Origin of the sequence: Pseudomonas sp. TMW22089 (assembly GCF_022496645.1) — a bacterium.
Lineage (GTDB): Bacteria > Pseudomonadota > Gammaproteobacteria > Pseudomonadales > Pseudomonadaceae > Aquipseudomonas > Aquipseudomonas paraversuta.
Genome location: NZ_SCFG01000017.1, coordinates 1 through 57,671, shown reverse-complemented (window position 1 = coordinate 57,671; position 57,671 = coordinate 1). Strand labels below are relative to the sequence as shown.

The 57,671-nt window shown below is 64.6% G+C and carries 25 protein-coding genes (1 of these 25 running past the window's edge); 6 read left to right on the top strand and 19 right to left on the bottom strand.

The window, feature by feature from the left end:
- The 3 genes from EQV90_RS15610 to EQV90_RS15600 form a co-directional block, all read right to left on the bottom strand.
- A protein-coding gene (locus tag EQV90_RS15610; RefSeq protein WP_003444894.1) for a TonB-dependent receptor crosses the window boundary here: on the bottom strand, positions 1-132 show its beginning. It extends 2,286 nt beyond the left edge of the window; the window shows 132 of its 2,418 coding nt (coding positions 1-132); the start codon lies at positions 130-132; the stop codon falls past the left edge of the window.
- Positions 133-291: 159 nt separating this feature from the next.
- On the bottom strand, positions 292-1,263 hold the full coding sequence (locus tag EQV90_RS15605) for a FecR family protein (RefSeq protein ID WP_240878377.1): 972 nt from the start codon (positions 1,261-1,263) through the stop codon (positions 292-294).
- A gap of 23 nt (positions 1,264-1,286) precedes the next feature.
- The gene (locus EQV90_RS15600) at positions 1,287-1,781 is read right to left on the bottom strand and encodes a sigma-70 family RNA polymerase sigma factor (protein WP_010657397.1); all 495 of its coding nucleotides are present in this window, start codon (positions 1,779-1,781) and stop codon (positions 1,287-1,289) included.
- 187 nt (positions 1,782-1,968) lie between these two features.
- On the opposite strand from EQV90_RS15600, the gene EQV90_RS15595 reads away from it, so the two are divergent.
- Positions 1,969-2,736 (top strand): ATP-binding cassette domain-containing protein, encoded by a 768-nt coding sequence (locus tag EQV90_RS15595; RefSeq protein ID WP_240878376.1) that lies wholly within the window; start codon positions 1,969-1,971, stop codon positions 2,734-2,736.
- A 15-nt stretch (positions 2,737-2,751) separates the two neighbouring features.
- Here EQV90_RS15595 and fhuF read toward each other — a convergent pair whose 3' ends face one another.
- The 10 genes from fhuF to EQV90_RS15545 form a co-directional block, all read right to left on the bottom strand.
- Positions 2,752-3,516: a siderophore-iron reductase FhuF gene (fhuF, locus tag EQV90_RS15590; RefSeq protein WP_003444901.1), complete on the bottom strand. Its 765-nt coding sequence runs from the start codon at positions 3,514-3,516 to the stop codon at positions 2,752-2,754.
- Between the two features lie 85 nt (positions 3,517-3,601).
- Entirely contained in the window at positions 3,602-4,951 is a 1,350-nt protein-coding gene (locus EQV90_RS15585; RefSeq protein ID WP_240878375.1) for a SidA/IucD/PvdA family monooxygenase, read from the bottom strand.
- Positions 4,952-5,024: 73 nt separating this feature from the next.
- Positions 5,025-9,083: an amino acid adenylation domain-containing protein gene (locus tag EQV90_RS15580; RefSeq protein WP_240878374.1), complete on the bottom strand. Its 4,059-nt coding sequence runs from the start codon at positions 9,081-9,083 to the stop codon at positions 5,025-5,027.
- A 1-nt stretch (position 9,084) separates the two neighbouring features.
- Complete coding sequence (locus tag EQV90_RS15575) at positions 9,085-21,399, bottom strand: non-ribosomal peptide synthase/polyketide synthase (RefSeq protein WP_240878373.1); 12,315 nt, start codon at positions 21,397-21,399, stop codon at positions 9,085-9,087.
- Positions 21,396-29,120, bottom strand: coding sequence for a non-ribosomal peptide synthetase (locus tag EQV90_RS15570; protein ID WP_240878372.1), 7,725 nt, complete (start codon positions 29,118-29,120; stop codon positions 21,396-21,398). Before EQV90_RS15570 ends, EQV90_RS15575 begins: the two co-directional genes overlap by 4 nt.
- Positions 29,121-29,168: 48 nt before the next feature.
- On the bottom strand, positions 29,169-32,315 hold the full coding sequence (locus EQV90_RS15565; protein WP_240878371.1) for an amino acid adenylation domain-containing protein: 3,147 nt from the start codon (positions 32,313-32,315) through the stop codon (positions 29,169-29,171).
- A 10-nt stretch (positions 32,316-32,325) separates the two neighbouring features.
- Entirely contained in the window at positions 32,326-36,798 is a 4,473-nt protein-coding gene (locus EQV90_RS15560; protein WP_240878370.1) for a condensation domain-containing protein, read from the bottom strand.
- A gap of 50 nt (positions 36,799-36,848) precedes the next feature.
- A complete protein-coding gene (locus EQV90_RS15555; protein WP_003444936.1) occupies positions 36,849-37,829 on the bottom strand; it encodes a TauD/TfdA family dioxygenase in 981 nt (326 codons plus the stop codon).
- A 39-nt stretch (positions 37,830-37,868) separates the two neighbouring features.
- Complete coding sequence (locus EQV90_RS15550) at positions 37,869-38,627, bottom strand: alpha/beta fold hydrolase (protein ID WP_240878369.1); 759 nt, start codon at positions 38,625-38,627, stop codon at positions 37,869-37,871.
- Positions 38,628-39,998: 1,371 nt separating this feature from the next.
- Positions 39,999-41,651 (bottom strand): cyclic peptide export ABC transporter, encoded by a 1,653-nt coding sequence (locus EQV90_RS15545; RefSeq protein WP_003444944.1) that lies wholly within the window; start codon positions 41,649-41,651, stop codon positions 39,999-40,001.
- A gap of 193 nt (positions 41,652-41,844) precedes the next feature.
- On the opposite strand from EQV90_RS15545, the gene EQV90_RS15540 reads away from it, so the two are divergent.
- From EQV90_RS15540 to EQV90_RS15525, 4 genes are all read left to right on the top strand, one after another.
- On the top strand, positions 41,845-42,756 hold the full coding sequence (locus EQV90_RS15540; protein WP_003444946.1) for an ABC transporter substrate-binding protein: 912 nt from the start codon (positions 41,845-41,847) through the stop codon (positions 42,754-42,756).
- Positions 42,749-44,737, top strand: a complete 1,989-nt coding sequence (fhuB, locus tag EQV90_RS15535; RefSeq protein ID WP_010657198.1) for a Fe(3+)-hydroxamate ABC transporter permease FhuB — start codon at positions 42,749-42,751, stop codon at positions 44,735-44,737. The genes EQV90_RS15540 and fhuB overlap by 8 nt, the downstream gene beginning before the upstream one ends.
- A gap of 161 nt (positions 44,738-44,898) precedes the next feature.
- Positions 44,899-45,918: a GNAT family N-acetyltransferase gene (locus tag EQV90_RS15530; RefSeq protein ID WP_240878368.1), complete on the top strand. Its 1,020-nt coding sequence runs from the start codon at positions 44,899-44,901 to the stop codon at positions 45,916-45,918.
- 100 nt (positions 45,919-46,018) lie between these two features.
- On the top strand, positions 46,019-48,190 hold the full coding sequence (locus EQV90_RS15525) for a TonB-dependent siderophore receptor (protein ID WP_240878367.1): 2,172 nt from the start codon (positions 46,019-46,021) through the stop codon (positions 48,188-48,190).
- Between the two features lie 386 nt (positions 48,191-48,576).
- Here EQV90_RS15525 and EQV90_RS15520 read toward each other — a convergent pair whose 3' ends face one another.
- The 6 genes from EQV90_RS15520 to EQV90_RS15495 form a co-directional block, all read right to left on the bottom strand.
- A complete protein-coding gene (locus EQV90_RS15520) occupies positions 48,577-48,780 on the bottom strand; it encodes an MbtH family NRPS accessory protein (protein ID WP_003444954.1) in 204 nt (67 codons plus the stop codon).
- A 107-nt stretch (positions 48,781-48,887) separates the two neighbouring features.
- Positions 48,888-50,207, bottom strand: a complete 1,320-nt coding sequence (locus EQV90_RS15515; RefSeq protein ID WP_003444956.1) for an MFS transporter — start codon at positions 50,205-50,207, stop codon at positions 48,888-48,890.
- 574 nt (positions 50,208-50,781) lie between these two features.
- Positions 50,782-52,212, bottom strand: a complete 1,431-nt coding sequence (locus tag EQV90_RS15510) for an efflux transporter outer membrane subunit (RefSeq protein WP_240878366.1) — start codon at positions 52,210-52,212, stop codon at positions 50,782-50,784.
- On the bottom strand, positions 52,209-53,273 hold the full coding sequence (locus EQV90_RS15505) for an HlyD family secretion protein (RefSeq protein WP_003444959.1): 1,065 nt from the start codon (positions 53,271-53,273) through the stop codon (positions 52,209-52,211). Before EQV90_RS15505 ends, EQV90_RS15510 begins: the two co-directional genes overlap by 4 nt.
- Complete coding sequence (locus EQV90_RS15500) at positions 53,270-54,817, bottom strand: MFS transporter (RefSeq protein ID WP_003444960.1); 1,548 nt, start codon at positions 54,815-54,817, stop codon at positions 53,270-53,272. The genes EQV90_RS15505 and EQV90_RS15500 overlap by 4 nt, the downstream gene beginning before the upstream one ends.
- Before the next feature lie 190 nt (positions 54,818-55,007).
- Positions 55,008-55,916, bottom strand: coding sequence for a LysR family transcriptional regulator (locus EQV90_RS15495; protein WP_127196406.1), 909 nt, complete (start codon positions 55,914-55,916; stop codon positions 55,008-55,010).
- A 344-nt stretch (positions 55,917-56,260) separates the two neighbouring features.
- Between EQV90_RS15495 and EQV90_RS15490 the strand changes: the two genes are divergently transcribed.
- Positions 56,261-57,361 carry an FUSC family protein gene (locus EQV90_RS15490; protein WP_003444962.1) on the top strand — a complete coding sequence of 367 codons (1,101 nt, stop codon included), beginning with the start codon at positions 56,261-56,263 and terminating at the stop codon, positions 57,359-57,361.
- The last annotated feature ends 310 nt before the right edge of the window (positions 57,362-57,671 follow it).

The window sequence follows — 57,671 nt, the reverse complement described above, 5'->3', positions numbered from 1 at the left end:
AGGCTGGGCCTGAATATGGATGGCACTGGAGGCAGGCTCACCGGCAAACGCAGCCGGCAACCCCGCACTGACGGCCAGGGCCAGTGCCAGCGGCAACCAGCGGCCTGGTTTAATCGAAAAAGAGCAGCTCAAAGGTGTTTCAAGCGCAGAAAGTCGCCCACGGAGATTGTTATTTTTCACGTCGAGTCTTGCCCTGTAGATCGCACTTGAGTGCGACTGTTAATGCAAACCAGTTGCAGTTGATCTAGAAGACGAAGAACTCGGAAAAAACCTGAATCCAGCAGCCAATTATTATCGGGCCACTATTTCCTGACTGCCGTCCGCACGGGTGTTAATGGCCACCGGCAAGATTCGCGGCAAGGCCTTGAGCAAGGCATCGGTGTCAGCGGTTTTGAACACGCTGGTCAGCCGGAGCCGGGCCACGGCCGGATCGGTCACGTGCAACGGCTGCTGACGATAGCGCGAGACCTCGGCGGCCACTTGCGCCAGGCTTGCATCATTGAACTGCAGTTGCCCCGTGCGCCACGCCGTCAGCGCCCGGGTATCCACCGCCAGCGGTGCGTCTACCTGCCCCTGTGCATCGACCCGGGTGCCAAGCCCCGCGGTCAGGCTGACCGCGCCCGAGGCATCGCTGCCCTGCACCCGGACATGCCCCGACTCCACCGCAACCCGGGCCTGATCACCGTCGCGACGGACATCAAAGCGGGTGCCGGTAACCGTCACCTGCCCGGCACCGGCGCGCACCACAAAGGGTCGGGACGTATCATGGGCAACGCTGAACATCACCTCGCCCTGCTCGAGCTCGACCCTGCGCTGCTGCCCCTCAAAGCTGACCTTGACCCGGCTGCGACTGTTGAGCTCGATCGATGAGCCGTCGGGCAACTGCACTTCACGGTATTCGCCCGCCAGTGTGGAAAATTCGCCGTGATAGGCACCCGGCTCCTGCCATTGCAGGCTTAAACCGGCCCCCAGCGCCAGCAACAGGCTGGCGGCCAGCCCCCAGGCCATGACCGAACGGCGTTTGGGCGCTCTGTCCGGCAGTTCACACAGCGCCTGCAAGCGGGCTTCTGGCAGCAGATCGGTGGCCGACCACAGGCTTGCCAGCCATTGGTACTCAGCCTCATGGCTGGCATCCCGGGTGCGCCAGGCCTCGAATTCGGCCTGTTCGGCAGGGCTCAGGGACTGTGCCTGCACCCGCGCAAACCAGGTCGCGGCGGCATCGCGCACGCTCGCGCTGTCACCCGTACAGTCACGGCTATCCATCATCCTGTCCTTATCTGATGTCGTCACGGCGCCTCCACCCGCTCACGCAGATGGCGCAGCGTGCGGATCATATACTTTTCCACCATGTTCCTGGACAGCCCCAGGCGCTCGGCAATCTCGGCCTGGGTCAGGCCTTCGATCTTTTGCCAGACAAACACCTTGCGGCAATTGAGCGGCAGTTCCTGCAAGGCTCTTTCAACCGCCTCGGCCAACTGGTAAGCGCGCATGTACTGCTCCGGATCGCCCGTTTCGCACGAGCTTGGGGGAACGGCAGCCTGCTCCTTGGCATCGCGTAACTCTTCCCGGCGAAAACCGTCGACCGCGATATTGCGCGCGGTCTGATGCAAATAGGCACGGGGCTGCTCGACCGCATCCGGGCCGGATTCGAACACCCGGACAAAAGTGTCATGAGCCAGATCCTGCGCCTGCTGACGATTGCGCAGACGGCGGGTCCAGGTCCCGATCAACTCATCGTAATATTCAAGAAAACCCGCCCGGCGGGGCGCTTTACGAGTCATCGCTCTGGACTACAAAGGTGGGGGCGCGAATAGTAATGCTTCCTATTAATGCAGGCAATGACTTGCCCATGGCGCTGCCGCCCCCGCCTGCCCGACAACCGTCACCGGCAGCGGTTTGCGCCACACAATCTTTGATAATGGTTCTTATTTGCTCTAGATTAGGCTCCTTTTGCCCCAGGACCCTCCCATGTTCGAGTTGCAGGCCGTCTCTTTCGACATTCCCGAGCGCACCCTCCTGTACCCGCTGGACCTGACCCTGGCCCATGGCCAGATCATCGGCCTGATCGGGCATAACGGCTCGGGGAAATCGACCCTCATCAAGTTGCTGGCCCGCCAGCAAGTCGCGAGCCAGGGCACAGTGAAACTCGATGGCGTGCCGTTGCCGGCCTGGAAAAACCGCGAATTCGCCCGCCAGGTGGCCTACTTGCCGCAACAACTGCCGGCCGCCGACGGCCTCACCGTGCGCGAACTGGTGCGCTTTGGCCGCTATCCCTGGCATGGCGCACTGGGACGCATGAGCGAGGAGGATCACGCCCAGGTCGAACAGGCCATGGCACTGACCCACACCGGCGCCTATGCCGAGCGCCTGGTGGACAACCTCTCCGGCGGCGAACGCCAGCGGGTCTGGCTGGCCATGTTGCTGGCACAGAACAGCCGCTACCTGCTGCTCGACGAGCCGACCTCGGCACTGGACATCGCACATCAGGTAGAGGTGCTGGGGCTGATTCGCGAACTGAGCCACAAACTGGATCTGGGGGTGGTGGTGGTGCTGCATGAAATCAACATGGCGGCGCGCTACTGCGACCACCTGGTGGCGTTGCACAGCGGCCGTTTACTGATCCAGGGGCCACCGGCAGAGCTGATGAACAGTGCCGTGCTGGAATCCATCTACGGCATCCGTATGGGCGTCATGCCCCACCCCCACGACGGCTCGGCAATCAGTTTTCATTACTGAACCGGTGGCGGATTTTTATCCCGCCCGCACGCAAGAAGGCTTGCCGGACGGCTTGACCTTCAACGGGCAGTTGCCGCACAGCTCGAGTTCCGGCAGCAGGTAGCGCACGCAGCAGACCTTGCGCTCGCGGCGCATGGTCGGCTGGCCCTGTTCGTCGGTGACCGGCAGGTACTGCACCGGCTGGAACAGCGGGTTGCGGCTGCCATCGGGGCGGACCCGGGTTTCCAGCAGCGCACGCCCCGCAGCCAGGCGTTCGGCGGGCATGCCGGCCCTGGCCATCAGGTTGAGCAGATTTTCGAAGTAGTTGCCGGCATTGCTCCACAGCACCTTGGGTGAAACCTTGACCTGGCTGGCCATGGCCTGGAACAGCGGCTGCAAATGGTCGTCCAGCAAGCCCGCGAACAGCTCGAACGGATCACTCACCTGGGGCGCGAACGGCTCGCCCTTGCCCGACAGGCGAAAGCCCTGGGGCAGATGCCCCTCGTCCAGCAGCACGGCGGTGTCGGCGAGAGCCAGCGGCAGGCGCCAGCGCAGCAATAACGTGGCGCCCATCACCGGCGGCAACAGCTTGACGATGTAGTGCTTGGCCCACAAAGACGCCAGGGCCCGCCGGTCGTCGCCGTTATAGCGCTGAGCAAAACCGCCCAGCACGTCGCTGAAGGCCGCAGGCGCCAGGAGCGCGTCACAGGGAATGGCCGGACGAGGATCGTCGGCCAGCACCAGCACCTCCCGGTAGGCTTCAAAATCACCGCGAAACAGCGGTGCAAGCACGTCGATCATCAGCCCCTGGCACCCTGTTCAAAAAGGTAAATGAGAAACAGCATCATTCACCCAGCATACCCGAACCGCCGCCGGGATTCAGCCATCAGGCCGAAACGCTGTGCAGGGCCCGTGCTTCCTGGCCCGAACGGGGCTGGCGAATGCCATCCAGACGTTGCTCCAGGGCGGCGGCAATTTCCCCCGAACGGGCCGGCAGCACGGACAACAGGGTGTCGCTCAGGCCATGGGAATGCTGGCTGAAACCCTGGATAAACACCGGGGTTTCCAGTTCCGGGCTTGCCAGCAGTTGATAGTCGCGATCGACCCGAAAATCGTCCAGATAGTCCTTGAGCGGAGCCAGCAGCTCGCGATGGGAGCGACGTTCGTAGCCGGTCGCCAGGATCACCGCATCGTAACGCCGCGCCTCGCTGCTGCCGGTGGCCAGATCCCGCAGTTGCAACTGCACGCGGCCATCCACATCAATGGCGCTTTCGATCATGCGCCGGCAGAGGAAGGCGTGGCGCTCGCTGCCGCTGACTTTCTGGCGATAGAGAATGGCGTAGATGCGCTCGATCAGGTCCAGGTCCACCACCGAATAGTTGGTGTTGTGGTATTCGCGGATCAGCCGCTCGCGCTCGGTTTCCGGCTGATTGAACACCAGGTCGGTGTAATCGGGGCCGAAGATCTCGTTGACGAACGGGCTGTCGTCGGCGGGCTTGAGCACGGCCGCGCGCAGGATCATGTCGACCTGCACGTTCGGGTAGTTGTCACTGAGGTCGATAAAGGCCTCTGCGGCGCTCTGCCCGGCACCCACCACGGCAATCCGCATTGACTCGCCACGGTTGCACGCCTGGGTGGCCATGGCCGACAGGTAGCGCGCATGGTGAAACACCCGGGGGTCGTCCTTGAACCCGGCAAAGGCCGGGGGAATCTTCGGCGTACCGCCGGTGCTGACGATCACCGAGCGGGTCTGGCGGCTCACTTCACGGCCTTGCTGGTTCTGGCTGATCACATTCAGCCGCTGCACCCGGCCGTCCGCTTCCACCACCGGCTCGACGCGCAGCACTTGCTCGCCATAGCGGCTCTGCCCGGCGAACTGCACGGCGACCCAGCGCAGATAGTCGTTGTACTCCATGCGGCACGGATAAAAGGTGCCCAGGTTGATGAAGTCCACCAGTCGGCCATGGGCCTTGAGGTAGTTGACGAACGAGAAGCGGCTCGACGGGTTGCGCAGGGTCACCAGGTCCTTGAGGAACGAAATCTGCAGTTCGCTCTGGGCCACCAGGGTATTGCCATGCCAGTTGTAGTCGGGCTGGCGCTCCAGGAACAGTGCGTCGAATGCCTTGCCGCACTGCTCCGCGCGCTCTTGCAGGGCAATGGCCAGGGCCAGGTTGGAAGGGCCGAAGCCGATGCCGATCAGGTCGTGGGTGGCCGTCGGGTTGAAGTGCTGGGTCATGGGACCGATTCCTTCCTGTAGAGAGTGAGAGAGCGGTGGCCGGACCCGGGTCCGGCCGCTGGAGAATGTGTCTTTAGAAGACGCTTGCGGCCTCGGCGAATTTAACCCCCTCTGCCTGGCCATTGAGCTCAAGAGCCGCCAGAGCCCGGGCAAAATCGGCCATGAAGACCGGGTGACGGATGATGTCCAGATGGTGCGCATCGGCCACACAGCTGTGCTCGATCACCTCCACCAGCGCGCTCCAGTCCCGCAGGCGCTCGCTGCGGGTCAGGGAATCGGCGGCCTGCCAGACATGGGCCGCCACCGGCAACGGCGCGTGCACATGGCGGGCAGCTTTCAAGCGTTTGTCGAGCAAGGCCCATTGTTCGAATTCCCGGGACAGCAAGTCCGGTCCGTCGCTGGGCAATTGCCCGTCGTGGGCCAGCACATGCTCGGTCAGGGCATCACGCTCGCGCTCGTCCATCAGCGCGAACAATTGCCGCCACTGTCTGGCCATGGCCGAGCGTGCCAGCCAGCTTTCCAGCAACGGTTGTGCCCGGGCATGTGCGCCCTCGTCGAGGGCCTGGCGCGGGTGAAACAGCACCGACTCAAATACATCCACCAGGCCAAGGAACTCGACCTGCGCCCGTCCTTGCAGCAGGCGCGCGGTTTCCAGCGCCAGCTCGCCCCCGGACGACCAGCCGAGCAAGGCGCAGCGCCCGCCCTTGACCGTGCGCGCGATGTAGTCGGCGTACTCCCGGGCCAGCGCGGGCAGATCATAGCCACGCCAGCGTTGCTCGGTGTAGACGTGACTGACGAATCCATACACCGGCCGTGAGCCGCCCAGGGCATCCACCAGCGGCTTGAATTCACTGCTGTTGACGATCAGCCCCGGCAGGCAGAACAGCGGCACTCCACGCCCCGAACGCGACAGGAACACCACCTCCGGGTCGTTCACCGGCGGTGGCGCCAGATGTTCGGCCAGCGCCGCCAGGCTCGGGGCATTGAGCAAGTCGGCCAGGGTCAGCTTGCGCTCACCCTGCAGGCCTTGCTTGCGGATGCGCGCCAGTAACTTGAGGCTCAGCAGCGAGTCGCCCCCCAGTTCGGTAAAGGAGGCGTCGCGGCAAATAACCGCCTGCCCCAGCAAATCGCTCCACAGCTGCGCCAGCGCCTCTTCCACCGCACCGCGCGGGCCCTCGCCCAGGGGCCGGACCGTTTGCGCCAGGGTCAGGGCGTGCCGGTCAAGCTTGCCGTTGGCAGTCAGCGGCAGCTGCTCCAGCACTGTCCAATGGGACGGCACCAGGGCGTCCGGCAATTGCCTGGCCAGGGACTCGCGCAGGGCTTGCACAGCGATGCCCGGCTCCAGCACCAGACAGGCATGCAGTTGATCGCCGCCCTCTTCCCCGGGCATGGCGATCACGGCCGCATCCCGCACCCCGGCCAGACGCCGCAGCGCGGCACTGACTTCGCCGGGCTCGACCCGATAACCACGGATTTTCACCTGGTCATCGCTGCGGCCCAGGTATTCCAGGCTGCCGTCATCCAGCCGGCGTACCCGGTCACCACTGCGATACAGGCGTGTACCGGGTGCGCCGAACGGGTCCGGCACATAGCGCTCGGCAGTCAGCCCCGGGCGGCCCGCGTAGCCCTGGGTAACACCCGGGCCGCCCAGGTACAGTTCACCGCTCACCCCTCGCCCCACCGGGTTCAGATAAGCATCCAGTACCCGGGCCACAACGGCGGCCAGCGGAGTGCCGACGGGCAAGGTGCGGGCGCGCAGCGGGTCGGCAGCGGCGGCGTCCTGGCACAGCGCCCCCACAGTCGTCTCGGTGGGGCCGTAGTGGTTGAACACCCGCAACTGCGGGGCCAGCTGGCGAATCTGCTGCAGCAGCCCCCAGGACGTGGCTTCGCCGCCGAGGATCAAGCTGTGCCGCGGCAGCACCCGGGCCGGATCGCGGGCGTTGAGCAAGGCCTGCAAATGACTGGGGGTGATTTTCAGCACGTCGGCTCCCTGTTCGCTTTGCCAGTGGGCAAAGGCATCGGGGTCGAAGGCCTGATCATCGTCGGCCAGGTGCAGCACCCCGCCCTGGCTCAGGGCGCTGAACAGCACCGTGTGCCCGAGGTCGGCGGCCACCGTCGAGACCATGGCGAAGCTGCTGCGGGCCGGCAATTGCAGGCGCTGGCTGAGCCCCGCGACATAGGCGGCCAGGTTGCCGCGACTGGCGACCACGGCCTTGGGCGTGCCACTGGAACCTGAGGTGTAGATCAGATAAGCGGGCAACTGCGGCACCCGGGCTGGCCAGGCCCTCAGCGCCGTGGGCAGGGTCAAATCCGCCTCCAGCGCCAGCCAGTCCAGACCCGGCACCCCGGGATCGGCACCCAGCACCAGACACGCCCCGCTGTCGGCCAGGACTGCCGAACGGCGTTCGGCCGGCCAGCGCGGGTCCACGGGCACATAGGCGGCGCCACACTTGAGGGTAGCCAGAATGCCGGTCACCAGCCCCGCTGTACGTCCGGTCAACAAGGCCACCCGGTCACCGGGACCTACGCCCCGGGCCAGCAGCTGTTGGCCAAGGGCCTCGGCGGCGCGGTCAATATGCCCGCGGCTGAAAGTCAGACCGTTGCAGGTCACGGCTGCGGCGTCAGGGCTGAGCAGATGCTGGCGCTGCCAGGCATCAAGCACATCCTCAGTGGCGATTGCCGGTGCATCGGCGCGGTATTCAGGCTTGACGGCAAGTTCCAGCAAGGGTTGCTCCGGCGCCAGACTCACGGCTTCGGCCAGCACTCGCAGCTCATCCGCCAGGGCTTCGATGCGCCCGGCATCGAACAGGTCGCAGGCATAGGCGATCAGCACTTCGATGCCATCGGCGCGGTCTGTGAAGTCCACACTCAGGTCGAAATGCACTTCCCCCGCCACCAGCCCGTCCAGCCCCATGGACAGATCGGCGAAGCGCTGCGGGCGGCTGGCCGACTGCTCGGTGCACTTGACCTGGAACAGCGGGTGAGTGCCCGCCTCGCGGGGTGGCGCCAGCGCTTGCAAGAGCTGGTCGAACGGCAGTTGGGAATGTTCCTGGGCCTGGAGCAAGGTGCCGCGCACCTGATGCAGCAGCGCAGTAAAACTGCAGCGCTCATCGACCCGGTTGCTCAACACGCTGAGGGTGGTGAAGTAGCCCACCACCCGTTGGGTTTCAGCCCGCGAGCGGTTGGCCAGCGGCGAACCGATGCGCACGCTGTCGGCGCCGCTGTGGCGGGCGAGCAACAGGTTGAGCAGCGCCAGCATGGCCATGAAGGTGGTGGCGCCGCCGGCCTTGGCCAGGTTGCGCAAGCGTTGGCTGGTATCGCCGGGCAATTGCACGCGCACACTGGCACCGCGTGACTCGCGAACAGCGCTGCGGGGGCGGTCCAGCGCCAGCGCCAGGGGCGTGTGATCGTCCCCCAGTTGTTTGCGCCAATAATCCAGTTGCCGGGTTTGCTCCCCCGCATCCAGCCAGCGTTGTTGCCAGCCGGCGTAATCGGCGTATTGCACGGTCAGCGCCGGCCATTGCGCGGCCTGCCCCTGACAGCGCGCGGCATAGGCCGTGGCCAGATCTTCGATGATCAGGCCGATGGACCAGCCATCGGCAAGGATGTGATGCAGCACGATCACCAGCCGGTGCTGCTGGGCATCAAGGCGATGCAGTTCCAGTCGCAGCGCCGGTTCGGCCAGCAGGTCAAACGCCTGGCACGTCAGCGCCTGGGCCCTTTGCCGCGATGCGCCCTCGTCCAGTTCCAGGCAGGCCAGTGGCTGGAATTGCTGCGGGTTGACCCGTTGCTGCGGCTCGCCGTCGGCGTCCTGGGTAAAGGAGGTACGCAGCGCTTCGTGACGGGCGCGCAAGTCGTTGCAAGCCTGTTCCAGGGCCTCGACATTCAGCAGCCCCCCCAGACGCAGGCCCCCCGCCAGGTTATAGGCCGGGCTGTCCGGCTCGCGCTGCCAGGCAATCCACAGGCCGCGCTGGGCGGCGGACAGAGGTGAGGCATCCGGCCGGGGCAGCGCGACCATCGGCAGGTCGGTAAAGCGGATGCCGTTTTCCTCGAGCCTGGCGAGAAAAGCCTGGCGCCGCTCGGGGGACAGTTCGGCGAAACGCCGGGCGATTTGGTGCGGATCAATACTCATCTCAAACCTCGATTTCATCCAGCCAGCGGGCCATGTCATCCAGGCGCTCGCGATGCTCGACCGCCGCAGCGAACAAATCGCCCGGCAGTTGTAGGGCCAACTTCTGCACGGTGACGTGATCGAAGAAGGCGTTGATCGGCAGGTGACAACCGTGGCGCTGCTGCAGTTGGGCTCGCACTTGCATGACACTCAGGGAGTGCCCGCCCAGTTCGAAGAAACTGTCGGTGACGCCGATCTGCTCCAGCCCCAGTACTTCGAGCCAGATGGCCACCAGCGCCCGTTCGGCATCGCTGCCCGGCGCTACATGGCCGCTGCTCGCGCCCTGCCCTTCGGGTTGCGGCAACTGCTTGCGATCCAGCTTGCCGTTGGCCGACAGCGGCATCGCCGGCAATTGCAGCAGGCGCCACGGCACCATGTATTCAGGAACGTGCTGCCCCAGATGAAATTTAAGCGCCGCTTCGTCGATCTCAGTGCCGACCCAGTAACCGAGCAGTTGATTGTCCCGGGCTATCACCACGCATTCGTGCACCGCGGCATGGGCCAGCAACACTGCTTCGATCTCTCCCAGCTCGATTCGCTGGCCGCGCAACTTGACCTGATGATCGAGACGGCCCAGATAGTCGATGGCACCGTCGGCGCGCCAGCGCGCCAGATCGCCACTGCGGTACATGCGCTCGCCGGGAGCACCGTAGGGGTTGGCGACAAAGCGTTCCCCGGTCAACCCGGGACGACCCAGATAACCCCGGGCCAGATTGACCCCGGCGATGTACAACTCGCCGGCCACCCCCACCGGCACAGGATTCAAATCGGCATCGAGAATATGGATTTGCGTATTGGCGATCGGGCGCCCGATCGGCACGCTGTTGCCGTCCTCGCGGCAGGCCCATGACGTGACGTCAATGGCCGCTTCGGTCGGGCCATAGAGGTTGTGCAACTGGCTGGCAGTTTGCCCCAGCACCTGACGCTGCAACTCGGCCGGCAAGGCTTCACCGCTGCAAATAATCCGCTTCAGTGAGGTGCAAAGGGGCAGTTCTCCGGCAGACACAAAGGCCTGCAACATCGACGGCACGAAGTGCAGCGTGGTGATGCCGTGCTCGACGATCAATTCGCGCAATATCTGCGGATCACGGTGGGCACCGGGGGGTGCCATCACCAGGGCCGCGCCGCTGAGCAGCGGCCAGAAGAACTCCCAGACCGAGACGTCGAAGCTGTAGGGGGTTTTTTGCAGCACCCGGTCGCCGGGGTTCAGGCCGTATTCGGCCTGCATCCATTGCAAACGATTGAGCAGCCCGGCATGACGATTGCCGACGGCCTTGGGCTTGCCGGTGGAACCCGAGGTATACAGGCAGTACACCAGGTTTTCCGGGCCGATATCGACCTTGGGTGCAGTCTGCGGCTGAGTCGCCAGCGCCAGGTTTTCCAGTGCATGCATCGGTACCCCGGCAGCGCCGGACCAACTGTCCAGCAGGTGCGCCTGGGTCAGCAACAACGGGCTGCCACTGTCGGTCAGCATCCCTTGCAACCGCTCTCGCGGGTGGTCCGGGTCCAGCGGCAGATACGCGCCACCGGCCTTGATCACCCCCAGCAGTGCCACCACCAGCTCCACCGAGCGTTCGGCACACACCGCCACCGGTACATCCGGGCCTACGCCCTGAGTTTGCAGCCAGTGGGCCAGTTGATTGGCCCGGGCATCCAGTTCGCCATAGCTCAGTTGCATGTTTCCATACACCAGCGCCAAGGCATCGGGGGTGGCGCGCACCTGTTCGCCAATCATCGCCGCCAGGTGCGGATGCTCGGGGTAGCGGTTGGCGGTGGCATTCCACGTCTGAATCTGGCGGGTCTCGCCCGGGCTCAGCAATGTCAGGCTGGCCAGGGCCCGGGTGCTGTCTTCGAACTGTTGCAGCAAACCGCCAAGGTGCTCGCTGAAGCGCACCACGTCGGCTTCGGCAAAGGCGTCCCGGCGATAGCTGAATTCGATCTGCAACTGCGCACCGGCATGGATCACCAGGGTCAGCGGGTAGTGCGTGGTTTCGTGGCGCTGCAGCGGCGAGAAAGCCAGACCGCTGGCTTCGCCAAGGGCCTGTTCCACCGGATAGTTTTCGAACACCAGCAAGGTGTCGAACAGGGCCTGCCCGCCCTGCCCGGCCCAGCCCTGAATCTCGAACAGGGGCGTGTGTTCATGCTCGCGCAACGCGCTGTTGAAGGCCTGCAACTGGCGCAGCCAATCCCCGAGGGGCTGTTGCGCCGGCGGCGTCTGGATCACCGGCAAGGTGTTGATGAACAGCCCCAGGGTACGTTCGGCATCCACCAGTTGCGCCGGGCGCCCGGCCACCGTGGCGCCAAACGCCACCGTGGCCTGGCCGCTGTAGCGTTGCAGCAACAGGCTCCAGGCACCTTGCACCAGTGTGTTGAGGGTCACCCGCTCGCGACGGGCGATGGCCACCAGCCGCGCGGTCTGCTGCGTATCGCACTGCCAGTGGTGCTGGCGGTGACCACTGCCCATGGCTACACCCTCGACGCTATTGGCCAGCAGGGTCGGCGCGTCCAGCCCGGCCAGACGCTCACGCCAGAAGGCCTGACGCTGGGCCGGGTGACGCTGTTGCAGCCACTGCAGGTAATCGACGAAACGCCCCGCCACTTCGGCGGGCGGTGTGCCCCGGTAGTGCTGCAAGACCTCGGCGATCAGCCGCGACGAGCTCCAGCCATCGAGCAACAGGTGATGGCTGCTGAGGATCAATTGGTAGCGCTCATCCTCCAGGCGCACCAACAACACCCGCAGCAAGGGCGCCCGGGCGAGGTCGAAACCGTCCTCGCGCTCTTCCCGGGCCAGATCCTCCACCGCCGTGACCCGGTCGCTGCGCTCGCGCCAGTCGAGCAGGCGCACCGGCGACGGCACGCTGCGGCGCACGGCCTGCAATGGCTGGTCCAGTCCTTCCCAGAGGAACCCGGTACGCAATACGTCATGCCGGGCCACGGTGCTGTCCCAGGCCTGGGCGAAGCGCGTGGCGTCGAGGCCGTCAATGGCCAGGCTCAACTGGTTGAGGTAATGACTTTCGCCGGGGGCCTGCAAGGCGTGGAACAACATGCCCTGCTGCAAGGGCGACAGCGGATAGAGCAACTCGGTATCGGCGGGCAGTTGCAGGCGCTCCAGGGCCTCCTGATCCAGCGCCGCCAGCGGGAAGTCCGACGGCGTGAAGCGTTGCGCGTCGGGGCTCAGGCAATGTTCGATCAAGCCTTGCAACTCATCTCGGCAAGCAGCGGCCAGACCCTCGACCCAGGCCCTGGACAGCCGCGCGCCACTGTATTGCCAGTTCATCTGCAATTCACCCTGGCGCACCTGGGCATTGATGATCAATTCGTTGCCCAACGGTGCATCGGCCGCCTGATCGTCACCGCCGCGCTCGGCAGCGATGCTGAACAAGGCCTGGTGATCCAGGCCGCGATCGGTCTGGCCCAGGTAGTTGAAGGTGATCGACGGTTGCGCGGCATCAGCCAGCTCGGCGCGCACCCCGGGCTCGCCGAGATAGCGCAGCAAGCCGTAGCCCATGCCCTGGTCGGGCACCTGGCGCAGTTGTTCCTTGATCCCGCGAATCGCCACCCCCGCAGCCACGCCCGGGTCGGTTTGCAGACGCACCGGATACAGGCTGGTGAACCAGCCCACGCTGCGGCTCAGGTCCACATCGCTACAGCCCGCCGGCACTTCGCGGCCATGGCCCTCGAGGCCGACCAGCAGGCTTTCGCCACCGGTTTCGCGCAGCACCACCCGGGTCAGAGCGGTGAGCAGCAGTTCATCGACGCGACTGCGATAGGCCAGCGGTGCGCGGGTCAGCAACTGCCGGGTCAACGACTGGTCAAGCCGCACCTGGCACTCGCGCACCTGATCGCGGCGGCGACTGCCCGCCGGGTCCAGCAAGGGCAGACTGACCGCCCCCGGGGCCAGGGTGGCGCGCCAGAAGTCCAGCTCGGCCAGACGTGCTGGTACCTCGGCCTGCAGCACTTCGCCCCAGCGCTGGAAAGCACTGCTTTTGTTGCCAAGATCCAGCGCCTGGCCGGCCTGCAGCTGGCCATAAGCGCGCTGCAAGTCTTCCAGCAGAATGCGCCAGGACACGCCGTCCACCACCAGGTGATGGGCGGCCAGCAACAGCCGCTGGCCATCCCCGGTGTCCAGTAACAGACCGCGCAACAGCGGGCCTTCACTCAGGTTCAAGCCGGCCTGAACGATGCTGCAAACGCTGGCCAGTTGCGCCGGGGCGCTGACCCGTACCTGTTCAAGGGGTACCGCCGCCGTGTCGGCGTGACTTTGCTGCCACACCCCCTGGGCGTCCCGGGTAAAGCGCAGGCGCAAGGCATCGTGCTGGGCCAGCAGCGCTTGCAGGGCGCGCTCCAGCAGCAGCGGGTCGAGGTTTTCCCGCGGTTGCAGCAATACCGACTGGTTCCAGTGCTGGCGAACCGTGATCGGGCTGTCGAAGAACCAGGCCTGGATCGGCGTCAGGGCCGCCGGCCCGGTCACCGGGCCCTGGACCCGGGCCACACTTGGCGCAACCCTGGCCACCTGGGCCAGAGCACGAATGGTCTGTTGCTCGAAAACATCCTTGGGGGTCAACAGCACCCCGGCCTGACGGGCACGCCCCACCAGTTGCAGGGAAACAATGGAGTCGCCGCCCAATTCAAAAAAGTTGTCGCTGGCGCCGACCCGCGCCGTACCCAGCAACTGCTGCCAGATCCCGGCCAGCACGGTTTCCACTCCGCCCAGGGGGGCGACGAATTCGCCGTCCTGCACCTGCCAGTCCGGGGTCGGCAAGGCCGACCGGTCGAGCTTGCCGTTCGGCGTCACCGGCAACTGCTCCAGCCAGATCAGCCGGGCCGGAATCATGTAGTCCGGCAAATGCCCGACCAGGGCCTGCTTGACCCGCGCTTCCAGGCCCGGCTCGGCGGCCGGGCTGCTGGCCACGCCATAGGCGACCAGTCGCGGGCCGGTGGGTGAAGGCAAGGCCAGCACCACGCACGTCTGCACCTGCGGGTGTTGCTGGATATGCGCCTCGACCTCCCCGGGTTCGATGCGATAACCACGGATCTTGATTTGCTGATCGATGCGGCCGACGTATTCGATCACCCCGTCGACGCCCCACAACACCCGGTCACCGGTGCGGTACATGCGCTCCCCCGGTGCGCCGAACGGGTCAGGCACGAAGCGCTCGGCGCTCATGGCCGGGTGGCGGTGATATTCCCGGGCCAGACCGCTGCCGCCCAGGTACAGCTCGCCACTGACCCCGGCCGGCACCGGCTGCAGGCGCGCGTCGAGAATGTAGGCACGCCGGTCGCCGACAGGACGGCCGATGGGTGCGTAGGCCGACAGGCAGGCCTGACTGGCCGGCACCTTCCACACCAGGGGGGTGACCACGGTTTCAGTGGGGCCATAGCCATTGATCAGGGTTCGCGGCGCCAGGGTCTGGCGGATCAGCTCGAAATTGGCCTGGGGCATGGCTTCACCGCCGAAGGAGTACAGGTCCAGCGCCGGGGCACGGCCCCGGGCCCGGGCTTCGGCGGCCAGTTGGGTCAGATACACCGGCGGGAAGCCGGCGTTGGTGACCTGCTGCTCTTCCAGGGTCTGCAGGGTGCGCGCCGCAGACCACAGTTCTTCGTCGCGCAGCACCAGGCTGGCACCGCAGGTCAGTGCAGTCAGCCAGCGCTCATGGGCACCGTCGAAAGCAAAGGAGATAAAGTGGAACTCCCGGGATTCGGCGCTCATGTCGTACAGCGGCGCAGTGGCATCACAGTGCATGGCCAACGGGCCATGGGCCACGGCCACGCCTTTGGGCGTGCCGCTGGAGCCGGAGGTGTAGATCAGGTACGCGAGATTCTGGGCATGCACCAGAACCCCGGGCGCCTGATCGCTGTAGTTGTCCAGATCCAGCCGGTCGAGGTCGAGCATGGCCAGACCCGGGGTTTGCGGCAGGCGATCCAGGGCCATCCCCTCGGTGAGCAACAGGCTCATGCCGCTGTCGGCCAGGACGAAGCCCAGACGTTCGCGCGGGTAATCCAGAGCCAGGGGGACGAAAGCCGCACCGGCCTTGGCCACTGCCAGCAACGCCACCAGCAGGCGGTTGGAACGCTGCAAAGCGACCCCGACCCGAACCTCGGGTCCGATACCACGGGCGATCAAGGCATGGGCCAGGCGGTTGGCCTGTGCCTCCAGTTCGCCACGGCTCAACTGCTGCCCCTCGCAAATCAGCGCAATGCGTTGCGGATCGGCCGCGGCATGGGCGGCGATACGCTGCTGGACACTGGCGAAGGCCGGGACCGCGTAGTCCGAGCGGCTCCAGGCCATGAGTTGAGCCTGTTCGCCCGCGCTCAGCGGGCTGAGTGCGGCCAACGGCTGCAGCGCATCGGCACACAGGCCAAGCAACAGCTGCTGCAGGTGTCCGGCCAGGGCCTCGACCCGCTCCGGGGCGAACGCATCACGGCGGTAGCCAAAGGTGATGTCCAGGGTCTCGCCGGCGAAGATCGCCAGGGACAACGGATAGTGGGTGGCTTCAAGGGTGCTGGAGGCTTCGATACGCACGCCGCTGCGCTGGCGCATGGCGTGATCGACCGGGTAGTTCTCGAACACCAGCAGGCTGTCGAACAGGCTTTGGCCGCTGAGCCCCGCCCAGCGCTGGATATCGGCCAGCGGAGTGTGCTCGAACTCGCCGGCATCGGCACTGCTGGCCTGCAGCTCGCGCAACCAGTCGCCCACCGGCTGTGCCGGAGCACCGCCAGCGATCACCGGCACGGTATTGATAAACAGGCCGACCACCGCTTCGGCATCATCCAGGGCCGCAGGACGGCCCGAGACCGTGGTGCCGAACACCACCCGGGACTGGCCGGTGTAGGTTTGCAGCAGCAGAATCCATGCGCCCTGCACCAGGGTATTGAGGGTCACCCGCTGGCGCCGGGCAAACTGGCGCAGGCGCTGGCTGTCTGGCGCCGACAGACCGCCACGGATCACCCCGTGACCGAGGGCCTGAGCAAGGTCCCGGGTGTCCCGGGGCGGCAGGCTCTGGGCCAGCAAAGTCGGGCCATCCAGGGTTGCCAGACGCCCTTGCCACCAGGCCTCGGCCGCCTGTTCATCCTGGGAGCCGAGCCAGGCGATGTAGTCGCGATACTGGCTGCGGGGTGCTCGCGGCCGTTCACCGGCGTAATGTTGCAGCACTTCGCCGATCAGTCGCGCGCTGCTCCAGCCGTCCAGCAGGATGTGGTGGAAGGTCCAGATCATCCGGCAGCGAGTGGCGTCCAGACGTAGCAACTGCACCCGTTGCAGCGGCAAGCGGTCCAGCTCGAAACCTTCGGCGCGTTCGCGGCGGGCCCAATCATCCAGCTCTTGCTGGCTGAGCCCACGGGCGTCGTGCAATTGCGCTACGGCCGGGCCACGGCGCAATACAGCTTGCAACGGCGTATCGAGCCCGCTTTCCCAGAGGAACAGGCTGCGCAAGGTCGCGTGTTGCTCAACCGTGGTTTCCCAGGCCTGCAGGAAGCGTTGCAGGTCGAGGCCTTCGAGCACCACGTCGATCTGGTTGACGTAGGCCGACCGGGCATCCCCTTGCAGGCTGTGGAACAGCAGCCCCTGTTGCAGCGGCGACAGCGGGTACAGGTCCTCGACATCGCGGGCCGCCAGGGGCAAAGCGTCGAGCCGGGCCTGGCTCAAGCCCGCCAGCGGCACATCGGCCGGGGTCAGCGCGGCGTTTTCCGGGATCAGGCAATAGGCGCCAAGCAAGCTCAGCTCGGCGCGCAGGTCGTCCAGCAGGGCTTCCAGCTGCGCAGCGCTGTAGTGCCGGGCATCGGCGCGGCCGTCGAATTGCAACTGGCCTTCCACCAGGCGGGCGTTGAGGGTCAAGGCATGGCTCAGCGGTGCAGCATCGTCGCGCTGGCGGCCCTGGGGTTCGCCGGCCAGGGCAAACAGGCGCTGGCCATCGAGGCTGGTGTCGTACTGCCCCAGGTAGTTGAACATCACCTGTGGCCGTGGCTGTGCCTCAAGCAATGCCCGGGCAGACGCCGGGCCGAGATAGCGTAACGCGCCGTAGCCGATGCCCTTGTTCGGCACCTGACGCAGTTGTTCCTTGATCGCCTTGATCGCCGAGCCCAGATCCCCCGGGCCCGGGCTCAGACGCACCGGGTACAGGCTGGTGAACCAGCCGACGCTGCGCTCGATATCCAGGCCTTCGCCGAAGGGTGCGGGCAACGCATCGCGGCCATGGCCTTCGAGCTCGACGCTCAGGCCGTCCTGTGCGCTCTGGCGGCACAGGACCCGGGCCAGGGCCACCAGCAACAATTCATCCAGACGCGTGCGATAGGCCGCCGGCGCCTCTTTTTGCAGACGCCGGGTCAGTTCCGCCGGCAGGCGCAGGCGGCGCTCCACGGCCTGGCCTTCACAGCCCAAAGCCATTAACGGCTGCCCTGCGGTCTGCGCGCACCAGTAGTGCAGTTCATCGAGCAGCGCCGGGCTGGCGGCGAACGCCTGCAAACGCTGGCCCCATTGGGCGAAGCTGGCGCCCACCGGTGCCAGGGTCACGCTTTGGCCGGCCGTCAGCTGGCGATAGGCCTGCTGCAAATCTTCCACCAGGACACGCCAGGACACGCCGTCCACCACCAGGTGATGAACCACGATCAGCAGGCGCTGGCTGCCATCCCCCAGGGTCAGCAAGGCGGCCCGCAGCAGAGGGCCGCGGCCCAGATCCAGGCTGGTCTGCAAGCGCTCGGCCTCGCGCAGGAACACCTCGGCGTCCGGGGCATCCACTTCCACCAGCCAGTCCTCGGCGCAGTGCTCGCTGTAGCCTTGTTGCCAGACGCCCATGGCGTCCTGTTCGTAGCGCAGGCGCAGGCTGGCATGCTGTTGGGCCAGGGCCGCCAGGCTGGCGCGCAGGGGTTCGACCTGCAGCGCCTGCAACGGGCGCAATAACGCCGACTGGTTCCAGTGCTGACGCTGCGGGATATCCTGGCCGAAAAAATACTGCTGGATCGGTGTCAGTGGCGCCGGGCCGACCGTTACCGCCTGCTGCAGCTCGCCACCCTGGGTCACGCAGCGCGCCGCCCGGGCCAGGGCCGCCAGTGTCGGGTGCAGGAACAGGTCGCGGGGGCTCAGTTGCCAGCCGGCCTGACGCACCCGGCTGATCACTTGCAGGGACAGGATGGAGTCGCCGCCCAGTTCGAAGAAGTTGTCGCCCAGCCCTACCTGATCCTGGCCCAGCACCTCGGCCCAGATGGTCGCCAGGGTCTGTTCGATTTCGCTGGCGGGTGCCACATAGTCTTCGGTCACCTGCCCCTGGGGTTGCGGCAACTGCTTGCGATCCAGCTTGCCGTTGGCCGACAGCGGCATCGCCTCCAGCTGCAGCAGACGCCACGGCACCATGTATTCAGGAAGGTGGCGGGCCAGATGGGCCTTGAGGGCATCCTCCTCGATGGCAGCGCCCACCCAGTAGCCGATCAGCTTGTCGTCCCGGGCTATGACCACGCTTTCCTGAACATTGGCATGGCTCAGCAACAGCGCTTCAATCTCCCCCAGTTCGATACGCAGACCACGCAATTTCACCTGATGATCGAGACGGCCCAGATAGTCGATGGCGCCATCGGCGCGCCAGCGCGCCAGATCGCCACTGCGGTACATGCGCTCCCCGGGAGCGCCATAGGGATTGGCGACAAAGCGTTCGGCGGTCAGTGCCGGACGGCCCTGATAGCCCCGGGCCAGATTGACCCCGGCGATGTACAGCTCGCCCGCTACCCCCACCGGCAGCGGATTCAGATCGGGATCAAGAATATGGATTTGTGTATTGGCGATCGGGCGGCCAATGGGCACGCTGTTGCCGTCTTCGCGACAGGCCCAGGAGGTGACGTCGATGGCCGCTTCGGTCGGACCGTAGAGGTTGTGCAACTCGCTGGCGGTTTGCCCCAGCACCTGACGTTGCAACTCGGCCGGCAAGGCTTCGCCGCTGCAAATGATCCGCTTTAGAGAAGTGCAAAGGGGCAGTTCACCCGCCGATACAAAGGCCTGCAACATCGACGGCACGAAGTGCAGCGTGGTGATGCGGTGCGCGACAATCAGTTCACGCAAGGCCTGTGGATCACGGTGGGCACCCGGTGGCGCCATCACCAGTGCCGCGCCGCTGAGCAGCGGCCAGAAGAACTCCCAGACCGAGACGTCGAAGCTGTAGGGGGTTTTTTGCAGCACCCGGTCGCTGGCGTTCAGGCCGTATTCGGCCTGCATCCATTGCAGGCGATTGAGCAACCCGGCATGGCGATTACCGACGGCCTTGGGCTTGCCGGTGGAGCCCGAGGTGTACAGGCAGTACACCAGGTTTTCCGGGGAAATATCGACCCGGGGCGCGGTCTGCGGCTGGGTCGCCAGCGCCAGGTTTTCCAGTGCATGCACCGCTACATCGGCAGCGCCGGACCACTTCTCCAGTAAGTGATTCTGGGTCAGCAACAACGGGCTGCCACTGTCGGCCAGCATCCCTTGCAGACGCTCAAGGGGCAGATCCGGGTCCAGTGGCAGGTACGCGCCACCGGCCTTGATCACCCCCAGCAGCGCCACCACCAATTCCACCGAGCGCTCGGCGCACACCGCCACCGGTACGTCCGGACCAATGCCCTGGCCTTGCAGCCAGTGGGCCAGTTGATTGGCCCGAGCATCCAGCTCGCCATAGCTCAGTTGCGTGTCGCCATACACCAGCGCCAGGGCATCGGGGGTGGTAAGCACCTGTTCGGCGATCAGGGCTGGCAGGCTCGGGTACTGCGGATAGTCTTCGCGGGTGGCATTCCAGCCTGTCAGTTGCTGTTGCTCCGCCGCTGTCAGCGGCTGCAGTTCATGCAGCGCGCGTTGCGGCTGCTCCAGCAATTGCTCGAGCAGGTACAGAAAATGCGTGTGCCAGGCGTGCACGGTGGACGCTTCGAACAGGTCGGTGGCGTAACTGAAGGTGGCGGTGATCTGACCCTGAGGGTTTTCCTCGGTGGTCAGGGCCAGGTCCAGCTGAGCGGTTTCGGCAGCCTGCTCCAGGCGCTCGAACACCAGCCCGCCCGCCTGCAACTGGCTGTCGCCGCGCTGCAAGTGGTTGTACAGCACCTGGAACAGCGGGTTGCGGCCAAGGCTGCGCTGGGGTTGCAGCGCTTCGACCAATTGTTCGAAAGGCAGGTCCTGATGGGCCTGGGCCTGCAACGCTTGCTCACGCACAGCCTTGAGCTGATCGATAAAGGATTGGCGGCGCGAGATCTGCAGCGGCCAGACCTGAGTGTTGACGAAGCAACCGATCAAACCCTGGGTCGCTTGCGCCTGACGATTGGCCACCGGGATCCCGACCCGCAATTGCCCCTGGCCGCACAGACGGCTGAGCCACACACCGTAGGCGGCCAGCAGAACCATGAACGGCGTGGCCTGTTGCTCCCGGGCGAACTGGCGCAAGCGGCTGCTGGTGGCATCGGGCAAGGTCTTGCCGACCCGCGCCCCGCGGTAGCTGGGCAAGCCGGGACGCAGGTGGTCCACCGGTAACTCCAGCACCGGTTCCTCACTGCCCAGGCGCTCGCGCCAATAGGCCAGTTGCTGCTCGCTCTCGCCGGACTCCAGCCACAGCCGCTGCCAGCGCGCATAGTCGCTGTATTGCACATCGAGGTCGGGCAAAGGGCTGGCGTCGCCCCCCAGGTGACGGGCATAACCGCTGGCCATTTCCTGGACAAACAGCTCCATCGACACACCGTCGGCAACGATGTGATGCAGGGTCACCAGCAAGGCGTGACGCTGCTCGGCGCAACGCACCAGACACAGGCGCAGCAAAGGCCCCAGGGTCAGGTCGAAGGGTTGCCGCGCCTGATCCTGGGCCAGGCGCATCAAGGCTGCGTCCCGGGCCCGGGGCGACAATTCGCTGAGGTCTTCGCGAGCGAATACCAGCCCGCACTCAGCGGCGCCATGTACCCGCACCCGGGGCTCGCCGCCCTCTTCGGGAAAGTCGCTGCGCAGTACTGCGTGGCGGGCGACGATATCGGCCAGGGCAGCGTCCAGCGCCGCCTCGTTGAGTTCCCCGGTGAGTTGCAGCCCGCCGGTAATGTGATAAGCGCTTGAGGTCGGTTCCAGTTGCCACAGCAGCCACAGCCGGTGCTGGCTGTAGGACAGCGCACCCGCAGCCCCGGCAGGTGCCGGGACTATTGGCAGACGCCGGGCATCGATGCCTTTTTCCCGCAGCTGTTGCAGGAACAGCCGCTGCTTTTCCCCTGGAAGAGCATTGAGCCGTTCGGCCAGCGGGCGCAACGGATCGTCACGGTGGCTGGGGCCTCGGGCTTGGCTCAGGTCATTCATTCAATGCGCTCCAGTTCATTCAGCAATTGGGTCATGGCGTCCACCTCATCTTCGGGGGCGTGCGCCGGAATGTGCTCCAGGTGCCGAGCAAGCGCCTCGACCGTCGGTGTTTCGAACACCGCGCCGAGGTGAATATGTACGCCTAACTGGTGGCGAATCTGCGAGGCCAGGCGGGTCGCCAGCAGCGAGTGCCCGCCCAGTTCGAAAAAGTCATCCGTCACACCGACCCGCTCCACACCCAGCACCTCGGACCAGATTCTGGCCAGGGCGCGCTCGGCGTCATTGCGGGGCTCGACATAGCCAGTGGCAGCGGCTTGCGCCTCGACCTGCGGCAACTGCTTGCGATCCAGCTTGCCGTTGGCCGAGAGCGGCATCGCCGGCAATTGCAGCAGTCGCCACGGCACCATGTATTCAGGAACGTGCTGACCCAGATGAAATTTAAGCGCGGCTTCGTCGGCATCGGTGCCGACCCAGTAGCCGAGCAGCTGATTGTCCCGGGCTATCACCACGCATTCGTGCACCGCGGCATGGGCCAGCAACACTGCTTCGATCTCGCCCAGCTCGATTCGCTGGCCGCGCAACTTGACCTGATGATCCAGACGGCCCAGGTAGTCGATGGCACCGTCGGCGCGCCAGCGTGCCAGGTCGCCACTGCGGTACATACGCTCGCCGGGAGCGCCGTAGGGGTTGGCGACAAAGCGTTCGGCAGTCAGTGCCGGACGGCCCTGATAGCCCCGGGCCAGATTGACCCCGGCGATGTACAACTCCCCTGCCACGCCCACCGGCAGCGGATTCAGATCGGGATCAAGAATATGGATTTGTGTATTGGCGATCGGGCGCCCGATCGGCACGCTGTTGCCGTCCTCGCGGCAGGCCCATGACGTGACGTCGATGGCCGCTTCGGTCGGGCCATAGAGGTTGTGCAACTGGCTGGCAGTTTGCCCCAGCACCTGACGCTGCAACTCGGCCGGCAAGGCTTCACCGCTGCAAATGATCCGTTTCAGCGAAGTGCAAAGGGGCAGTTCGCCGGCAGACACAAAGGCCTGCAACATCGACGGCACGAAGTGCAGCGTGGTGATGCCGTGCTCGACGATCAGTTCGCGCAAGGCCCGTGGATCACGGTGGGCACCGGGTGGTGCCATCACCAGTGCCGCGCCGCTGAGCAGCGGCCAGAAGAACTCCCAGACCGAGACGTCGAAGCTGTAGGGGGTTTTTTGCAGTACCCGGTCGCTGGCATTTAATCCGTATTCGTCCTGCATCCATTGCAGGCGATTGAGCAACCCGGCATGGCGATTACCCACCGCCTTGGGCTTGCCGGTGGAACCCGAGGTATACAGGCAGTACACCAGGTTTTCCGGGGAAATATCGACCCGGGGCGCGGTCTGCGGCTGGGTCGCCAGCGCCAGGTTTTCCAGTGCATGCACCGGTACACCGGCAGCACCGGACCAGCTGTCCAGCAGGTGTGCCTGGGTCAGCAACAACGGGCTGCCACTGTCAGTCAACATGCTTTGCAGGCGCTCCCGCGGGTGATCAGGGTCCAGCGGCAAGTACGCGCCACCGGCCTTGATCACCCCCAGCAATGCCACCACCAGTTCCACCGAGCGCTCGGCGCACACCGCCACCGGTACATCCGGGCCAACGCCCTGAGTTTGCAGCCAGTGGGCCAGTTGATTGGCCCGGGCATCCAGTTCGCCATAGCTCAGTTGCGTGTCGCCATACAACAGCGCCAGGGCATCGGGGGTGGCGCGCACCTGTTCGGCAATCAAGGCTGGCAGGCTCGGGTACTGCGCATAGTTGAACCGGGTCGCGTTCCACTGCGAGAGCCGCTGCTGTTCTGCGTTATCGAGCATCTGCAACTGGCCAAGGCGCACCTTTGACGGCCCCTGCGCCTCGGCCGCCATGGCCAGCAGCAGGTTCTGCAAATGCTCACCGAGGCGCGCCACGCTGGCAGGGTCGAAGGCACTCAACAGGTAACTCAATTGCAGGTCCAGGGTGTCACCCGCGTGGATCACCACAGTCAAGGGGTAATGGGTGGTTTCCCGCGAAATCACCTGGCCGAATTGCACGCCGCTGCCGCTGCGCAGGGCGCTGTCCACCGGGTAGTTCTCGAACACCAGCACAGTGTCGAACAGCGCCCGGCCACCCTGCCCGGCCCAACGCTGGATATCGAACAGCGGCGTATGTTCATGCTCACGTACCGCCAGGTTCAGCGATTGCAAATCCCGCAGCCAGTCCCCCAGCAAGCGCTGCGGCCCGGGCGCCTGAATGATCGGCAAGGTATTGATAAACAGCCCCAGCACGCGCTCGGCATCGGCCAGAGCGGTCGGGCGACCGGCCACTGTGGCGCCGAAAGCCACGCTGCGCTGCCCGCTGTAGCGCTGCAACAACAGGCTCCAGGCACCTTGCAGCAAGGTGTTGAGGGTCACCCGCTCGCGCCGGGCAAACGCCCCCAGCGCCGAGGTCACGTCCGGGGCCAGTTGCAGGCGCAGGTCACCATGCCCGCTGCGGGCCGGTACCGCCGGCAAGGCATCGGCCAGCAGGGTCGGTTGCTCCAGCTCGCACAGTTGCTGGCTCCAGAATTGCTGGCTCGACGCGCCATCCTGACGGCCCAGCCAGGCCAGGTAATCGCGGTAGCGGCTGGCCCCCGCCGCGGGCGTTTGACCGCGGTAATGCAACAGCACTTCTTCGATCAGGCGCGCCGTGGCCCAGCCATCGAGCAGGATGTGATGGCGGGTCCAGATCAATTGGTAGGCGCTTTCGCCCAGACGCACCAGCAACACCCGTTGCAGCGGTGGCCGGCGCAGGTCGAAGCCCTGATCGCGCTCGGCATCGGCCAGTTCGGCCAGTTCCAGGCGCGCCTGTTCGGCGCCGCGTTCGCGCCAGTCAAGATGGCGCACCGGCGAAGGTAACTGGCGGTGGATCCATTGCAGGGGCTGGGGCAAGTCGCCTTCCCAGGCGAAACCGGCCCGCAGGATCCCGTGCTCATGGCTGACCCGCTCCCAGGCTGCGGCGAAGCGCAGGCCATCGACATCCCTCAGCGGCACGCAGACCTGATTGACATAGGCACTGCCCGCGGCGCCTTGCAGGGCATGAAACAGCATGCCCTGTTGCAGCGGTGACAAGGGGTAAAGGTCTTCGAGGTCGGCGGCGGCCACCGGCAGTGCGTCCAGTTGCGCCTGACTGATGCTCGCCAGCGGGAAGTCCGAGGGTGTGACCCCGGCAGCGCCGGGGCTCAGGCAATGGTCGATCAGCGTGCCCAGGCTCGCCAGGTAGTCCTCGGCCAGACCTTGCACCAGCTCGCTGTCGAAACGCTCGCAGCCATAGCGCCAGCTCAGTTGCAGGCAGCCGTCGCGCACTTGACCGGTGATCACCCATTCGCTGTCGGCATCGGCACTCGGGTCCAGGGACGCACCCAGGTGTTCCCCGGCCAGGTCGAACAGGCCGTCGGCCAGGCGGCCCGGGTCGAACTGCCCCAGATAGTTGAAGGTGATTTGCGGCGCCGTGCGGCACGCCAGCCGGCGGGCCAGATCGTCCTCGCCCAGATAGCGCAACACGCCGTAGCCCAGGCCCTGGCCGGGCACCTGGCGCACTTGTTCCTTGATCGCCTTGATCGCTTCACCGGGTGCGCGGCTGCCGGGGGCCAGGCGCAACGGGTACAGGGCGGTGAACCAGCCGACGCTGCGGCTCAGGTCCAGTTGGGTCGGGGCATCGGGCCCCGGTGTGCGGCCGTGACTTTCCAGGAGGATGTCCAGTGCCGGCTGACCACTCCATTGGCACAGGGTATGGGCCAGCGCGGCCAGCAGCAGTTCGTCGATCCGCGTGCGATAGGCCGCGTGGGCCGCCCCCAGCAAGGCGCGGGTCCGCGCCGGGTCGAGCTGCACCTGCACCCGGGCCGTCGCGCCGAGGGCACGGCTGCCTTGGGGCCGCGGCACCCGCAACGGGGTTGCCGTGGTCTCGGCATACGCCTGCCAGTAGGCCAGCTCGCTGTCGCCCAGCCCTTGGCGCTGCCAGCTGGCCAGGTGCTCGCCCCAGGCCTTGAAACTGCTGGTACGCGCAGCCAGATGCAGCGCTGAACCGGCCAGCGCCTGGGTATAAAGCTGTGCCAGATCTTCGAGCAGGATGCGCCAGGACACGCCATCCACCACCAGGTGATGGGCCACCAGCAACAGCCGTTGCTGGCCATCGCCCAGTTGCATCAGCACTGCCTTGAACAAAGGCCCCTGACCCAATTGAAAACCGCGCTGGGCCGCTTCGCATACGGCGCTGATCGCCTCGGGCCGGTTCAGGGTCAAGCACTCCAGCAACCCGGGGGCGTCGGTGCCATGACTGGCGCTCCACTGCCCGTCCAGCTGCCGGAATTGCAGGCGCAAAGCATCGTGGTGGGCGAACAGCGCGGTCAGTGCCTCATCCAGAGCAGCAGGCTCCAGGCTGTGCAGCGGGCGCAGCAATAATGCCTGGTTCCAGTGGCCCGCAACCGGCACCGCCTGGGCGAAAAAATGCGCCTGAATCGGGGTGACCGGGGCCGCGCCCTGAACCGGACCGCTGTCAGCGCTGGCCTGCTCCAGAGGTACGGCGACACGGGCCAGGGCAGCGATGGTTTGATGCTCGAACAGGTCCCGCGGATTGAGCTGCCAACCGGCGCGGCGCATCCGGCTGATCACTTGCAGGGACAGAATGGAATCGCCCCCCAGCTCGAAGAAATTGTCGCTGATCCCGACCTGTTCCTGACCCAGCACCTCGGCCCAGATGGTCGCCAGGGTCTGCTGGATTTCGCTGGCGGGTGCCACATAGTCTTCGGTCACCTGCCCCTGGGGTTGCGGCAACTGCTTGCGATCCAGCTTGCCGTTGGCTGACAGCGGCATCGCCTCCAACTGCAGCAGGCGCCACGGCACCATGTATTCAGGAAGGTGGCGGGCCAGATGGGCCTTGAGTGCTTCTTCCTCGATGGCAGCGCCCACCCAGTAGCCGATCAGCTTGTCGTCCCGGGCTATGACCACGCTTTCCTGAACATTGGCGTGGCTCAGCAACAGCGCTTCAATCTCCCCCAGTTCGATACGCAGACCGCGCAATTTGACCTGATGATCGAGACGGCCCAGATAGTCGATGGCACCGTCGGCGCGCCAGCGTGCCAGGTCGCCACTGCGGTACATGCGCTCCCCGGGAGCGCCGTAGGGATTGGCGACAAAGCGCTCGGCGGTCAACCCGGGGCGCCCCAGATAACCCCGGGCCAGATTGACTCCGGCGATGTACAGCTCACCTGCCACTCCCACCGGCACAGGATTGAGCTCGGCATCGAGAATATGGATTTGCGTATTGGCGATCGGGCGGCCAATGGGCACGCTGTTGCCGTCTTCGCGGCAGGCCCAGAAAGTGACGTCGATGGCCGCTTCGGTCGGGCCGTAGAGGTTATGCAACTGGCTGGTGGTTTGTCCCAGCACCTGACGCTGCAACTCGGCCGGCAAGGCTTCACCGCTGCAAATGATCCGTTTCAGCGAAGTGCAAAGGGGCAGTTCGCCGGCAGACACAAAGGCCTGCAACATCGACGGCACGAAGTGCAGCGTGGTGATGCCGTGCTCCACAATCAGTTCGCGCAAGGCCTGTGGATCACGGTGGGCACCCGGCGGCGCCATCACCAGTGCCGCGCCGCTGAGCAGCGGCCAGAAGAACTCCCAGACCGAGACGTCGAAGCTATAGGGGGTTTTTTGCAGCACCCGGTCGCTGGCATTTAATCCGTATTCGGCTTGCATCCATTGCAGGCGATTGAGCAACCCGGCATGGCGATTACCGACGGCCTTGGGCTTGCCGGTGGAACCCGAGGTATACAGGCAGTACACCAGGTTTTCCGGGGCTATATCGACCCGGGGCGCGGTCTGCGGCTGGGTCGCCAGCGCCAGGTTTTCCAGTGCATGTACCGGTACATCGGCAGCGCCGGACCACTTCTCCAGTAAGTGTTTCTGGGTCAGCAACAACGGGCTGCCACTGTCGGCCAGCATCCCTTGCAGACGCTCAAGGGGCAGATCCGGGTCCAGGGGCAGGTACGCGCCACCGGCCTTGATCACCCCCAGCAGCGCCACCACCAGTTCCACCGAGCGCTCGGCGCACACCGCCACCGGCACGTCCGGAGCAATGCCCTGGCCTTGCAGCCAGTGGGCCAGCTGATTGGCCCGGGCATCCAGCTCGCCATAGCTCAGTTGCGTGTGGCCATACACCAGTGCCAGGGCATCAGGGGTGGCACGCACCTGTTGCGCAATCAAGGCAGGAAGGTTCGGGTACTCGGGGTAGCGACTCGCTGTCGCGTTCCATGTAGTGAGCTGCGCCTGCTCGCCCGCGTCCAGCAACGGCAGGCTGAACACCGGACGGTCGGGCGCTGCGAGCATGCCCTGCAGCAACTGGCACAGGTGCTGGCCGAGGCGCTCAATGGTCGGGGCGTCGTAGAGCTCAGTCACATACTCCAGACGACAATCGATGGCGTCGGGGCCGGCGATAACATCCAGGGTCAGGTCGAAACGCGCGCTTTCCAGCTCGACATCCAGCACCTCCACCTCCAGCCCCGGCAACTGCAAGGGCTGGGCGTCCCGTGAGTGGCGGAAGTTGAACAGCACCTGGAACAGCGCCGTGTGGCGCAGGTCGCGGGTCAGGTTGAGACCGTCCAGCACGCACTCGAAGGGAAAGTCCGAGTGTTCCAGGGCAATCCGGCTTTCATCCCGCAGGCGGCTGCACAGCTCGCGGGTGGTCAGTTGTGGATCGAGCCGGGCGCGATAGACCTGGGTGTTGACGAAGAACCCGACAATCTCCTGGACCTGGGCATGGCTGCGTGCGGCGTTGGGCACACCGACCGCGAAATCGCGCTGGCCGCTGTAGCGCGCCAGCAGTACTTGCCAGGCCCCCAGCAGCAGCACGAAGGGCGAGCAATGTTGCGCCCGGCACCATTCACGCAGCGCTCGGGCCACAGCGTCCGGCAGCCGGAGATCATGGCGCGCGGCCTGCAGCCGTGGCGCTGCGCTGCGCGGGCGGTCGCTGGGCAATTCCAGCACCGGCACGTCCTGGCCCAGGTACTGGCGCCAGTAGCCCTGGCCTGCAGCAGCGCCCTGGCCAGCAAAGTGCTGGCGCTGCCAGGTCGCGTAGTCGGCGTACTCCAGGGACAAACCCGGCAACGGCCGGTCATTGCCGTCCAGAGCCGCGGCATAGGCCCGGCCCAGGTCGGCGATCAGCAACGGGTTGGACCAGGCATCGGCGACGATGTGGTGCAGGCACAACAGCAACACCGACCCCTCGCCGTCGCACAACAGGCTGGCCCGCAGCAACGGTGCGCAACCGAGGTCAAACGGCACGGCAACCCGCTGGCGCAGTTCGGCTTGCAGGTCGGCGCCGGCCGCCAGGGTCACGCATTCAAGATGAAAATCCACAGCGGGTTCGATGACCTGCAGCGGCTGCTCATCCACCAGCACGAAGCGGGTGCGCAGGCTGGCATGGCGCTCGATCAGGCGGCGCAAGGCGGCCTCCAGGGCCCCGACATCCGGCCGGCCCTGAATCCGCAGCGCCCGGGCCGAGTTATAGGCCGGGCTCTGTACTTCGTACTGCTGGAGAAACCACAAGCGGCGCTGGGCGAATGACAGCGGCGCCGGCCCCGGCTCGGTGCGCCGGCCCGGCCCGACGGGTGCGGCTGGCGCGTCATCATCAAGTAACAGGGCAAGCAATAGGTCGCGGTCGATATCGGTCATGGTCAATCCAGTGCGGAATAAAAAAAGCCGGCCTCAGCCGGCCTGTTTTCAGTGGGTCGTCAGGCCCCGGGCGGCGCGGGCCTGGGCCAGTAGCTCGGCGCGTTGTTGATCGCTGAGACTGTCGAGCTCGCGGCGCAGGCGAGCGATCTTTTCCAGGCGCAGGGGCTCTGCAAGTTCACCGAGGGCCTCGGCCAGACCGGCGGCACTGGGATGATCGAACACCAGCCCGGGGGCGACTTCGAGCTTGAACATCGTGCGCAGGCGCGCCACCAGCTTGATCACCAGCAGTGAGTGGCCACCGGCCTCAAAGAAGTCGTGGTCCACCCCCAAAGCGTCCGGCGGGCACTCCAGCAATTCGGCCATGGCATCGCGCAGGCAGGCTTGCAGTTCGCTGGTGGGGGCCCGTACCGGTTGCCGGGGTACCTGCTGGCCCGGATCGGGCAAGGCAGAGCGATCGACCTTGCCGTTGGCCAGACGGGGCAGGCTCGGCATGGCCAGCAAGCGCGCCGGGCACAGGGCTTCAGGCAGGCGCGCGGCCAGGGCCCGGGGCAACTGTTCCAGGGCACCCTCAGCGGCATCCTCGTTGAGCACCACATAGGCGATCAGGCTGGCCGCGCCATCGCCGGGCGACCACAGCCGGGCCACAGCCTGTTCGACCCCGGGCAAGGCCAGCAGCGCCGCCTCGATTTCACCCAGCTCGATGCGCTGGCCGCGCAACTTGACCTGCTGGTCCTGACGGCCAACCAGTTGCAGGCCGCCTTCGGCCCGATAGCGGCCCAGGTCGCCGGAGCGATACAGACGCTGCCCCGCCAGGAACGGATCCTCGATAAAGCACTCGGCACTGGCTTGCCCCAGGTAGCCACGGCATAGCTGGGCTCCGCCGATGTACAGCTCACCCAGGGCACCGGTGGGTACCAGTCGCAGGCGCTGGTCCAGCAGGTACACGCGATTGCCGTCAAGGACACGGCTCAGGGGCACCCGCTCATCGCGGTCCGGGACGTCGGCCCGCAGGGGGTGAAACATCACCCCGACCGTGGTTTCGGTGGGGCCGTAGTGGTTGAACAGGCGCAAGCCCGGCGCCCGCTTGAACAGTTGCTCCACCAGACGTTGCGGCGTGGCTTCGCCCCCCAGGATCAGGGTTTCGGGCAACGGCGGGGTATGTCCTTCGAGCAAGGCCGCCAGGTGCGAAGGCACGAATTTCGCCACGTCCGGTCGTTCCCGAAGCAAAAAGCGGCTGAATGCCGCGCCATCCACAAGATCCTCCGCGGCGGCGATGACCAGCCCGGCGCCGACCTGCCAGGCGCCGAACAGCAAGGTGTGGCCCAGGTCGACGCTTAGCGGACTGGTGAGTGCCAGGCGCATGCCGGCTTGCAGACCGAGGGCTGCGCTGGCCGAGCGGGCGTAGTTGCCCAGCGCGCCGTGCTCCACAAGCACGCCCTTGGGTGCCCCGGTCGAGCCGGACGTAAATAGCAGGTACGCCAGGTGCCGGTCAGTCAGTTGCGGTGCCTGGAACGGCAATTCGGCATCCCTGCCCGCCTGTTCCAGACTGGCGCTCGGCCAGGGGCCACGAGCACTGCTGGACGCCGGATCGCACAGCACCAGTGCCGGTTCGGCGCGGGTCAACAGATCGTGACGGCGCTCCGCCGGCCAGGCCGGTTCCAGCGGCAAGTAGTAAGCCCCGGCCACCAGCACCGCAAGGATATGCAGCACCCCTTGCAACGAGCGCTCGGTCTCGATGGCCACGCATTGCCCCACGCCGACACCCTGCCCTTGCAACCAGCCGGCCATGCGCGTGACGGTCTGCTGCAAGCCGGCATAATCCAGCTGCTGGCGGCCATCGCTGAGGGCCATGGCCTGCGGGGTTTGCCGGGCATGCCGGGCCAGACACTGCGCCAGCCCGTCATTGCTCTGCACCGGCTGCTGCGGGGCCAGGCCCGACAGCCGCTGGCGCTCCTGGGCGCCCACCGGCTCCAGGTCGTCGAGGGTCACGGCGCCATCACCCGGCAGCTGTTGCAGCAGGGTGCGGTACTGCTCCAGCAGCACCTCGATACTGGCGGCGCTGTAGGCCGCGCCATTGGCCTGGATATTCAGGAACAGGGTCTGGCCCCGGACCCGGGCACTCAACAACAATTCGAAGGCCCCCCGGTGCGGATAGGCAAGCACCTGGCGTGGATCGATGTGCGCCTGTTCAAAGACAAACCCCGCCAGCAGCGGCGCGGCGCTGGTGGGCGCCTCGATCGGGCAGTACTCCTGCCAGCCCAGATGATCCCCCAGGCGTTCTTCGGCCTGTTGCAACCATTCGCCGAGATGGCGCGCCGGGTCCAGCTCGACCCGCAACGGCAGGATTTTTTCGAACACCCCCAGGGTGTTCTCGAAGTGGTCGTAGTCGCTGCGGCAATCATGCAACCAGCCAGCGACAAAACCGCGCTGACCGCTCAGGCGCCCCAGCAGCACCCACCACAAGCCTTGCAGCACCAAGTCCAGAGGCTGGCCGAGGAAGTCGGCCAGGGCCAGGGCGCCATCCAGATCCGACAGCGGCACTTCCAGCTGCAGGGTCTGACGCAGCGCCCCTGAGGGCTGCGGGTTGCCGCGCAGGCCCAGATGCAGGGCGTCACCCCGGGCCGGATCAACCCCGGCGTGTTGCCAATAGGCACGGCCCTGGGCAGCGTCTGCATCGGCGGCCATGTCCTGGCGCCATTGCACATAGTGTTCGTAGCCCACTTCGTTGAAGGTCGGCGCCTCACCATTGGCCAGCGCCAATACCTCAGCCACCAGTTGCTCCAGGCTCGGTGGGTCCAGAGCCAGGGCAGCGGCAACGAATTCCAGCTCGACCCGGCCGTTGGCCAGGGTACGCTGGCTGACCGCCAGCACCTCGTCCGGGGCCAGGTTCAAGGCCGCTGCCTGGGTGTCCAGCCCGACCCAGCGTATTGCCCCACCCTGATTGGGCAAGGCCTGACGCCAACCACGCAACCCCGGTACTTGCAGCCAGCAGGCGGCGAGAATCGGCTGGCTCGCCGAATAGCCTTGCAGGGCCGCCTGGATGTCCGCCGGCACCTGTGCCGCAGTCAGCGCCAGGCGCAGTCGATGGCTGCCGGCGTCAGCCCGGGCCGGATCATGGCCGAGCAGGCAGGCACGCTGCTCGGGGCTCAGGGCCAGGGTCTGTGGTGCGGTCAAATCAAGACTCAAATCATTCATCACAGTGTCCTTAAACAGGCAGCCCGGCCGATTGGCCCGAGCGCTCTTCGTTGTCTTGGGCAGCGTCATCGAACACGCTACGGTCGGTCATTTCGCCCATGGCCACGACGATCCGCCGCGGGCCTTCGAACGGGTCCCGGGCGTGGGCCACCAGCATGTTGTCGAGCATCACCACATCCCCGCGCTGCCAGTCGAAGCGCACCGCGCAGGCTTCGTAGAGCTGGCCCAGTTGTTCCATGACCAGGTCATCGATGGGCGTGCCATCACCGAAATACACCTGCCGCGGCATGTACCCGGCACCGACTATGCCCAGCAGGTCGCGGCGCACGTCGGCTTGCAGGCAATAGTCGTGGTGCAGCTGGACCTGGTTGAAAAAGGACTTTTCCCCGGTGTAGGGGTGGCGGATCACTGCCGGGCAAGGGGTGCGGGTCTGCAGGCCGCCATTGGCCAGCCATTCGAACGCCACGCCCTGCTCGCGGCAGGTGGCCTCGACCACGGCACGCTGCTCGGTTTTGTAGAAGTCGCGCCAGTCCACATCGAAGCCCGGGGTGAAGGTGCGCACATACAACAATCCCTTGCGTTCGAAGGTCTCGGCCAGCGCGGCCGGCAAGGCGCGGTACATCGCCCGGCAGTCGACGATAGGTGTGGCACCGCCCACCGGCGCTGGCTGCTCGCAGAAGAACCACTGCTTGCGCGGCCAGCGTCGCAGGTGCGCGCTTTCGTTGTGGAACAGGATCATCTGCCGCTCGGGGTATGGCGTGGAGCGGTAGGTATTGCGCCCGCCCTCTTTCTTCGGCAAGTCGCCATAGGCGCCATACAGGCCCGGCTGGATGGCCTCGGCGAAGGCTTCGAAGTCTTGCGCGGTGCTCAGGCCGAAGCCACGGAACAGCAGGCCGGCATGCCGGCGCAGGCTGGTTTCAATGAACTCTCGGTTGAGGCTGGCCCACACGCAGGGGTCGAGATCGGCACTGACTGGCTCGATCACCAGCGGCAACTCGCAGCCGGCATTCAGCGGCGTGCAGCGCACGGCAGCCTCCGCAACCGGCGGCGTGCTCGGACGGGCAAAGGACTTCAGCTTGTCGCGCCTGGCCTCCAGCCGCGAGCGCCCGCTGACCGGCGCTGCAACCGCGGGCTGCAAGGCGCCGAGGGTCAGGCTGTCGAGGGAACGCTCGGGGTCGGCGAGGATTTGACCCAGCAGGTCGACCCAGGCCTCGACCCAGCAGCGCACCCGCGCCTCATCGAGGATCGCCGTGGCGAATACCCACTCGCCGCCCAGCCCCCGGGCGTTGGGCGTCAGGAACAGGGCCATGTCGAACTTCGAGGTCTGGGCGGGCGCGGCCAGCAGTTCGGCGCTCAGCCCCGGCACCGCGAACTGACCCCGGGGCATGCTGTGCAGCACGAACAGCGCCTGCACCAGCGGGTTGCGCTGGCGGGGCACGGCGCTGGCATCGACGATCTGTTCGAAGGGCAAGTCCGCCTGTTCGAACAGGTTCAATGAATCCTCGCTGACCCGGGCCAGCCATTGGTTGAACGATTGCTGCGGGCGCACCCGGGCGCGCAGCGGCACGATGTTGACGAAGAAGCCGATGAGCTGTTCCAGCTCGGTTCGCGGTCGACCGGCGATATCGGTGCCATAGATCAAATCGTCCTGGCCGGTGAGGCGATGCAGCAGCCAGTCGAAAGCCCCCCGCAGGACCATGAACAGGCTGGCGCCGTGGGCACGGCCCAGGGCTTCGAGACGCCCGACCTGTTCGGCGTCGAGCTGGAAGGCCACGCTGGCCCCGCCAGTGTGCGGGGCCGAGGGACGCGCACGGTCAGTGGGCAAGGCCAGTTGCTGCGGGGCGCCTTGCAGATAGCCGGCCCAGAAATCGCGTTCGCGCTGGCGCTCGGCACTGCCGACCCGGGCGTTCTGCCAGGCCGCATAGTCGCTGTACTGAATACTCAACGGCGCCAGCGCCGACTGGCTGCCGGCCAGTTGCGCCTGATACCCCGCGCCCAGTTCCTGGACCAGCACGCCGAACGACCAGCCATCGCCGATCAGGTGATGCATGCTCAACAGCAAGCGATATTCCTGAGCGCCCAGGCGCAGCAGGGTGGCGCGTAACAGCGGCGCGCGCTGCAGGTCGAACGGCTGCCCCGCCGCTTCGGCCTCGGCCACCGCCAGGGCGGTGGTTTGTTCGCCATCGCGCAGACCACTGAGGTCAAGCACCGGCAAGGCCAGTTCCACCTGACCCGCACAGTGCACCAGGGCCACGCCATCCGGGCCCGGCACAAAGGCACTGCGCAAACTCGCCTGGCGTTGCAGCACACCGGCCAATGCCGCTTGCAGGGCGTCCACCCGCAGCTCGCCACACAGACGCAACTGGGCAACCATGTTGTAGGCCGCCCCGGCCTGCTCCCCGCCCAGCTGCTGGGCCAGCCACAGGCTGCGTTGCACCGGCGACATGGCCTGCGGGCCGCTGACATGCAGCGCCTGCAAGGGTACGCCGGCGGTCAGACGTGGTGCAGCGTCAACCATGGCCGCCAGCCGGGCCAGGGGGCTGGCGGCAAACAGCGCGCTCAGGGGCAATTCGACGTTGAACTCGGTGCGCACCCGCGCCAGGACTTGCACGGCGGCGAGGGAATGCCCGCCTAGGGCGAGAAAGATGTCGTCGCGGCTGATCTCGGCGCCTTCCAGCACCTCGGACCAGATCGCCGCCAGACGCTGTTCGGTGTGGCCCAGGGGCGCGGCACCTGCCGGCGCGGCCCCACTGCGGCTCAATACGGGCCGGCGATAGACGTGATACGCGCCCAGTTCACCGGTCTCCAGACGCTGGCGGCAGGCCGAGCGTTGCAGCTTGCCGCTGGTGGTCTTGGGCAAGGCCGCCGGCTCGAGCAGGGCAATGACGCTGGCCGGTTCCTGCTGGGTTTCACTGACCACCCGGTCGATGGCTTCGATCAATACTTGAGGGTCGAATTTCTTTTGCACACTGCGCCCGATCTCGGCGGCGATGCCAATGCACTCGCGCCCGTCGACCTGCACCGGAAACGCTGCGACACGGCCCTTGCGCACCGCTTCGACGCCCTGCTCCACGGCTTTTTCGATGTCTTGCGGGTAACGGTTCTGGCCGCGAATGATGATCACATCCTTGGCCCGCGAGGTGATGAACAGACCGCCCTGGTGCAGGAACGCCAGGTCGCCGCTACGCAGCCAGCGGCCGTCGGGCAGGTCGAGGAAGGTACGGGCGGTGGCTTCGGGGTTGCGCCAGTAGCCACGGGCCACACTGGGCCCGCGCACCCAGATTTCACCCACGCTGTTTTCAGCCACCGGTTGCAGGGTCTGCGGGTCCATCAGGCGCACCTGATCATCGAACAGCAAACCGCCGCTGCTGACCATTTCGCTGCCGTGCGGGTCAGGGACCACCCGGCCCAACGCCAATTGCTCATGGTCCACATGCAGGGTGTAGTACGGGCCGCCACGGGTGTTGCTGGTGACCATCAAGGTCGCTTCAGCCAGGCCGTAGCATGGATGTACGGTGGTTGCCGCCAGCCCTGCCGGCGAGAAGCGCTCAACGAAGTCGGCCAGGGTGTCGGCCCGCACCGGTTCGGAACCGCAAAACGCAACCCGCCACTGGCTCAGGTCGAGCTCGGCAAGCAGGCTGTCGCGCACGCTCTCGGTACACAGGCGGAAGGCAAAGTCAGGGCCGCCGCTGAGGGTGCCGCCGTAGCGGTGGATCGCTTCCAGCCAGCGCGCCGGCCGGGCGAGGAAGTGCTGGGTGGTCAGCAACACCAGCGGCACCCCGGCATAGATAGGTTGCAGCATGCCGCCGATCAGGCCCATGTCGTGGTACAGCGGCAGCCAGCTGACAAAGACATCCCCCGGGCGGGTGCCAAAGCCCATTTGCAACAGGCGCTGATTGTCCAGCAGGTTGGCGTGGGTGACTTCGACGCCCTTGGGTTCGGAGGTGGAGCCGGAGGTGTATTGCAGCATGGCGATGGCATCGCCCGGCACGGCACGGGGTTGCCAGGCCCGGGGCGCTTGCGCTTCAAGATCCTGGACGCTGGCCAGGGCTGGCAAGGACGCCAGGGTCAGGCCGTCACGCAGCAACCGGGAAGCGTCGAGGGCAGCATGCTCGCAGAGAATCAACGAGGGCTCGGCATCCATGGCCATGCCTTGCAGGCGTTCGGTGTGGAACTGGCGATTGCGCTCCGGCGGATAGGCCGGTACCGCGATCAGCCCGGCATACAGGCATGCGAAAAAGGCCACTATGTAGTCCGGGCCGTTGGTCAGCAGCAGGAGCACCCGGTCGCCCTCCCCGGCGTGCTGCCCGAGGCAGGCGGCCAGGTGCCGGACCCGGGCATCCAGCTGGGCGTAGGTGTACAGCTCGGTGGTCTGGTTACCGTCACCGAGAAAGCGCAGGGCCAGTTGATCGCCTTGCTGCTCGGCGCGCTGCGCCAGCATCTCGATCAGGGATTGGGGTTGAGGCTGATGTGGGATGGCCATGGGGCGTCCTCCTGCAATCGCAAAAAGTCAGAAAAAAATCGGGGGGGTACTCAGCGCACGTCGGCGCCGTGGGGTTCGGCCATGGCCACCACCACTTTGCGTGGCCCCTGAAACGGTGCGCGACCGTGGGCGGTGAGCATGTTGTCGAGCATCAGCACGTCATTGTCCTGCCAGGAAAATTCGACCTGTTCCTGTTGCATCACGCCGCGAATGTCCTCCAGCAGGCTTTCTTCCAGCGGGCTGCCGTCGCCGTAATAGACGTTGCGCGGCAAGTCCTCTTCCTCCACCAGATCGAGCAGGGTTTCGCGCACCTCCTCGGGCAAGTTGGAAACGTGGAACAGGTGCGCCTGGTTGAACCACACCGCGTCGCCGGTGCGCGGATGGGTGGCCACCGCCTGGCAAACCTGGCGCGTGCGCAGGCCGCCGTCGTCTTTCCACTCCAGGCTGATGCCGTGGGCCTCGCAGTAGGCGTGCACGACAGCGCGGTCCTGGGTGTTGAATACCTGCTCCCAGGACACGTCCAGGCCGTTGCCGTAGTTGCGGGTGTACATCAGGCCTTTGCTGGCGAAGCGCTGGCGAATCTGTTCACCGACCCGGCGATAAATTGCCCGGCTGTCACCAATCGGCGTGGCACCGCCTACGGGAGATGCCTGCTGGCAGAAGAACCAGATTTTCATTGGCCAGTCCCGGGTGTAGGCCTGTTCGTTATGCAGCGGGATGTGCTGGTGCGGCGGATATTCGGTAGAGGTGTAGATGCCGGCGGTGACGTTGCTGCGCGGCGTGGAACCGAACTCGTAGGTCAGCAGGTCCGAACCGAAGCCGGTGGCGAAAGAGCGAAAGCGCTCGGCGGTCTGCACCTCGAAGCCGCGCAGCAATACGCCGCCGGCGACCAGCAGTTGCTGCTCGATCAGCGCCCGCAGCGCGGGCAGGCAGACCGCCAGTTCAAGACCGGGCTCGCGGGCTTCAATCAGCAGCGGCAAGGGGGTATCGGCATGGCGCAGGGGCCGGATATCGAAGCGTGAATCAAGCATGGAAGACTCCGCGAAAAAAGGACGGCGGTACGACCCGGATCAACCCAGGGCGCGCAATGAAGGGAGCGAGAGACGCGATGCCTGCTGGCGTAGATCCAGGCACAGCGCGAGCAGGCGCTGGAGGAAGTCGGCGCGCTGGCGATGCAGGAAAAAGTGCCCGCCGTCGCAGATCTGCAAATGGAACGGCCCGTTGCATTCGGCTTCCCAGGCCGCCAGGGCACTGACGGCGACACTGTCGTCACGCCCGCCGAACACATGCAGGGCGCAAGGCAAAGGCCCACGGCGCGGCGGCTGATAGCGGTCACCGAGGAGGAAATCCGCGCGCAGCACCGGCAGCACCATGGCCAGCAATTGCGGATCGTCGAGTACTGCCCGGGGTGTACCGTCGAGGCGAAGCAACTCGGCGATCAGTTCGGCATCGGTCATGGGTTGCGCATCGGGATTACCGTCGCGCTGCCCGGGGGCGGTACTGGCCACGGCGATCAGGGCTTCGGGCGGTTCGAGCCCCAGAGCGACCAGGGCATGGGCCACCTCCAGGGCCACCACGCCGCCGACGCTATGGCCGAGCATCAGGTAAGGGCCGTTGATCATCGGCGCCAGTTCGGCCGCCAGGCTGGCGGCGAGGACGGGCATATCCACCTGCAACGGTTCATCGCCACGGCCCCCGTGGCCGGGCAGTTCGACCGGCTGCACATCGAGCCATGCCGGCAATACAGCCCGCCACGGGGCGAAGGCCATGGCACTCGCGCCGGAACAGGCGAAGCAGAACAGGCGGATGCGATCGGGGGCGACGGACACTGCGGATCTCCTTAAAAGCAGTCGACAAGCCGGGCCGGCCTTGCCTGGAACACTGCTAATAAGAACGAAAGAAATACCTGGGGAATTAACTGTCTTTGATAAATATTGTTATTTGCAGGGCACCAGACCTGGCCTGGTCTGTAGTTGCTGGCGAGCTGTGCGAGGCGGCGATCGGGCAAAGCCCGCAACCCCTCAAACCGCGTGTATCTGACACACCGAGGGGCGCGACTGGCGACTACAGGATCGTTTTTTGATCTTGATCTTGATCTTCAAGCCCCTTCGGAAAGAGCGTGCATATCCATTCTATGTATCATGGCTTTTTACGGGTTTCGCCCTTACGGCGAGTCCCTTTTGGCAAACGCCCCAAAAGGAACCAAAAGGTCTGCGCCCTACCATACGGCCGAGCTCGCCTAGGCTCGCCCGGTTCCCTCACTCCGGCACTGTTGTGGGGGCACGCCGTGACGGGCCATCCATGGCCCGGCACGGCTGGCTCGGCTTCCTGCCTCGCCACCCCCACAACAGCACCTGCGTTCGGCCTTCTGTGATGGGCATCCGCGTCGTTTCGACTATCGAGTGGCGGCAGGGACATCGTTTTTAAAAGCAAAAAGCAAAAATCAAAACAGCGCCTACAAGGTCGTTTTTGATCTGCTTTTGATCTGCTTTTGATCTTGATCTTCAAGCCCCTTCGGGAGGCCGAGAGGAGGTTCTGCGTAGTGGTCCTCCCGGCATGGATGCCGGGAGAGCCGTGTTGGGCCATGGATGGCCCGTCACGGCGTGGCCACGGAGCAGGACCGGAGCGAGGGAACCTGAGCGCAGCGAAGGCCGTACGCTGGGGCAAGGCCTTTTTGGTTCCTTTTGTGGCTGTTTGACAAAAGGGACTCGCCGTAAGGGCGAAACCCGTAAAAAGCCGTGATACATAGAATGGATATGTACGCTCAGTTTTAACTGCAGTACCGCGTACATATCCGTTACAGGCGTTTAACTGAAATATCGGTTTCGCTCTTACAGCGAGTCCCTTTTGGCAAACGCCCCAAAAGGAACCAAAAAGTCTGCGCCCTACCATACGGCCGAGCTCGCCTAGGCTCGCCCGGTGCCCTCACTCCGGCACTGTTGTGGGGGCACGCCGTGACGGGCCATCCATGGCCCGGCACGGCTGGCTCGGCGTCCTGCCTCGCCACCCCCACAACAGCACCTGCGCTCGGCCTTCTGTGATGGGCATCCGCGTCGTTTCGACTATCGAGTGGCGGCAGGGACATCGTTTTTAAAAGCAAAAAGCAAAAATCAAAACAGCGACTACCGGACTCTTCGGGAACATTGTGCAGTCGTTGACGAGCCCTACGAAGCTGCGATCGGGCAACGCCCGTAACCCCCTCACCCGCGGTGTACCTGACACACCTCAGGACTCGACTGGCGACTACTGGAGCTGACAATCTGCCCACGCTCAAGCTTGATCAACTGATCGGCCAGATGGAAATAACGGTCATCGTGGGAGATGACCAGCAACGTCTTACCCTGGGCCCGCAACTCAGGCAGCAGTTCGCAATAGAACACTTCACGGAACGCCGGGTCCTGGTCTGCCGCCCATTCGTCAAAGATGATCACCGGCCGCCCTTCGAGACAGGCAACGATCAACGCCAGGCGCTTGCGCTGGCCCTGGGACAGTTCACGGGTGGAAAACGAACCATTGCTGACGCTGACTTTGTGCTCCAGGTGCAGCTTGGCCAGCCAATCAGATGCCTGGCTATCGAGGCTGGAATCCGGCGCTTCGAGCAGGGTGTCGAACAGGTGGAAGTCCGAGAATACCGCCGAAAACAGCTGGCGATAATCGTCCCGCCCGTCCGCCGCCACAGGTCGGCCATCGACCCGCACTTCGCCACTTTCCGGCACGTACAGGCCGGCAATCAGCTTGGCCAGGGTGGTCTTGCCGCTGCCGTTGCCTCCTACCAGGAAGGTAATCTCGCCAGGCTTGAGGGTCAGCGTGACCGGGCCAAGGGTAAAAACTTCATCCTCGCGCTCACTGAAATAACCATGGGTCAGACCATCCAGCTCCAGGGTCACGCCCTTGGCCTGCACCGCAGGCGCCGGCGTTTGCGAGCGGGCTTCGGCTTCCAGTTGCGCAAGGGTCGCTTCAATCCGTGCGCTGGCGACCCGTGCCTGACTCATCTGCGGCAGGTTCAGCAGCACGCCTTCCAGAGGGCCCATCATGTATAGGAAAACCATCACGTAGCCGGTGATCACCGCCGTGTCGGAAGGCACCCACAGGCGCAGGAACAGCACCACACCAATCAGCACCAGAAACAGCAAACGCCCCCAGCCACCGGTAATGGCGAACAGCATCAGGCCCTTGGCCCGGTTGCGGCGCACTTGCTCGACAGCGCTGACCAGCACTTCATCGAGAAAACGCCGGGCCTTGGAGCGGTTGAGTTTGAGTTCCTTGGCCCCCGAGACCATGGCGTCGAAATGACCGAAGAGTTCGTCCTGGCTGGCACCGGCCTTGCGGAAGTACTGCAGCATGTGGGAATGGCACAGGTGGTAGCCCAGGGAGCCAAGGCCGATGGCCAACACCGAAACCAGAAATATCACCCACGACAGGTATGCCAGGTAGCCCAGGCAACCGAGCACCACCACGGCACTGGTCACCAGCATCGGGAAGCCGGTAAAGAAGTTCGACAAGGTGGTGGTGTCGTCGGCCAGGGCCGCCTGGATACGTCCGCGTCCGGCCTTTTCCAGCCCGCGCAGGGGCGCCGCAACCACGTGCCGTGAAATGTGCATGCGCAGGGTGGCCAGGCCTTGTTGACTGAGGTAGGCGAACAACGCCCTGGACAGCACCTGGCTGCCCATCACCAGGGCTATCACCAGCACGAAGGGCAGCGCATAGCTGGCCAGGCCGTCCAGTGGAGCATTCAGGGCCTGGTTGATCAGCGCCACCAGCAACACGTTGGCCAGACCGCAGACCAGGCTCGCGCCAATGGCCACGGCCAGCCGTGTGTGCGAGGTGCGAACCAGCATACCGAACAATGACATGGTGTCTCCTTGGGGGTCGGCTGGCGCAGGCCGTCACGCCGCCGCCATCGATAAATTGGGTTCCCGGAATAGACGAAGCCTGTGGCGGATTCTTTAGGACGCGGCATTATTGCAGGTATTGGGAATTAGGTGCTGTTGCTATAGACTCTCATTCTCGCCTGAGGGCGACCTGTCTGCTTCGGAGTCTGTTGCAATGCCCATTACCCGCCGTCGGGCCCTGACCGGCCTCGCATTGTTGCCGGTCGCGCTGTGCGGCTTGCCTGTGGTCCGCGCTGGCGATCCGACACTGCCGAAAGTCGATATTGTCAGTTTCGAGCCTGCCCTTACCGAAAGCCTGCTCGGCCTCGGCGTGGCGCCCCGGGCGGTGGTCAACGCCGGGTATTATCGCGAGTTCGTCGCCAGCCCGGAATTGCCCGACGATGTGCTGGATCTGGGCCCGAGCATCGAGCCCAATCTGGAGTACCTGCAACGCCTGGCGCCGGAGCTGATCATCGGCACCTCCTGGCAGCTGGAAGGCACCTTGCTCTCGCGTATCGCGCCGTTGCGCAGCTTCGATATCTATAGCGCGAACGCCCAGCCCTATCGCAATGCCGGCCAGGTAGTGCTGGAGCTCGGCGCTCTGGTGAACCGGCGCGCCGAGGCCCAGGCATTGCTGGAACAGACCGACCGCCTGCTCGAGCAGTTGCGCGTCAGGCTGGCACCGGTCAGCCAGCGCCCGGTGTACATCGCGCGCCTCAACCCGGACGGTCGCCACCTGTTGCTGTTCGGTGCCAAGGGCATGTATCAGGCCGTACTCGAGCGCCTGGGTCTGCGCAATGCCTATCAGGGCCGCACCAATGCCTGGGGCGGCAGCCCCGCGGTGGGCATCGAGACACTGCTTGAGCAACCCGACGCATCGCTGCTGTATTACACCAACCCCCGCGAAGCTCTGGCCGCCCAGCGCCGGCTGGACAACAGTCCGATCTGGCGCGCTTTGCCGATGATCCGCGAAGGCCGCGCCCTGGGGCTGCCACGGTTCTACCCCAGTGGCGGGTTGCTGACCGCGCAGCGCCTGGCCCTGTCCATCACCGAACAACTGCTCGCCATGGAATCCAACCGTGCCTGAACCCACTTCACCCCTGCGCCGGCAACCGGTCTGGCTGGCCCTCGGTCTGCTATTGATCGCCCTGGCCCTGAGCGTCCACCAGGGCAATTCGCTGTTGGCCCATGTTTCATGGAGCACTGCCATCGGCCCGGCGTCACCCGAGGATCTGCCCGCCCTGCTGGTGCGCTACAGCTTTTTGCCACGGCTGGTGATCAGCCTGCTGGTGGGCGCGGCCCTGGCCCTGGCCGGGGTGATATTCCAGCAAGTGCTGCGCAACCCCATTGCCGAACCGACCACCCTGGGCGTGGCTTCCGGTGCCTACCTGGCCCTTTCCGCCTGCGCAATCTATGCCCCGGGCCTGCTGGACGGCGGCCAGGAAGGCGTGGCCCTGGCCGGCGCCGCCCTGGGCATGCTCGCGGTGCTGGGCCTGGCCTGGAGCCGGCGCCTGTCGCCAGTGGCGCTGATTCTCTCGGGGCTGATCATCAACCTGTATTGCGGGACCCTGAGCACCTTGCTGGTGCTGGCCAACCATGAAGTCTTGAGCAATCTGTTCATCTGGCAATCGGGCTCGCTGAACCAGAACAGCTGGCAGGATGTGTATCATCTGGCGCCACGCCTTGGGGTGGCTGCACTGCTCGCCGCACTGCTGGCCCGGCCGCTGCAACTGCTGGGCCTCAACGATGCAGCGGCCGGCAGCCTGGGCCTGTCGCCCAACCGCCTGCGCCTGATGGCCCTGGCCGTGGCCGTGGCCTTGAGTGCCAGCGCCATCGCCAGTGTCGGGGTGATAGGTTTTGTCGGCCTGGCCGCTCCCGCCCTGGCCCGCCTGGCCGGCGCCCGCACCCTGCGCCAGCGTTTGCTCTGGGCACCCTTGTTCGGGGCCTTGCTGCTGCTATTGGCCGACCAGGTGGTTCAGGCGTTGGCGCCGCTGCTGGGGGGCGAGATCCCCACCGGCATCCTCACTGCGTTCCTTGGTGCGCCGCTGCTGCTGGTGCTGCTGAGCCGCCTGCATGAAACCCGCCTCAACCCGCCAGCCGCCCGCGCAACCGCTCAGGTCGCCCGGCTCAAACGCACCAGCTGGATATTGCTCGCAGTGCTGGCCATTGCCCTGTTCCTTGCGCTGACCTGGGGCCGCGGGCCGGATGGCTGGTATTTCAGCAGCGGCGCCGAGTTCGACGCCCTGCTGCCATGGCGCGCGCCCCGGGTTGCCGCGGCCTTTGGCGCCGGCATCCTGCTGGCCCTGGCCGGGACCTTGATGCAACGCATGACCGGTAACCCCATGGCCAGTCCGGAGATGCTCGGCGTGAGTTCCGGCGCCGCACTGGGCGGCATTTTTGCCCTGCTGCTGGTGCCCGGCTTCAGCCCTTTGCTGTTGTTGCTGGCGGCCACCTTTGGCGCCCTGCTCGCCTTGCTGGCCATCGTCGCCCTGAGCTGGCGCAGCGCCTTCGCCCCCGACCGCATGCTGCTCACCGGCGTGGCCCTGAGCACATTGCTCAACGCCTTTGCCGCGCTGTTCATGGTCAGCGGCGATTCCCGGGTGCTGCTGATGCTCAGCTGGATGACCGGCTCAACCTATCGCATAGACGCCAGCCAGGCAGTGATCATCTGCGCCCTGGCCGCGCTGTTCCTGCTGGTCACACCGTTGTGCAACCGCTGGCTGGCGATCATGCCGCTGGGCGCCGAACGCACCCGGGCGCTGGGGATTTCCCTGGGCGGCAGCCGTCTGCTGTTACTGCTGCTGACTGCGGTGATGACCGCGGCGGCCACCCTGGTGGTCGGGCCGCTGAGTTTCGTCGGCCTGATCGCGCCGCACATGGCGCGCCTGCTGGGCGCACAACGGCCGGTCGCACAATTGCTGCTTTCGGCCCTGCTGGGCGGCACGCTGCTGGTGCTGGCCGACTGGCTGGGGCGCAACCTGGTGTTCCCGTGGCAGATCCCCGCCGGGATGTTCGCCACCTTCATCGGCGGCCCGTATTTCATGTGGTTGCTGGCGCGCAAGCGCTGATCCGGAGCAGGACAGAATCCGTCAAGAAATAAAATCTAAATAGTTCTGATTCCCATTCGTTACAGTTTTACCTAAGCTTCGCCTGCACCAACTGCGCCGGCCACTGCCGGGCAGTTGTTTTCGGGCCGGCATACGCGAGAAAACACTAACGGAGAAGCATCATGACCACGCCTAACTTCACCCTTCTTCTGGCTGACGGCCGCAGCGTGATCGCCCGGGTGGCGGACGATGGTAACGCCAGCCTGACCATCGAGGGTGTTGCCCCGGTGTATTTCCGCCGCCAGGATGCCCATGTGCAACTGGAAAGCCTGCCCGAAACGTTCCCGGTCAGTGGTCTGCTGGCACTGCTGGGCCAGGTCTTCTGCAATTCGTCCCGCGTCCCGCTGCTGGAAGTCAGTGCCCCGCTCTCCCTCGACCGCGCACGGGATGCCATACGCCAGGGGGTGTTCGACACCCTGCTCGGTCATGATGGCCATACCGCACGCCTGGCCTGCTCGCGCAGCAGTTTCTGGCAACACCCGCTGCCCTGGCTTACTACCAGTTCCGCCGCCGGCATGCCGCTGCGCTACACCTTCAGCGGGGAAAAGCGCCACCCGCAGCGGCCACCCATTCCCCACGGCGAGGTCTATCGCCGCGAACTGCCCGGCCTGAACACCACCTTCAGCTTGCGCACCGTGGACATCGGTCTGGACCTGGAGCGTTTCAACCGCTGGATGAACCTGGAGCAGGTCGCGTTCTTCTGGGAGCAGACCGGCAGCCTGGATGAACATGCCGCGTACCTGCAACAGATGCTGGATGACCCGCGGGTGCTGCCACTGATCGGCAGCTACAACGACGAGCCGTTTGCCTATTTCGAGATCTACTGGTGCAAGGAAGACCGCATCGCCCCCTATTACGATGCACAGGACCACGACCGCGGCTGGCACGTGGTGGTCGGCGAGAGCAAGCACCAGAGCGCCGGCAAGCTCAAGGGCTGGTTCCGCTCGCTGATGCACTACATGTTCATCGACGAGCCGCGCACCCAGCGCATCCTCGGCGAACCGCGGATCGACCATACCCGGCAGATCGGTTTCCTTGAGTCCCAGGGTTTCGGCAGGCTCAAGACCATCACCCTGCCCCACAAGAAAGCCGCCCTGCTGCGCCTTGAACGCGAGACGTTCTTCGACGACTACCACCCCTGATCCATCGTATTTGGCCGCACGCTGCCTGATGGGGATCGGGTAGCGCGCGGCCTGCCCTTAATCAACTAAAAAAATAATCACTTCTCACTCCGGAACCTCCATGCACGCAAAAAACCTCTTCGCCTACCATCCCTTGGCGCTGGCCCTGTGTCTCAGTGGCCTGCCACTGAGCACCGCCTTCGCCGCCGAGCAACCCGCTACCGCAGCGCCCGGGGGCGCGCTGATGCTGGAAGAAACCAGCATCAATGCCAAAGCCGTCGAGAACCCCACCGGCCATGTCAGCGGCCCGGTGGCGATGCGCAGCACCAGCGCCAGCAAAACCGACGCGGCGATCAAGGAAATCCCGCAGTCGGTGTCGATCATCACCCGCGATGAAATGGACCAACGCAAGGCCGATACCCTGGCCGAAGTCCTGAGCTTCACCCCGGGGGTGATTACCCAGCCGGGGGGGTTCAGCCGCGTGGGCGATGACTTCGTGATCCGTGGCTTCAACGTGGGCTCGGGCACCGGCGGTATTCTGCGCGACGGCATGAAACTGCAAGGCAGCGTGTATGACGGCGGCATCGAACCCTACGGCCTGGAGCGCGTGGAAGTGGTCAAGGGCGCGTCTTCAGTGCTGTACGGCCAACTGTCGCCGGGCGGCCTGATCAACACCATCACCAAGCGCCCGACCGATGTCCCGCTGCATGAAGTCAACGTCGAATACGGCAGCCATGCGCGCAAGCAGTACAGCTTCGACCTGGGCGGCCCGCTGGACGACCAGGGGCAGTTTTCCTACCGCCTCACGGGCCTGTGGCGCGACAGTGACACCCAGACCGTCGACGCTCCCGATGACCGTCGCTACATCGCGCCGGCCTTCACCTGGCGTCCGGACGAGGACACCTCGCTGACCTTCCTCGCCAGCTACCAGGAAACCCGCACCAGCTTCGCGCCGCCGCTGGACTACGACCTGACGACGTCATCCAGCACCCTTTACCCCAAGGTCGACCGCGATTTGTTCACCGGCGAGCGCGGCTTCGATCACTACAACAACTACTCGACCACCATCGGCTACCTGTTCGAACACAGCTTCACCCCTGACCTGAAAATCCTGCATTCGCTGCGCCACTTCGATGCAAACCTGAGCTGGGACTACATGCAAATTGCCGATACCGGCAGCGCCGCCTTGCGCAATCAGGGACTGCTGGCCCGCAGGGCGAGCATCCGCCGTGAGCACTCCGAAGGCTGGACCAGCGACAATAACGTGCAATGGACCCTCAACAGCGGCCGCTGGCAGCACACTCTGCTGGCCGGGGTGGATTACTACCACAAGACCTACGACTCGCATCGCTACGCTGGCGCCACTTCGCTATTCAACCCGGACGCACCGGTGTACGACGCACCGACCACCATTACCTCGGCCGATAGCGGATCGGATCTGCACAGTTCGCAGACCGGTCTTTACCTCCAGGATCAGATCAAGTTCGACGACAAGTGGATTCTGGTCCTGGGCGGTCGCCAGGACTGGGCCGAGAGCCGAACCTATGCCAATGCCACCGGCAAGCGCACGCCACGGGAAGACAAGAAAGCCACTGGCCGCATAGGCCTGGTGTATGAAGCAGACAATGGCCTGGCGCCGTACATCAGCTGGAGCCAGTCGTTCTTGCCGGCCAACGTGTTCAACGCCAACGCCGACACCTCGTTCGAGCCAACCGAAGGCGAACAGTACGAAATGGGTGTGCGCTACACCCCGCCAGGCATGAATGCGCTGTTGACCGCCGCGGTGTACGACCTCAAGCAGAAAAACTCCCTGAGCACCGACCTCACCGGCAACACCGTGCAGTTCGGTGAGACCCGCTCCCGGGGTGTCGAGCTGGAGGCAAAAGCCGAGATCACCGCCAACCTCAGCACCACCGCCTCCTATACCTACACCGATGCCAAGATTACCGAAGACTCCGTGGCCAGCCGGGTCGGTACCCGCATCGACGGCGTGCCTTACCACATGGCCAGCCTGTGGGCCGACTATCGCCTGAGCGCCCTGGATCTGCCCAAGGTCGTGCTCGGCGGCGGCGCCCGCTACATGGGTACCAGCCGCACCTCCAGCTCGGACCTGGACGAGAAGGTTGACGCCTACACCCTGTTCGACGCGAAAGTCAGCTACGAAGTCGACGACAACTGGACCGTGGCCATGAAGGCGCAAAACCTGTCCAATGAGAAGTACCTGTTCTGCAACGTTTCTTGCCGTTATGGCGACGAGCGCACGTTGATCGGTTCGGTCAATTACCGCTGGTAAACGAGGTACCGCATTCTGTAGGAGCGAGCTTGCTCGCGAGCTGTGTGCGTATGGCAAAGCTCGCGAGACAAGCTCGCTCCTACAGGAGGATCGGGTGTTGGATATGCAAAAACGCCGTGGTCCGTTTCGGGGGGCTGCGGCGTTGTTCTTTGTTGAAAAGCTCGCGAGCAAGCTCGCTCCTACAGGAGGATCGGGTGTTGGATATGCAAAAACGCCGCGGTCCGTTTCGGGGGCTGCGGCGTTGTTCTTTGTTGAAAAGCTCGCGAGCAAGCTCGCTCCTACAGGGGGCCGGGTGTTGGATGTGCAAAAACGCCGCGGTCCGTTTCGGGTCAGCGGCGTTGTTATTTGTAGGAGCGAGCTTGCTCGCGAGCTGTGTCGGTCCAGCGTCAGGCCTGCATCGCCTCGCGCAGGCTGGCCGGGCGCATGTCGGTCCAGTTGGCTTCGATGTATGCCAGGCACTCGGCCCTGGAGGCCGCGACGCCTACCGCTGACCAGCCTTGCGGCACGGCCTTGAACTCGGGCCAGATCGAGTATTGTTGCTCCCCATTGATCACCACCAGAAACTGCGTGTCTTCACGGTCAAATGCCATCGGTTGTCTCCTGCAGATAGTTGGGCAGACCGGTGTCACAAACACAGGCCTGCCCATGGAAGACGCTCGACACAGCCCTGAAATTAGTCCTGCCCCCATTCGCCCCGTTACATTTCAGCCTTGGCCACCAGGCGCCGCTCAACCAGATTGTCACGGTTGAGGCCATAACGACGGGCCGTCAATACCCCGACCAGGCCCATCATCGCGCAGAACATCACGCACACCCAGGCACTCCACGGCATCAGCGCAATCAGCAGCAACGGCGTGGTACTGGCCCACAATGCGTAGGCAATGTTGTAGGTGAAGGAAATCCCCGAGACGCGGATCGGCGCCGGAAACAGGCCGACCATGACCGAAGGCACCACCCCGACAATTCCGCAGGTCAGACCGGCGAAGGCGTATGCCAGGCCGGGCAAGGCCCATTGACCCACCAGACTGGCGTACAGCAGGCCAATGCCCAGCGGCAGCAGCACGCTGTAGAGCACGATGCTGCGCCATACGCCAATGCGGTCGACGATCAGCCCGGCCAGTACACAACCGATATTCAAAAACACGATGCCCAGACTGCTCAGGGCAAAGGTATGACTGGCCGTCATGCCAAAGCGCTGCTGCATCACGGTCGGGGTGATCACCACAAACACCACCACGGCACTGGTCAGCACGCAGGTGAGCAATGCCGCCGGCAGCAACGACGCCCGGTGATCGCGCAATACGGTGCGCAGCGGGAACTCTGCCCGGCCCTCTTTGCGTTCGCGCAAAGCCAGAAATACTGGGGTTTCACTGAGCCAGCGGCGCAACCACACGCCAATCACACCAAACACGCCGCCGAGCAGGAACGGGAAACGCCAGGCGTAGTCGAGAATTTCTGCCGGGGTAAAGAGTTGTGCCAGCAGTGTCGCGGTCAAGGCGCCGATCAGATAACCGAAGGTCAACCCGGCCTGCAAAAAGCCCAGGGCAAAGCCCCGGCGCCCGGCCGGCGCGTGTTCGGCGACAAACACCCAGGCGCTGGGCACCTCGCCGCCGACTGCCGCCCCCTGCAGGATGCGCAGGGCCAACAGGATCAGCGGCGCGAAATAACCGATATCGGCATAAGTGGGCATGATGCCGATCAGCAGACACGGCAGTGCCATCATCAGAATACTGAGGCTGAACACCCGCTTGCGCCCCAGATGGTCGGCAAAGTGCGCCATCAGGATTCCGCCCAGCGGACGTGCCAGATAGCCGGTCACGAAAATGCCGAAGCTTTGCAGCAAGCGCAGCCATTCAGGCATGTCCGGCGGGAAAAACAGTTGACTGAGGGTCAGGGCAAAGAACACGAAAATGATGAAATCGTAGATCTCCAGCGCCCCGCCCAGAGCTGCCAGCCCCAGGGTTCGGTAGTCGGAACGGGAAAAACGCACCGTTGTGGCTTGGGTATCGGCAGACATAATTACGCTCAATGTGAACTGGACGCGCCTATGTTGGCGCTTGAAGTCGAGGGCGCGAGCATAGCAAATCTGCCCCTGTTCTGTGGCAGCCGGCTTGCCGGCGATGCTTCAGACACACCGCAGCGACTGCATCGCTGGCAAGCCAGCTCCCACAACTGCACACAAGCCCTGCGCCAATGCCCCCAATATGCCCATGTGGGAGCCGGCTTGCCGGCGATGCTTCAGACAAACCCGGGCGACTGCATCGCTGGCAAGCCAGCTCCCACAACTGCACACAAGCCCTGGGCCAATGCACCAATACGCCCATGTGGGAGCCGGCTTGCCGGCGATGCTTCAGACAAACCCGGGCGCCTGCATCGCTGGCAAGCCAGCTCCCACAAGTGCACACAAACCATGGGCCAATGCACCAATATGCCCATGTGGGAGCCGGCTTGCCGGCGATGCTTCAGACAAACCCGGGCGACTGCATCGCTGGCAAGCCAGCTCCCACAAGTGCACACAAACCATGGGCCAATCATGGGCCAATACGCCCCGTGGGAGCCGGCTTGCCGGCGATGGCTGCCCCGGCTGCATGCTATCCCTGCCAGCCTCCGCCCAGCGCGGCGTATACGTCCACCAATGACAACGACACCTGGGCCGTGCTCTCGACCAGCGCGGCCTGGTTGGCCAGCAATGCATTTTGTACGGTCAATACGTTCAGAAAATCCACCGTGCCCTGGGCGTACTGTTGATGAACACTGTCCAGTGCATGCTGACTATGCTCCACCGCCTGTGTGAGGCTGTCGCGCCGGCGCTGACCGGCCTGATAGGCAACCATCGCGTCGTCCACTTCGTGCCAGGCCCGCAACACGGTTTTGCGATAGGCAATGGCCGCTTCTTGCTGGCGTCCTTCCTGCAATTGCAACGCCCCTTGCAAACGTCCGCCCTCGAACAGCGGTACGCTCAAGCCCGGTCCAAAGGCAAAACTGCGCGAACCCCAACTGCCCAGATCCGACAGTTGCAGCGCCTGAAACCCGAGGCTGCCGGACAAGGTGATACGCGGATAAAAATCCGCCCGGGCCATCCCGATCGAGGCTGTAGCCCCATGCAGACGGGCCTCGGCACGGCGGATATCAGGACGCCGCTGCGCCAGTTGACTGGGCAGACCGACCGGTACATCAGCCCCAAAGGCCGGAACCGCCTGGGGTTCGCTCAGTTGCTGTGCCATCGCCCGTGGCTCTCGGGCCAGCAGCAGGCTGAGGGCGTTGATCAACTGCGCGCTGTGCTGTTGCAAAGGCGCCGTTCGCGCTTCGATTTCTGCCACCTGGGCCGCCGCTTCGGACACTTCCAGATCGGTGGCCACCCCCTCTTTTACCTGCAACCGGGTCAACTCCAGGCTGCGCCGGGCAATCTGCAGGTTCTGCTGCACCACTGCCAGGGCCTGCTGGGTGGCTCGCAACTGGATATAGTGCTGTGCGGTCTGCACGATCACCAGTAACTGCACGCCATGGCGGTCTTCTTCGGCCATCTGCACAGAAGCATCGGCCGCTTCCACAGAGCGTTTGACCCGGCCCCACAAGTCGGCTTCCCAACTGAGCCCCAACCCGCCATTCCACAGGTTGAACGCCTGTTTGCCACTGTGGCCCGAGGGGTCGTTCAAACCCTGCTGACTGTTGCGGCTACGGCTGTAAGCCAGGGACCCGTCAACCGCAGGCAGGCTGTCAGCCGCGATTTGCCGGCGAATGGCCCGGCTCTGCTCAAGCCGGCTGGCAGCCAGCTGCACATCAAAGTTGCTCTGCTGTGCTTCTTGCACCAGGGCCGATAATTGCGCATCGCCAAAACTGTCCCACCAGCGCGGGTCTACCGCAGACTCGACGGTGCGGCTATGACCCTGCTCACTTGCCACCGGAGCCCAACGCTCAGCCAGTTGCGGCACGGGGGCCTGAAAATCCGGCCCCAGTACACAACCACTCAAAGCCAGCGCGCTGTAACAGGCCACAGCGCAGACCAGAAAACCAGGCTTCATCGCACACTGACCTGTTCATTGGCAGTGGCTGTGGTGTCGATGGACGCATCCACCGACATTCCCAGACGCAGCCGCCCGGCTGACAACTGTCCCTGGTCCAGAGTGACTTTCACCGCAATGCGCTGCGCCACCTTGGTGAAGTTGCCAGTGGCGTTGTCCGGGGCAATGGCCGAAAACGTTACCCCTGTGGCCGGCGCAATACTGTCGACGACACCGAGCAGGGTTTCGCCGGGAAAGCTGTCGACCTTGATCGTGACCCGTTGCCCCGGGCTGACGTGGGTCAGTTGGCGCTCCAGAAAGTTGGCGACCACATACGCCTGGGCCAACGGCACCACCGCCAGCACTGAGTCACCCGGTTTTACATAGGCACCCAGGCGCACGCTGCGCCGGCCAACTACGCCATCGAAGGGCGCCACCAGGCGGGTGTGGGACAAGTCCAGCTCGGCCCGGGCCTGCAAGGCTTCGGCATGCTGTACCGAAGCCCGGGCAGCAGTGGTTTGCGCCACCAGCACCCGGGTTTGCTGGCGGGCGGCCTCCAGCGCAGCACGGTGTTGAGCCAGTTCGGCACGGGCGATCTGTGAGCGGTTTTTTGCCTGCTGCGAGTTTTGCAGCGTGCCCGCGCCCTGCCCGGCCAGATGTTCATAGCGCTGCAATTCATGCCGGGCAAACTCAACCTGGGCCAGATCAGCGTCAACCGTGGCACTGGCCTGCTCGATCAGCGAACGCTGACGCTCGAGCATGGCCAGCGCGTTGGCCAGTTGTGCCTGGGCCGTCGCCACGTTGGCCCGGGTTGCTTGCAGATTGGTCTGGTAGTCCTGGGGATCAATGCGTACCAGCAACTGACCTGCCTTGACCGGCTGGTTGTCTTGCACCAGCACCTCATCGATAAAGCCTGCGACTTTTGGCGCGATCAAGGTGTAGTCGGCACTGACAAAGGCATCATTGGTGCTTTGTACTGTGCTGGTGGCAAAGATCAGTTGCCATAGCCCGTACAGCACGACTATCGCCACCAGGCCCGCACTGCCCAGTACCCAGGGCTTGCGCCCGATTGTTGTGGTCATTTCACGGCTCCAACAGCTGTGCCCGGCGGATAGATCCGCGTCGGGCCAAAAGGAATTAATACAATTAACAACAGCGCCAGACCGGCCATGTACAGATAGAGGTCTGAAGAGGTCAGGACCACCGCCTGCTGGTGTATCCGGTGTGCCAGATCTGTACTGCCAGCCACCAGCGGCGAGTTACCCAGGCGATCGATCAGCATCGTCGAGTGGAAGTGCTCGCGGTTGAGTGTCAACACCCCAAGAAGGCTGCCCGCGGCCGTTGCCGAAAAGCCTTTGACGGTATTGAACCAGGCCGAGGCAAACGGCCCGTCGGCCGGGTTCAGGCCACCGGTGGCCAACATCAACAAAGGAATCACTGCCATCGGCTGGGCGATGATTTGAATCGCCTGCAACGGGTAGAAGTTCTCCCGGCTCCACGCCGCCGTCACTTGTGAACCGATGCCACAGGCCAGTGCCAGCAACCCGAGACCTATGGCCAGAACCCAGCGGCAATCGACCCGGCGCAGGTTGCACAGGGCAACCACCAGCGGCAGCGCAAGCAATTGCGGCAGCGCCACCAGCAACATCACCGGAGCGGTTTCCAGCGGGCGATAGCCCTGGATCTGGGCCAGATAGCTGGAGGGAATCTTGATCACTGCCAGCAACACAAACAGCACCCCGCCCAGGGTCAGCAAGGCGTGGGCCAGATTGCGGATTTTCAGCAATTGCAACTTGAAGAACGGCAGTGGATGAAACCATTCGTTGATAAAGAACAGCACCAGCAGCGTGCCGCCGCCGAAGATGAAAAACCGGATCATCGGCGACTCCAACCAGTTCAGGCGCTGGCCCAGTTCCAGCGCCAGAACCAGCATGATCAGGCCCGGCAACCCCAGGAGCAGGCCGCGCCAGTCAAACTGTTTGAAGCGCTCAAGGCGCAGCGGGTCCTGCGGCAGACCCCAGGCCACACAGCCCATTGCCAGCAGGCTTAGCGGCACAATCTGCCAGAACGCCCATTGCCAGCCGGCATATTCCACCCACCATGCGGACAGCGGCGTACCGAAGCTGGGGCCGAAGGTTGCGGTCAGCGCATAGCTGCCCAGGCCGTAAAGGCGAATGCCCGGGGGTAAAAACCGTAGCGCCACCGACATCAGCATGGGCGGCAACGCGCCACCGGCAAACCCCTGCAAAGTGCGCAGCACCATCAGTACATCAACGTTAGGGGCAAACGGACAGAGGATGCCCAGCAGCAAAAAGGCACCTATAGCACACAGGGTGAAACGGCGCAGGGAGAATGTCGCAGCACACCAGGGTGCAAACGCCATGGCGCTGATCGACGTGGCGCTGTACACCGCCAGCAACCAGGTGCCCTCGTCATAGCCAATGCCCATGGCGCCACGGATATCGGGCATTGCCACCTTGGTCACGTTCTCGTTGAACCCCGAGACCAGCACCGCCAGCAATACCCCTACCAGCCCGGTAAAAATCCGCAGGCCAAAAGCAGCATTGGCTGGGGGGGATTTGGCTGACATCGCGGCAATCGTGGAACCGGCGGTCAGCGAGGTCATGCCCCGCCCTCCGGCGCCAAATGACGCCCACGTTTAAAACGCCAATACATGGCTGACTCCGTCTTTTAGATGACGAAAAGTTTAACCAGCAGGCAATGCTATAAAAATTGATAAATAGCTAACTATGGAGTGCGTCGGACGCAATCCACAGCCAGATCGAGAGCAAGCGTGTGCCTGAAGCGAGGATCTCTCAGGCCACGGCGTTATCGCAGAACGTCTTGAGGGTGCGGCGCAGCCAGCGGTGGGCATGGTCGTTGTCCAGACGCGGGTGCCAGGCTTGAAAGATTTCAACCGGTTGCAGGGGGATCGGCAATTCGAAAGGACGCAGTTTCAAACCCATTGGGGCCAGGGTGTTGAGCAAGACCTGGGGCATCAGCGGCAAGATCAAATCCGCGCCGGCCAGGGCAAAAATCGCCGAGTAAAAAGTGGGCGTGGTAAAGGACACCCGGCGCTCCAGCCCCTGCTCGGCCAGCACCGTATCAATCGGCCCGCGAGCCCGGCCCCGGCGCGAAACACTGATGTGGTCAAAGGCGATAAAGCGTTGCGCGGTGATGGGCTGATCGAAGATCGGATGACCTTCCCGCGCCAACCCCACAAAGGGGCAGGTAAACAGCCGCTGGACCTTGATGTCTGAACTGAATTTGTTGGTGGCACAGATGGCCAGGTCAATGCGCCCTTCGCTCAAGGCTTCATCATCGGTGAAGCCTTCAGGTACTACCCGCAGCGACGCCTTGGGCATCTCCAGGGCCATTTGCTGACGCAAGGCACCCCCGTACACACCGAAAAACACGTCATTGGCGCGAATGCTGAAGGTGCGCTCCAGCAGGCGCAGATCACTGTCCTGGCTCTGGGTGAAGACACCGTGGGCCAACTCCACCACGCCCCGCACCTGCTCGCGCAATTCCAGCGCCCGGGGGGTGGGCACCAGGCCACGTCCCGAACGCACCAGAATCGGGTCGTTCAAGGCATCGCGAATGCGGGTCAAGGTGCGGCTCATGGCCGGAGCACTCAGGTTCATGCGCCGGGCGGCGCCCACTACCGAGCCCTCTTCGAGCAAGACATTCAGGGCAACCAGCAGATTCAAGTCAGGTATTTGCATGGGGCCAAAGGGTAGCGTTTAACGCGCCGGATCGCTAGACGGGCAATTCTGCATTGTTGCATGACAGGTAAAACTGTATCGCCACTTGTTAGGTAGCTAACTAAGTTAAGGATTGGTACATTGTTTCCCGTCAGGCCGAGGCCTGACGCTCTCTTTGGTTGAGATTTTTGGCCATTACCGGATCCCCATGATGGTAATGGCCTTTTTTATTTCTTGAACCACGCCACAACGCTTCCCCCGAATCCCCCCCTCTTATCGCGCCATGGCAACCCCGTTGCCGGTGGTGGCCTGACTGTTCCTGAACTACGCTCCGTGCGCATTCCATTACAGGGTTTGGGGGCTTTATGCAGCTAGGCAATAAAATTTCGAAACTGGAGCGGCTGCTCTGTAAATACAGCCGCTGGATTCATGCCGCGCGAATCAGCCTCGCCTTTCTGACCACCTTCGTTGCCATCCGCTATTTCAAACTCGACGGCGCGTCTTACGCCCTGATCACCATGCTGATCGTGATGGGGCCCCAACCTTACTGGGGCAATGTGTCTTCCCGTGCCGTACAGCGCACCTTCGGCACCGTCATTGGTGCGCTGTCCGGGCTGGCGGGGCTGTATATGGAGCTCTACTCGTTTCCCGCGATGCTGGCGTGGAGCGCGGTCACGATGTTTATCGCCGGTTACCTGACCCTGGGTAAACACCCCTATATGGCCCTGTTGATCGGCGCCACCCTGGCGGTGGTCAGTTGCGCACCGCCCAACGACATGGAGTCGGCAATCACCCGCAGTCTTTATGTACTGGCAGGTTCGGTACTGGCCATGCTCTTCACCAGTATTTATCCGCAACGGGCGTATACCGACATGCGAATCAAATTCAGCGAAAGCCTGGGCAAACTCAGCGAGTTGTATGAAGCGTACTTCTCCCCGCTGGTGCTGGAGCGGCCCAATCTGGATGACAAGTTGAAAGACGAGCTGGACACAGTGGTCAAGCTACGCAATTACGTGTCGGCGGCCAGCAACGAAAGCAATTTGAAGCCCGAAGTTTTCAACTCCATGCAGACCCTGCACCGCAATTTGTTCACCACCATGAGCCTGATGATTGATGCCTACTGGGCGTCCCATGAAGGGCATAAGCTGATTGAGAGCGAGCCCGCCCTGCGCGACCTTAATCGTTTGATCCCGCAGGCCCTCGAGTCGCTGCAGGACAAGCTGTGCAACGGTGTTTCGGATAACCAGATCAGCGGTGAACTGCGCCAGAAAGCCAACGACTTGAAAGAGCTGGTGCTCAAGTGCATCGATGGCAAGGTCAACGAAACCCAGTTTTATGCCTTTGTCTGGCTGAGTCTGCAAATGCTCCGGCAACTGACCGATCTCAACGACCAGCTGCATGCTGCGCTTTACCAAAAAGGCCATCGGCATCTGTTGCTGAAAAATCCCCTTCAAGCCCATAAATAGCGCCAGGCACTCTGGGTGCGCAATCGTCTATCTGGAGGCTAACAGGCGATCGGCCCGCTATTTTTCAGCAACCCATCACTCATTTAAATGACATATCGCACTAAAGATTAATAATTCTTCACTCAAAACAATGGGTTATCGGGTACCAAAGGCACTTGAAATCTCGCCAATACCTTCGTAACCCTGAATCGCCCCTAGTTTCGTAGACACCTCCAAGCCTTAAAATGAGGCCCATTAGGAGGTGCCATGAGCAACCAGCGATATCCCGAAGAATTCAAAATCCAGGCGGTCAAACAAGTGACCGAAAAGA

Excerpts from the sequence above, each read along its gene's own strand:
- EQV90_RS15570 (WP_240878372.1), bottom strand. The coding sequence starts at position 29,120 with ATGACCGATATCGACCGCGACCTATTGCTTGCCCTGTTACTTGATGAT.
- EQV90_RS15575 (WP_240878373.1), bottom strand. The coding sequence starts at position 21,399 with ATGAATGACCTGAGCCAAGCCCGAGGCCCCAGCCACCGTGACGATCCG.
- EQV90_RS15540 (WP_003444946.1), top strand. The coding sequence starts at position 41,845 with ATGCCCATTACCCGCCGTCGGGCCCTGACCGGCCTCGCATTGTTGCCG.
- EQV90_RS15505 (WP_003444959.1), bottom strand. The coding sequence starts at position 53,273 with ATGACCACAACAATCGGGCGCAAGCCCTGGGTACTGGGCAGTGCGGGC.
- EQV90_RS15585 (WP_240878375.1), bottom strand. The coding sequence starts at position 4,951 with ATGACCCAGCACTTCAACCCGACGGCCACCCACGACCTGATCGGCATC.
- EQV90_RS15600 (WP_010657397.1), bottom strand. The coding sequence starts at position 1,781 with ATGACTCGTAAAGCGCCCCGCCGGGCGGGTTTTCTTGAATATTACGAT.
- EQV90_RS15560 (WP_240878370.1), bottom strand. The coding sequence starts at position 36,798 with ATGGCCATCCCACATCAGCCTCAACCCCAATCCCTGATCGAGATGCTG.
- EQV90_RS15595 (WP_240878376.1), top strand. The coding sequence starts at position 1,969 with ATGTTCGAGTTGCAGGCCGTCTCTTTCGACATTCCCGAGCGCACCCTC.
- EQV90_RS15500 (WP_003444960.1), bottom strand. The coding sequence starts at position 54,817 with ATGACCTCGCTGACCGCCGGTTCCACGATTGCCGCGATGTCAGCCAAA.
- EQV90_RS15605 (WP_240878377.1), bottom strand. The coding sequence starts at position 1,263 with ATGGATAGCCGTGACTGTACGGGTGACAGCGCGAGCGTGCGCGATGCC.
- EQV90_RS15545 (WP_003444944.1), bottom strand. The coding sequence starts at position 41,651 with ATGTCATTGTTCGGTATGCTGGTTCGCACCTCGCACACACGGCTGGCC.
- EQV90_RS15580 (WP_240878374.1), bottom strand. The coding sequence starts at position 9,083 with ATGAGTATTGATCCGCACCAAATCGCCCGGCGTTTCGCCGAACTGTCC.
- EQV90_RS15515 (WP_003444956.1), bottom strand. The coding sequence starts at position 50,207 with ATGTCTGCCGATACCCAAGCCACAACGGTGCGTTTTTCCCGTTCCGAC.
- EQV90_RS15525 (WP_240878367.1), top strand. The coding sequence starts at position 46,019 with ATGCACGCAAAAAACCTCTTCGCCTACCATCCCTTGGCGCTGGCCCTG.
- EQV90_RS15520 (WP_003444954.1), bottom strand. The coding sequence starts at position 48,780 with ATGGCATTTGACCGTGAAGACACGCAGTTTCTGGTGGTGATCAATGGG.
- fhuF (WP_003444901.1), bottom strand. The coding sequence starts at position 3,516 with ATGATCGACGTGCTTGCACCGCTGTTTCGCGGTGATTTTGAAGCCTAC.
- EQV90_RS15565 (WP_240878371.1), bottom strand. The coding sequence starts at position 32,315 with ATGAATGATTTGAGTCTTGATTTGACCGCACCACAGACCCTGGCCCTG.
- EQV90_RS15555 (WP_003444936.1), bottom strand. The coding sequence starts at position 37,829 with ATGCTTGATTCACGCTTCGATATCCGGCCCCTGCGCCATGCCGATACC.
- EQV90_RS15490 (WP_003444962.1), top strand. The coding sequence starts at position 56,261 with ATGCAGCTAGGCAATAAAATTTCGAAACTGGAGCGGCTGCTCTGTAAA.
- EQV90_RS15510 (WP_240878366.1), bottom strand. The coding sequence starts at position 52,212 with ATGAAGCCTGGTTTTCTGGTCTGCGCTGTGGCCTGTTACAGCGCGCTG.
- EQV90_RS15530 (WP_240878368.1), top strand. The coding sequence starts at position 44,899 with ATGACCACGCCTAACTTCACCCTTCTTCTGGCTGACGGCCGCAGCGTG.
- EQV90_RS15495 (WP_127196406.1), bottom strand. The coding sequence starts at position 55,916 with ATGCAAATACCTGACTTGAATCTGCTGGTTGCCCTGAATGTCTTGCTC.